This is a genomic window from Collinsella sp. TM10-22 (assembly GCF_003466125.1).
In the GTDB taxonomy this organism is placed as follows: domain Bacteria; phylum Actinomycetota; class Coriobacteriia; order Coriobacteriales; family Coriobacteriaceae; genus Collinsella.
On the sequence record NZ_QSOC01000007.1, the window covers coordinates 57672 to 114480 of the forward strand.

A 56809-nucleotide genomic window follows, 5' to 3' on the forward strand; every position below is an offset into this window, starting at 1 on the left:
AGCTTGGAATCGATATCCCAGCCGTCGGCGGCGTCGATCTCGTCCTGGAGCTTTCCCATCTCGGCCATGAGGGCGTCCATGTCGCAATCCGGGTCGCACATCTCCTCGCCGATCTTGTTGAAGCGATCGACTTTGGCGATCATGTCACCAAACGCCATGCGCACGTTCTCGATGACGGTCTTGTCGTCGTCGAGCGGCGGCTCCTGCTGCAGGATACCCACGGTGTAGCCGGGGGTGAGCTTGGCATCGCCGTTGGAGACCTCCTCGATGCCGGCCATGATCTTGAGCAGGGTCGACTTGCCCATACCGTTGGGGCCCACGACGCCGATCTTGGCACCGGGGTAGAAGCTCAGGGTCACGTCGTCAAGGATCACCTTGTCGCCATGGGCCTTGCGAGCCTGATACATCTGGTAGATAAACTCTGCCATTTGCCTGTTCTATCCTTTCTACCTGCTGTTTCCCTATTCTTGATTCGCCTTAGTGGAAACGAAATGAGGGAACCAGCTCTGAAACGTAACGAAAAAGGGGCATGGTTGCCCACACCCCCTAATACTACCTGGGAAAAGTCCCCCGGAACATACTATGAACTGCGTACGCTAGTTTTCCGCAACCTTAACGAGCGGCTCGCTGCGATTTGCGCCACAACAGATATGAATAGACGTAGGCAGCTCCGGCCGAACCAAGCGCCAGAACCGCAATCACCGCGGCGACGACTTCACTCGAAAGCACGCTACCCGCCACGCCCATCACAATCAGGCCAATACCCAGCACCATAAAGCAGGCGCCGCCAAAACGCTGCGTACGGCGCCAGTTCTCGGGATCGGCAAGCGCCCAGGGTGTCTTGATACCGAGCGTATAGTTCTGCTTCACACGCGGCAAGTAGTTGCCTACGCCGATGAACAGCAAACCGACAACACCGGAAATCAGCACGTTAACCGAACCGACCGCCGGCACCACGCCCCAGACCGTAAGCTCTCCCAGCCAGCTTATGGCGCACATGAACAAGGTGAAGGCGATTACGAAGCCCTGGTAGAACTTGCCCGAGGTTCGATATGCCTCACCTTTGGGGTCGATGCGCGGCACCACGCAGAACATTGCGAGAAGCGCCAGAGGCAGCACGCCGAGCGCGGAGGCCATCCAGCTAGGACCCCAACCGTCGACGGCGCCGTTCGCGCCCCAGTGCGTGGGAATCTGCGCAGGCAAGCTCGGCATCACCATGAGGTGCGCTACGACATTGGCGACGCACAGAGCGACCAGCGCAATCCACACGCGCGACGATACCCCCGTGGGGTGAATGCCCTTGTTTTCGTTATTCATCCTTATCACCTTCCGTGTTTGTAAAACCCATAAACCAGCCAATCAAATCCTGCATGACGGTGGTGTTTAAGCTGTATACGATGTTTTGGCCATGGCGCTCGTCGGTCACCAACCCGGCGTTTTTGAGCGTCGCCAAGTGATGGCTCAGCGACGGCTTACTGATATCGAAATGCTCGGCAAGCTCCCCCGCCGTGCAATTGCCCTCGCGCAGCAACTCCAAAATGCGCCGTCGCGTTGGATCGGCAAGCGCCTTAAAACCCTCTCCCGGCATAAGACCTCCTCTCATCATCTCTCATGACGCGCACACTATACTCGATATTTAGATGTTTGTCTAACTATCTAATCTTGTACTCAAAAAAATAGCCGCCTCCGCGTAATGCGAAGACGGCCACTTCTCACGCTACAAACGTGTTTTGGAGTTGGCCAACCCGCTGCAACGGGTGCCATCTGCTTCAATCTTATGCGAACCCCGATCCCATTTCAACAAGCCCAAGGGCTCAAATGGAATCGCGATAATACCTATAATGGTGATAGCTAAAACACGATTCGCTTCCCCATCGGAGGATGTTTATGACCGAAACCGCTGCCGCTCTCGTCGAGACACGCGACACCAAGCTCGAGATCATCATGGGCCGCGAGGCACTCGATAAGCTCGCCGATGCTACGGTGTTGGTGCTCGGCTGCGGAGGCGTGGGCTCCAACTGCTGCGAGGCACTTGCCCGTGGCGGCATCGGTCATTTTGTGATCTTGGACAAGGACATCATCGCGCCCAGCAACATCAACCGCCAGGCTATCGCCTTTCACAGCACCATCGGCAAGCGCAAAGTGGATGTAATGGAAGCCATGATCAACGACATCAACCCCGCCGCCGCTGTCATCAAACGTACCGAATACCTGTTGAGCGACAACATCGACGAGTTCTTCGCGAGCGTTTTGGAGCAGACGGACGGCAAGCTCGACTACGTCGTCGACGCCATCGACACCATCTCGGCCAAGCTCACCATTGCCAAATATGCTCAGGACCACGACATTCGTTTGGTTAGCTCCATGGGCGGGGCCAACAAGCTCCATCCCGAGTGCCTCCGCTTTGCCGACATTTTCGATACGGTACGTGACCCCATGAGCCGCATCATGCGCAAAGAATGTAAGAAGCGCGGAATCAAGAGTCTGCACGTGCTGTTTAGCTGCGAGGAATCGGTTAAGACCCAACCCCGCGACCCGTCCAACATCCACGAGCGTACCGAGTTGGGTACCGCCAGCTTTATGCCGCCCATCATGGGTCAGATGATTGCCGGCGAGGTTATCCGCCAGATCAGTGGACGCGGCACCGAGCGTGTGCGCGCCGACGGCCAACGCCTGGACTAGCGGAGTGCGCCGAGATGGAGCCCCGGTTATTTGATGCACACTGCCATCTTGATTTGATGGCTCACCCGGACGCCGTTGCCGATGAGGCAACGGCGCTGGGCTTGGGTCTATTTGATTGCGGCGTCGATCCACGCGACTTCGCTAGCGCACATGGGCGAACCCGTCGCCCTCCTACCGTCATCAAGGGTATCGGCCTCCATCCCTGGTGGCTCGCCGACGGGCGATGCGGCAACGCAGAAATTGACCTGCTCTGTCAAATTGCCGTCCAAGAGCGCTACATCGGCGAAGTCGGACTCGACCTTTCCGCGCGCTTTGCTGGAAGTGAGCCGCTACAAATACAGGCATTTGACCGACTCTGCGATGCGCTCGTGCAGCATCCTCTTACCGGGCGCGTAATATCAATTCACGCCGTTCGTTCGGCAGGAGCCGTACTGGACGTCCTCGAATCGCATGGACTACTCATCCCAAACTCCAACTCCCCCGCTATCATCTTCCACTGGTTTAGCGGCACTTCGGACGAACTCGCCCGCGCGCGTAATGCGGGCTGTAATTTTTCCGTCAACGAACGCATGCTTGCGTCTAAACGTGGACGCGAATATGCCCGGCAGATTCCACTCGATCGTTTACTGCTCGAGACCGATGCGCCGGCCGAGCCAAACGCAGAAACAAGCGCGCAATCGCTCATCAAATCGCTCACAAGAACCTCAGAACGCATCGCCTCGCTCAAAGACTGTGACGCAAAGCGCATCGAGTCGGCAGTTTTAGCAAATGCGCACTCTGTTTTTGACCTTCGCTAACCCCTGTGGGAAAAAATGCCAAGGGACATGCGAATCGCACCACGCAGTCCCTATTGGAAGGCAGTACAATTCGGCAGCATTACACCAATTCGTGCATGAGATCACGGTTGCGCGCATACAATTCGTCAAAGATATGACGGCGCGACGCATATAACTCGCGGGCAGCCATATCGGGCACGATTGTTTGCGCAACGCCAAGGACTTGGGCGAGCTCATCCCATGATGCATGGGCGCCACCTGCGAGAGCTGCCATGATGGCATCACCGAAGCATGCGCCCACTGTAACCTTGGCAACCGAGACCTCGCGCCCACATACGTCGGCGATAGCTTGCATCCAAACTGGATTCTTGGTTCCACCTCCGACAAGCATAATGCGCCCAATTGGCAGCCCATGCTCTCGCTCGATAATGTCGACATGGGATGCAACGGTATACGCGACGCCTTCCAAGGCGGCGCGAACCATATGGGCTCGCGTATGCCTTCCGGTCAGGCCAAAGAAGACGCCGCGCGCCTCGGGACCGTTGAGCGGAGTACGCTCCCCCGTAAAGTACGGCAGACACAGGAGCCCATCGGCACCCGGCGCCACATCGGCGGCATCATGCGCCATAACCGAATATGCATCGGGGCCACCGTGGCCCTCGGCCTCTACGGCGTCGCAATACAGCTCTTGGCGCAGCTACGATGCGAGCACACCCGCCGTATTGGTCCCCGCGCAGATCCCGTAAGTTCCGGGAATGATAAACGTCCCTGACCACAGGCGGGCATCATCGACCATATGATCAGCTAAGTAGATGAAATACGCCGTGCTCCCCAACTGAACCATCATATCGCCGGGACGGAATACACCCGTCGAAATGGCCTCGGCACCAGAGTCGCCCGTTCCCACTAAGACAGGTGTCCCCGCCGCGAGCCCCGTCGCCTCAGCCGCACGCTGCGACGCTCGCGGACCTCATCGGCAAGCTCGCCCGAAGCGCCACGACCGGCAGCCGAACCGCCGACGACCATCGCATCCGGTAGGCAATTAAGGAGAAGTGAATCGGCAACGTCCACAGTCGAGCGGTCGTTGAGATACCCCCCCCCCCGCTCGTGATGAAGTGAAAAAGCTTAAGGTCGTCCAAGCGCAGCGCCGCCTTGCGACGCATGTTGTTAGCATAATCTCGGTTAATCAGCCCGAGATCACCGGCCCAGGCACCGCAAAAAATGCAGCGCGTGAACTGCGCTTGGCGGCCTCCACGACCCGCGATACGATTCCACCCGGATAATACAACGGATCACCTGACAGAGGACGCAGACTAAACTGAAGGGACTGACCCCGGAGGAGTTCCGGAGCCAGTCCCTTGCGGCGTAGTTCTTATTTAAGCCGTCCAAGTTTTGGGGTGCAGCTCATTATTGCAGGGACGTTACTCCCCCAGCACCTCGACGTACACTTTTCGCTTCTGCGGACCGTCAAACTCCGCAAGATAGATGTTCTGGGCACCTCCGCACACGATGTGGCCATCTTGGACGGGAAAGAAGCAACTGTTTCCACAAATCATGCTCTTGATATGCCCACAGGAGTTGTTACCGGTGGCTCCATAGCTCGGCAGGAAGTGTGCATGCGCATAGGGGGCATCGAGTGGGGCGATGCGATCAAGCGTCTCCATAAGATCCGTCTCCACGCAGGGCAGCCCCTCGTTTACCACGATTCCGCAGGTCGTATGCGACAAAATAATCGCCGCCAAGCCATTGGTCACCGAGCTGCGCTCGATGGCAGCGTGCACGTCCTCGGTAATATCGATGAACTGGTCCGGAGCAGTCGATAGATAGCTCAATGTCTCGAGCGTCACCATGTTCACTCATCCCCTTCAAGAAAACGCAGGGCATTACCCCAGTAGAGCCTTTCTCGCGCATCATCGCGCATGGGCACGGTATCGAGCGCCCGCTTGAGTTTGAATGCACGGAAGCGCGGCGTATTGCTGGCGAACATCACTTGGTGCGATAGCGCGCGCTCATACCACAGCGGCCCCATATCGACCGTGAAAAGACGCTGCATCATCTCCTCGGGCGAATCGATGTAAGTGATAGAGGTGTCCGCGTAGCAGTTGGGATACTTGAGCAGCATCGCCACGGTCTCGCGCACCCACGGCCAGCCAAAATGGGTCAAACTAAAACGCACATTTGGATGCGTTGCGATTGTGTGCTCAAATGCAAGCGGGTTACTGCGCGAGAGCTCTGCGCCCGGCTCCCAAGACATACCGGCATGGAAAACCACCGGCTTGTTATAGCGCTCGCACAGTTCGTAAAGCGGCTCGGCCACAGCATCATCGGGGGCAAAACCCTGCTTTGCAGGATGCAGGCAAAGCCCCTTTGCCCCCAACTCGGTAAAAGCGCGCTCCAATTCGTCTGCGGCACCGCTCATCTGCGGGTCTACGCTCGCAAATCCCCACAGACGATCGGGATGTGCGGCAACCAGCATGGCAATCTGGTCATTGGTGCCAAAGTGCCCTCCGCATGCCGTGGTTACATCGAGCGGCATGAGCACGCTCTTCTGCACATCGCAGACGTCCATCTCGACTTGAAGCTCATCCCAATCCATGGGGCCCATATGCCCCATACCAAATTCTCGTGACCAAAAACCGAATCCATCAGGCTCATCACCCGGCGTACAGATCTCGCCGTAGAGCATAGGATGGACCAACATGTCGATAACCATTTCGTACTCCTTTCCAGGCATTTGACCCTAGTACGGCTCAAAAGAACCAATCACTCGGGACGACAGCTCGGCGCCCGCCTTCATACACGCCGGAATATCAAGGCCATCGATCACGCCCTTGGTAAACCCGGCGATATACGAGTCGCCGGCACCCACGGTATTAACGACCTTCTCCGCCGGCACGATCCCGCACTCATAGAAGCGCTCACCGTCATAGGCAATGCTTCCCTTCTCGCCAAGCGTGGCAACCGCAACGCGCGGCCCCAATTCCTGCGCGTGACGTACCCAGTCTCGCAGCTCCGGAGTGTCATCTTCAAACGACATAAATGCGTAGTCAACGTAGGGAAAATGATTCTCGCAGGCATATTCGGGATCCTGGCTGAACACCGAGAAGTCCATAACCACCGTCTTGCCCGCATCATGCCACTCGGGCAGGAGGTCCAAACAATTGCCAAACAGGTCGGTATGAATGATGTCATGCTCTAGGATAAACGCCCGGTCGTCTTCATTCGGTCGATATGTCTCCATTACGCCATCGATTGCCTCGAGATGCACACGATCGACGCCGTCTTTCAATGCCATGAGCATCACCGAAGTGTCGCCATCCTCCACCCGCAGGTGTGAGATATCGAACCCCTCAGCGGCCAGCGCCTCCCTCATCTTGTCTCCGTACTCGTCCTTGCCGACAACCGACACGGCGGATACCGAAACGCCCATTCGTGCAAGATGGATACCCCAGTCAATGCCGTTACCAGTCGGATAGAACACGCCGATGTTTTGATAGACGTCCGCGCAGCAAAAACCAGCCGCACACGCTTTAATACCCATACTCTTCTCCAATGTTCAAAAGGGGACCCACCACATAACGAGCCCCCCTTTTTGCGTTTCGCTTATTGTTTTGCATCGGCTGTCCAAGGCCTCATAGCCAGACCGCCGTACGCTTTCTTAAGCTATTCGACGATTGGTGCTCCGTGGCCCCAAGAGCCTTCCATGCCGCACACGGTCGAGGCAAACCCGGCAGCAAAATCGAGCGCGCGCTCGATGGCCTCGGCGCCATCCTCACCACGCTTGGCGGAATCGAGATAGCACATCAAAAATGAGGTGAGGAACGAGTCGCCCGCCCCCATGGTGTCCTTCATGTCCGTTACCGGTTTAGCCAGCTGGCGGTAATAACGCTCGCCGTCGTAAGCAATGCAGCCCTCGGCACCCGCCGTAGCCGACACAAAACGCGGACCCAGGCCCTTCACCCATGCCAGACGCTCGCGAATCTCGTCCTCACTCGCGGCATCCGCCGCACTAAAGAAAGCAAAATCGACGTAGGGCGCAATCTGCTCGTAGTACTCGTCGGTGGAGTCGTCCGAAAAGTCAAAAGAGACCGTGACGCCCGCAGCCTTCAACTTGGGCAGCTCGCGCTCGGTAAAGCAATAGTTGCCCGAATGAACCACATCGAACTGCTTCATGTACGAAAGGTCAAAGCGATCGAGGACATAGCGCGCATCGCCACGGATACCGCCCTCGTTGGAGCCGAGGAAGACACGGTCACCGTCAACGACGGTCACGCGAGCCGCTCCGTTCTCGCCAATCATCTGCTCGCACTTGTCAAGTTCGATACCCTCATCCTCGAGGCTTGCAATGACATGCTCGGCAGCGGCGTCATTGCCAAAAATGCCCATGTATGCGGAGCGTGCGGCACCGCATTTCTTGGCATAAACGGCGAAGTTCACCGCGTTGCCGCCAGGATACATGGTGTGGATATGCTCGTAGCGATCGACGACGTTGTCGCCAAATCCGAGCGCGTTAACGTTAAATGCCATGGTATTTACCCCTCTAGTACTCGACGACGCCCATGTAGCGACGGAAATCGGGATCATGGTCAAACACCTTGCCGCGTGCGGCACGCAGCTCGCAGTTCATGGCGTAGAACAGCACCGGGTCCAGATAGGCACGGACGCTCGCCGGCACGGCTTCCATACCGTACTCCTTGGCATCGAGCACCATCAGCGTATCGGTATGCGTCTTAAGGAACGCCAGGGCGCGCTCGTCCATAGCACGGCACTCGCTGGAGCCCATCTGCAGGAAGTAAAAAACGCCATCCTGAGTAGCCTCGAAGGGGCCATGGAAGTACTCGGCAGAGTGGATGTAGCTGCAGTGCTGCCACTGCATCTCCATAAGAGAGCAGATAGCGAAACCGTAGGTCTGGCTAAAGTTGGGACCGCTGCCCAGAATATAGAAGAACTCATGCTCCTGGCAAAGCTTGGCAAAACGATCGCCCAGCTCGGCATTTACCTTCTCGCGTGCCGGGGGAAGAATCTTATCCATCTCGGCGATACCGGCATACATATCGGCAAGATCGGCGTAGCCCTCCTGCTGATCGAGCAGCTCTGCCGCAAGCGACAGCGAAATGCCAGCGGGGACCTCGGCCTGCGGCACACCCTCGCCCCACGGGTAGACCCACGTGGTCCACTTGCCGGAGTCAATCTTGGATCCAGCGTTGTCGGTCTGGGCGATTACCGTAGCGCCGGCAGCAAGGGCAATCTCACAGCCCTCGACGACCTCGGGGGTGTTGCCACTGTGGCTGCAAGCAATGACCAGGGATTTCTCACCCAAGCGGCGTGGGCGCATGATATCAAACTCGCGAGCCGTATAGATATACGAAGTGAAGGTGGTTGCCTCGCGCTGCAGAAGCTCATGAGCCGGGATCAAATCGATCATGGAACCACCGCAAGCAATCCAGTAGACGCTGTCAAACTTGCCCTTCTCGGCAATTGCCTCTTTGATCAGATCGTGTGCGTTCATATCCAGTTCCTTTCTTGTTTAGTCCGCAATCAATGACGTTGGCTGCGTGGCCGATAGTTGTTTTAGTCAATCAGATATTTCTCGAATGCGGCCATGTTCTTGGCATCTGCCGCCGCCGGGTCATCGTAGTAACGGCCGTCCGTGATTTCCTGGCCCAGCATGCCGTCGAAACCATGGGCGTTGAGTGTGGCGACGAAGGCGTCCATATCGCGCTTGCCATCGCCCCACACCAGATGGCCATACGGGTCGCCGTCGATAAAGTGCATCTCGTGAATTGCCCCATCACCAAAGGCGGCAAACCAGTCCTCAAGCGTCTCGCCTGCAACGCCCATCGCGGTTGTATCAACCATGGGCTGTAAGTACGGGCTCGCGACCTCGTCAATCATGCGCTTCGCATCGGAAACCGTCGTCACAAGGTTGCTCTCCTCGGGACGCAGGCTTTCCATCGTAAGCACCAGACCGTGCTCGCCGGCATACTCCGCCAGAATGGACAAGTGCTCGCGGCTGCGCTTCCAGGCTTCCTCGCGGTCCTCGTCCCAGTCGCCCCAGCCCGAGTTGACGGACATACGGTCGCACCCAAGTACCCCGGCAAGCTCAATGCCGTGCTTAAAGTACGCCAGGCTGCGCTGTTCATGCAGCGGTTTGCGTGCGCAGTACTGCCAAGGATAGACAACATTCTCGGGGCACAGAGTACGATACCTAAGCCCACGGTCTGCAGCTTTTTTCGCCAGGGCCTCAGCCTCAAAGTAGCCCGTATGGTCGAGTGTCACATGCGGCTCTGCACACCACAGCTCAATGGACTCAAAGCCCAAACGCTGCTGCACATCAAGGAAGTAATCGAGCGACCACATGATGTAGTGGATATTCATGCCCGCAATCTGTTCGCGGCGCAGCGTCGGCTTGGATTCAGACATCTTATGCCTCCCTATTTCTATCGAACACGATTTGTCCGTCCGACATCGTCATATCAACCGCAAGATTGCGTGCGTCGTGATAATCGAGGTCGAACACATCCCGATCGAGCACGCAGATATCGGCAAGCTTGCCGACCTCGAGCGTACCCAGCTCGTCTTCGCGCATCAGATCGTACGCGCCGCCGGCAGTCCAAGCGCGCAAGAGCTCGACAAGTGTCAGCGCGTTGGCCTCATTCACGGGCAGTCCATCGTCGAAGTATCCGCCGCACGCGCTGTAGATTGACTCGCCCAGGCTCGGAATCAGCAGCGGCAAATCCGTACCACAGCACACCGTGCATCCGGAATCTTCCATGCCGCGGCGATTCCAGCTGTGCAAAAGTCGCGTCTCGCCAATTTGTCGACACATCATCGACAGGCAATCCTCGCGCCGGTCCAGCGTCAAAATCTGCGGATAGACCTCGCAAATTCCACCTAACTTGCCAAACTCGACAAGATCGGTCGGATCAGAGTTCTCGAGATCGGTAATCGCATGGCGGCGAAGCAACCGTCCATGCTCGTCTCGAGGCAGCGAGGCATAGAGCGCCACGGTGCGACGAACGGCGCCATCGCCCTGGCAATGCAAGGAATATCGGAAGCCGTCAGCATCAATTGCGCGCAGCTCGTTCTCAATCAGATCCCACTCGGGCTCCTCGACAACCGTCTTGCCGGCAGCGCCCGCATCGGCCGTGTCCTCATAGGGGTCAATCATCTCGGCAAGCCCCGCCCATACGCCGCGATCGGTCATACGGTTGAAGCCAGAAAAACGAACGAACGGACCCCGGAAGCGCTCTCGTGCCTCGCGAGCATATGACAGATTTGCACCGGCACCCACCGGCTGCGACATCATAGAGACGCGAACCGTCAGCTCACCAGATTCCTCACGGCGAGCCATTTCGTCGGCAAAACCGTAGTAGTCATCAAACGCCATCTCCTTGATGGCGGTAACGCCGCGCTCGTTAAGCATGCCCATGTAGTCCGAATACCCCGCACGTACCTCGGGCAGCGAGAGGAAATCGCTCATCATGCGCCAGATCTTCTCGGCATAACACGCCTGGGGTGTGAAGCCGTATCGCGCACTGGCGGCAGCATTGAGAACGCAGGTCTCCGCACCCGGTGTAAAGCAGACGACAGGGATATCGCCAAAACAATCGTCAAACACAGCTGCCGTATTTGCGTTCTCGGCATCCGATGCCAACGTTTCGGGCAGGTTGTGGCCAAAAGCCGCCGCGCAATCCGGATGATCTTCTTTCCATGCACGCAAGAGCGACACGGCCTCTTTGGCATCAGCGATGCCGGACAGATCAGACCCCAACGTCCGCAGCGCCCAGCCTGTATAGAAGGTATGCACATCGATCAGGCCAGGCATGACAGTGCGGTCGCCCAGGTCAACTACCTCGTCCGCCTGGGTCAAATACGAAGCTACCTCACACTTGGTGCCAACCGCCTCAATTCGATTGTCACGGACCGCTACGAAACCTTCAAACGGCAGGTCCCCCGTACCGGTAAAGACGCTCTTAGACGTCAGGACCGTCAAACGATCGGACATTATAATCACCTACGCCGGAAGCATGCCAGAAATGGCAGTAATGACCAAGCCAAACACGACCATGAAGATGAAGAACTTCCAAATGGTCTTCCACCATTGGCCAAACGAAATCTTAGCCACGCCAAGGCCGGCAACCGTCATGCCCGCCACGGGACTGATGGTGTTGATGGTCTGGTTGGCAAACTGGAGCGCGGTAACGGCCGCCTCGGGATTGAGGCCCATGAGCTCGGTCAGGGGGCCCATAACGGGCATGGTGAGTGCCGCCAGGCCAGAACTCGAGGGAACCAGCAAAGAGAGCAGGCCAAGGACGATATACATAAACGTGGTGTAGACGGCGGCGGGTGCACCGGCGAGCGCAGTAGCGAGCACCTGGAGGATGGTGTCGATGATCATGCCGCCTTCGGCGATGACCAGAATACCGCGAGCGATACCGATAACGATGGCGGCGTACGCAAAGTCGGCGAGGCCTTTAACGAACTCCTCAGCAATCGTCTGCTGGTCAAGACCGCCCAGGATACCGGCAAGCAAGCCCATGCCAAGGAACACGGCGGAAATCTCATTCATGTACCAACCCTGGGTAACAAGACCCCAGACGATAATGCCCATACCGCAAGCAAAATCGATAAGCACGAGCTTCTGACGGATAGTGAACTCTTCCTCGATGGAGGCATCGATCACGGAAAACTCGATACGCTTGAGCTTATCGTCCTCGTACGTAATGGACGACTCGGGGTTTTTCTTGACGCGCATGGCGTAGCGCATGGCCCATGCGATACCGACGGCAGTGAAGATGACCCAAGAAACGGCGCGCAGCCACAGTTGCGGATTGCCCTCGATGCCAATGATGCCTTGGGCGATCAAAACATTAAACGGGTCGATGGTCGAAGCGCAATATCCCAGGTTAGGACCAAGGAAGCAGATGATGAATGCCGTCATCGAGTCATAACCGATACCCATCATGATGGGAATGAAGATGGCATAGAACGGCAGGGCTTCCTCAGACATACCAAACGTGGTGCCGCAAATGGACAGCAACGTCATCGTGATGGGAATGATGAGGATGTCCTTGTTCTTGAGCTTTTTAATCACACGGCTCATACCGGCATTCAAAGCGTTGGTCTTGGTGATAATTGCGAACGATCCGCCAATCAATAAGACAAACGCAACGACGTCGGCAGCCTCCTGGATGCCCTTAGTGGGCGCTTGCAGGACCGCGAAGATATCCTGACCCAGATTGATGGTCTCGCCGGTCTCGGAATCTGTGTAGTTCTTATCGACCTGTTCATAGGTTCCAGCAACGGCGACTTCACGCTCGCCCGCCGCTGTCGAAATCGTCTTGCGCTGATACTGACCAGAGGGAACGATCCAAGTCAAGACCGCAAAGACAACGATCAGCAAGAACATGATCGTATAGACATGCGGTAATTTGAACTTAAAACGTCTGTTTGTCTTCTTCGCCTTCGTATCTGACATAGATACCTCCAAAGAACTCGAGACTGCATCGCATCTCGCTTCAACGTTTGCACAAGGCAAACGTTCTACGACGTTCTATAGATTACCAGCAGCTTTTCTCGTCATCAAGATAATTTCAAACTGATTGCCGCAACGCGGTTGAACGGTTGCGTTTGCGCCGTGAACGGTATGGAAACGTCCGGTGAGATGATTCGCCGGACGTTTCCATACGCAATGTCCTAGATGTCAAAAACGTAGCGAGACCCAACGATCCGCTGACGACCGATGATAAACGGCCGCCGCTGCTCATCGAAAAAGAAGGCTTCCATATAAAACATGGGTTCGCCAACGGGAACTGCCAACAACCGAGCGACCTCGGGCGACGCGCACGCGATCTCAAGCGTGCATGGGTCGGTAAACGCGGGCGTGCGGCCCGTCCGGTTGCGCACGAACTCAAAAATGGATTGGTTAGATAGAGGTGCCGTTGATAGATAGGCGTTGTCCTCGTAAACATATATGTTGTTCTCGAGCATGACAGGGACGCCATCGGCAGTACGCACGCGCTCAACGCAGATCAAGTCAGTTCCAACGGGAACACCAAAGAACTGTGCTTCGGTGGAATCCGCCGGCAGTATCTTTCTCGAAATGACACGCGCCCCCGGTTCCATTCCGTTAGCGCGGCATGCGTCCGAAAAACTCTGGACGTCATCCTTCTGGCGAATCTTGCGCTTGAGCTTGGGGGCATTGACAAACGTGCCTTTCCCCTGTCGCTTCGTTAGATAGCCCTGTTGGACGAGCTCCTCAATAGCGCGTCGCACGGTAACGCGGCCAACTTTATAGCTCTCAGCCAATTCGAATTCGTTGGGTATCCGCGTGCCTGCCTTGTAGGCACCGGAGTTGATTTCGTTTTTGATGATATCGATAACCTGTTGGTACAGCGGTATCGCTGCTTTACCGTCAGTTAGCCCTTCAGTCGGTGGCATATACCCTCTCCAAGCGCAATTAAGTCTAAAACGGGCTTAGGGGCATTCAACAAGTCCTTAAGCCCGCATTAGCTTAAAGTATGCTAGGTGTCGCACCAAAATGTCGGCAATTTACTCATCAGACCCGAAAAACGCGCAACTACCGCGCTCCTAAGAAAGCGTGAGCAGTTCCGGCAGCTGGTCGATAATCTTGTCCGCGGCATCCTGGCTAAAGCCAAAGCGCTCCTCGCGCTTGGCAATCACCGTTAACCCCGCGCGTTTGCCGGCAGTGATACCAGGCACCGAATCCTCAACACAGCAGCAACGGTCCGCAGGCAGCCCCAACAGATCCAGCGCATGCAGGTAGATGTCGGGCTCGGGCTTGCTCTCCTTAAACTGTTCGCCGCTCACCACATACTCAAAGGCATCCGACAGCCCGCATGCATCGAGCACTTCCTCGATGCTGTCCATGGGAGACGAACTCGCCAGCGCCACGCGAACGCCGCGGCGCGGCAACTCTCGAATCGTATCCACAGCGCCCGGGTTAATCAAAGCCTGGTAGTCACGCGGACGCTTATGCGCCCACTCGTCCCAACGGGCCAACGCTTCCTCGCCAGTGAAGTGCCCTTTACCGGCGCGTTCAAACCAATCGACCAGCATATGCAGGAAGAACTGATGCGAGGTGCCAATCTGCCCGTTCAGCTCCTCTTGGGTCAGGTTCAACCCAAGCTCCTTGGCAAACGCGGCAGTCTCCCCCAGGTAGTAATACTCGGTATCGACGATGACGCCATCCATGTCAAAGATAACGGCGTCGAACGGAAATGCGGACACGGCACCCTCCCTAACAAAAGGACGCCCGCGAGCAGGCGCCCGAACCATGCATTAATCGGCGATTCTAACCCAGCAGCTTATCCAGCGCTACCGCAATACCGTCTTCGTTGTTATTGGCGGTCACCATCTGGGCCACAGCCTTAACCTCATCGACGGCGTTGCCCATGGCAACACCGGTGCCGGCCCACTCAATCATGGACTTGTCGTTCTGGCCGTCGCCAAACGATACGACCTCGCTGGCATCGATGCCGAGCTTGGGCAGGGCACCCTCGAGCGCACGAGCCTTGTCGATGCCGGGCGCCGTATATTCAAAGTACCAGTCAGCCGTAAACATACCCGACAGCGTCTGGGTAAAGGGCGCGTACATCTCCTCGTGATGCGCCTGCAGATAGGCCGGATCGCCCGCGGTGAGTAGCTTGTCCACCGGATAGGCATCCGCCACCTCATGAAGGCTCTCGACTTCGCGAATCTTAAGATCGCAGGCGTCGCGCTCGTATTTGACGATATTCTTCTGCGAGCCGTCCGGCAGCGTAATCATGCAGCGATACGAGTCCTCTACATGCAGGTCACGCCCGAGCGAAATCATAGGGATCACGTCAAAGCTGCGAAGATGGTCAATTAGGCGATGCAATTCGTCGACCGGCATGGCCTGGTCGAACAGCACCTCATCGGTCTGGGCATCGACCACGTGCGCACCGTTAAAGGCGACCAGCAGGCCATCGTGGTTGTGAAGATCGAGTTCCTGACCCAGGGCGCGAAGGCCCCAAGCGGGACGACCCGAAGCCAAGATGAGCTTAATACCCGATTCCTGTGCCGCGAGCAGCTTCTCGCGCGTACGCGGGCTGATCACCTTCTGATCGTTGGTAAGCGTACCGTCGATATCCATTGCGATGGCTTTAATTGCCATATGTGCCTCCCTGTCATTGAACAACCTTGTCTGAGCCATCATACAGAACACCCACGGCAGCTCTGTCTGCAACGGGTAAAAAGTCATATTGTCCCGAACATGAACGACGCGTGGTCGTGAAGCTTTATCGCTCAGGTCAAATTCGCCTGCTAACGACGCTCCTCCGTCGGTGCACCCTCGACGATCGCAATGCCCGCCGATGCACCCAACGCGCTAGCGCCGGCCTCGATGAATGCGCAAGCCTCTTCGTAATTATGGATACCGCCCGCCGCCTTGATTGCCACGGAATCGCCGAGCACCTCGTGCATCAGCCGCACGTCCTCGAGCTTAGCGCCGCCAAAGCTTCTGCCAGTCGATGTCTTAAGGAATCCCGGCTTAGCCTCCAGCGCAATCTCACACACACGGTGCTTGGCGGCATCGTCGCCGTCCAGTTTGCACATCTCGACGATCACCTTCTCAGTGATGCCATGCGCGCGACAAAAATCAGCAATGGCAGTCATCTCGCGCTCGATGGCATCAAAATCGCGGTTCTCGACCGACTCCTGATTCAAAACGTAGTCAATCTCGGTAAAGCCGCACGCAGCGTATTCCTCAAACCTCGCAAGCTTCTCCTCAAGCGTCATAGTGCCCTGGGGAAAGTCGATAGCACCGGCAAGGATAATGTCAGAGCCCTCGAGCATTGCGCGACCCGTCTCGTACTCCTGCAGGTTCGCAAATACACAACGGAAGTTGTACTTTAGTGCCTTCTCGACATACTGCTCAAATGTGTCCTCGGGAGCGTCGATATAGTCGATGTATTTATTGATGGGTTTGGCAAGCGTCATGCTGGGCCTCCTTGTTCAGGACCGACAACCGATTTGTGGTTTCACGCGAAATACCACGTCCAATGTACGCCCGATACGCAAGGACAGCGTCCGCATTCCGGCAAGCGGTATGAAATTAGCTGTAGAAGTATATCTACGGAAAGCGAATGGCGCCGCATGCGGATGCCGACAGCAAGACATCCCCCCTCAATACACCCTCATGCCCCTTTACTGTTTGCGACCAGAAATGATGGGCTGCACAGCGTCGTTAGCGGTCGAATTCGACCTCTGACGACGTCACGCGACCCATCGTATCTGGCCGACAACAGAAAAGGGGCCCGTATCCCAACGGATACGGGCCCCTTTCGGCCATGACCTATCTCAGCAACAAAGACTACTTGCGGTGAGCGCGGTAGAACTCGATCGCACTATCTTATCCGAGCCGGGGCACGTTCGCACAGCGCGCGCGTGACGGTTGCAAAACCACCCCATTTGAAACAAACGCAAAAAAGTACTTGCAAAGACACGTTCCGACATATAAGTTGATAAAAGACCGCCGTTGCGGTTTTAAGTAGATCGAGCATATGAAGTTTCAGTTTTTATCGTGTAAGAGAAAGAAGATCGGCAAAGTACAGCCCCAAACGCAATGACAACTTAATGAGGTAACTGCCACATGTGAGGCACCCAGGGCATTGCTGTCTCGATTTTGAGCACGATGCCTTCCGCCTTGCGTGGGCCGTTCCATCCCGCCCCTGCAGCAACTGCCTCACGGGCTCATTGAAAACCGCATAGCACCCCAACGTCAGCACATCACCCACGGCAAGCACATCACTCACGACAACCAACACATCAACAAACAGCACGAACATCAACCGATTGGAGAAGCTATGACAAACCACCACGCCGAAGGCGGCGATAAGAAAAGCATTCTGGATGCCCGCATTGAGCGAGCATATGCAAACGAATATGACGCCGCCTTTGCCGCCGCGACCATCAAGAACTACGCGTCGCTACCGCTCGCGACGATCTTGGCCGACCACCCTCAACTGCTGAAGCGCTGCACAAAGATCATGGGCGACCCCGACATTCGCAAGCTGACAGACCCCTATGCCCCAAAACGCGGCAACGATTCGTACGTTCTTACCGTAGGCTGCCTAGCCCATATGCTTACGGCGCTCGACACGAAACTCAAGCTCGAATGGGAACCCGACGAGCGTCATGAACTCGAAAGCAAGCGGAACACCCTGCGCACCGCACTGTTCCTTCCGTTGGACGGCCTCAAGCGCTGCAACGTCGAGCTCAATACACAGGTACGGCAAAAGCCCGGCACCGCGGGGCAGAAAACTCCAAGACCCCATGCGGCCGTCGTCGACCGCAACCGATATAACCGCATGACCGCGCACTTTTCCGCCGAGGGAGCAGCCATAAGGACGCTGATCGACCTGCTGTGCCTCCTGAGCATCAACGAGCTATTTGAGGGCTATCTCGCCCTTGTTCCCGCGACGGCACCCAAGTCGGTAGCAAAGATCATCGAGACCTGCAGACGCCAGTTTGAGCGTCATCGCAATGGCAGCGAGATGAACGCCAGCATCGCGCAGTACTACGCGGCTCATTACAAAAATGACGGATGCACCCCCGTCGAGCATCAGCTGCAGCTCGCCTACACCACGCCCGTCGCAACGCTCTATCGCTTTGGAGCCCTTGGCGCTTGCGAGCCGCACGGACAGGCAGTCTGCCCCGCAACCGAGCTCGATCTTAGGCTCGGACGAACCCTGTAGCCCGCCAGCCCCTCCGCGGGCAGCGACCCTATTCCACAACACCACCAACAGAAAGGAGTCCCCATGGACACCAATCATTCCCCCGTCATCAGTCCCCTCACCATGCGCGAATCCGCCCGAGGTATCACGCTCACCAGCATTTACGATGAGATGCTCGCCCGTCGCGAGCTCTCCGTCATGGGAAACATCGAAACCCCGATGGCCCACGACCTGTGCCAGCAAATCCGCCTGCTCGATGCCACCGACCCCAGCCGTCCCATCACCATATTTGTCGCCAGCACCGGGGGAAGCGTTCGATCGGGTCTTGCTATCTATGACGCCATGCGCCTCGCATCGTGCCCCATCCGCACCGTCTGTCTGGAATTCGCCGCGTCCATGGGCGCCGTGATCTTTATGGGCGGCGACGATCGCCGTATGGCGCCCCATGCGGAGCTCATGATTCACGACCCGCTGATCCCCCAGGGGGCAGGCGGCTCGGCACTTGCGCTGCAGGAAACCAGCCGGCGTCTCATGCAGACCCGCAAGACCCTCACGCAAATCCTCTCGGACCGCAGCGGTCTCACGCCCAAGCGTATCCAGTCCCTCACTGCAAAAGACACCTACCTTTCGGCCGAGCGCGCCGTCGAACTCGGCTTTGCCCACGAAATCCTCTCGACCACCAAGGAGGTCGCCCATGTCTAACCTCGCCAGCCGCCTCGCCGCATCTGAGTCCGCATCGTCCACCATCCTCGCCAAGGATCGAACGCTTTCCTGCGACACCCGCCAAACGGGACTCAACAACAATGCACTTGTGATCGGCCCCTCGGGAGCCGGCAAGACCCGAAACGTCCTCAAGCCCAACCTGCTGCAAATGAACGCAAGCTACATCGTGCTCGACACCAAAGGCACGCTCTGTCGCGAAGTGGGACCCGTGCTGGCAGCCCACGGTTACCGCGTGCAATGTCTCAACTTCGCCGACCTCAACACCGTCCCGGTCCTTGCATGCGGCATCGAGCGCTGCGGCTACAACCCCCTAAGGCACATTCGCCGCAAGGCGGACGGCAGGCCCAACCAGCAGGACATCCTCTCGGTGGCAAAGGCCATCTGCCCCATCGAGGACAACAACCAGCCTTTTTGGGATCATGCGGCGGCAAACCTGCTGTCGTGTCTTATCGCCTACGTCACCGAACAGCTACCCGCCGAGGAGCAGACGATCAGCTCGGTCATCAAGCTGATCGAGCACCTGCAGGACGGTGCCACGGGTCGATTGTTTGACGACCTGATCACGACCGACCCCCAAAGCTATGCCCTCTCGCTATGGCGGCGCTACGCCATTACGCAAAATGCCGAGCGCATGCACGCAAGCATCGTCGGCATCCTTGCCGAAAAGGTCATGTGTCTGGGATTCGACGGTGCGGCACAGCTCTATCGTGAGTGCCACCAGGTGGACTTCGCTTCCATGGGACACACCCCCTGCGCCCTGTTTGTAACCGTGAGCGATATTGACCGCAATCTCGATCCGCTGACCGGCCTCTTTATTTCGCAGGCGTTTATGGGCCTCATTCGTGAGGCCGATAGGCAGCCCGACGGCAGCCTGCCCGTGCCCGTGCGCTTTATGCTCGATGACTTCGCAAATCTGCAGATCCCCCAGATCGACAACGTGCTCTCGATTATCCGAAGCCGCAACATCTGGGCAACGCTGCTGCTGCAGTCGACCAACCAGCTCGATGCGCTCTATGGCGAGGCACGCGCACGCTCCATCATGGGCAACTGCGACACGCATCTGGTGCTGGCGTTCCAGGATCCCGAGAGTGCCCGGGCGTTTTCCGACCGCGCCGACGCGCTGCCCAGCACGCTCATGGCGACGCCGATTGATCGCTCGTGGCTTTTTGTACGCGGTCGCACTCCCGAACAGGTCGAGCGCTTTAGGCTCGAAGACCATCCGCTCTACGGGGAGCTGCCCGAGGCGCAGCGAGGCCATGCGGAGGCCGAGATCTAGGCGCAGGGTTCTCGCGGCGCGCGGCGCCCCGGCGATGTTCCACAAAGGCCGTGCGCCCCGGGACCACGGCAAAGCAAAGGGGCCCGCATCCGATAGGATACGGGCCCCTGACTATAAGACGCGATGCGTTAACAGCAGCGACTACTTGCGATGCGCGCGATAGAACTCGATAAGCGCCTGAGTCGAAGCGTCCTGCTCGGCCTTGGCGGCGTCGTCATGGAAGGCCGGAGTGATCTGCTTGGCAAGCTGCTTGCCCAGCTCGACGCCCCACTGGTCGTAGGAGTCGATACCCCAGACCGTGCCCTCGACAAACGTGATGTGCTCGTACAGGGCGATGAGCTCGCCGAGTGCGAACGGGGTCAGCGTATCGCCGAAGATCGAGGTCGTCGGGCGATTGCCCTCAAAGCAGCGGGCCGGAACGATCTGCTCGGGCGTGCCCTCGGCGCGCACCTCGTCGGCCGTCTTGCCAAAGGCGAGCGCCTTGGTCTGGGCCAAGAAGTTGCCCAGGAACAGCTCGTGGACATCCTGACCGCTGTCGGTTGCGGGGTTGGCAGTGTTGGCGAAGGCAATGAAGTCGGCCGGGACCACCACGGTGCCCTGGTGCAGCAGCTGGTAGAAGGCATGCTGGCCGTTGGTGCCGGGCTCGCCCCAGAAGATCTCACCGGTGTCGGAGGTCACGGCGCTGCCGTCCCAGCGGACATGCTTGCCGTTGGACTCCATAGTGAGCTGCTGCAGGTAGGCCGGGAAACGGTGCAGGTACTGGCAGTACGGAAGCACGGCGTGGCTCTTGGAACCAAAGAAGTTAACGTACCAGACGTTGAGCAGGCCCATCAGCGCGACGGCGTTGTTCTCGAGCGGGGTGTTGCAGAAGTACTCGTCGATGGCGTGGAAGCCCTCGAGGAACTGCTGGAAACGCTCGGGGCCGAGCACGACGATCAGCGACAGGCCCACGGCGGAGTCAACGGAATAGCGGCCGCCGACCCAGTTCCAGAAGCCAAAGGCGTTGGCCGGGTCGATACCGAAGGCCTCAACCTTCTCGAGTGCGGTGGAAACGGCGACGAAGTGCTTTGCCACGGCCTCGGCGTTCTGTTCATTGGAACCATCGATGGCGCCCTGAGCCTTGAGCTGCTCGAGCATCCAGGTCTTGACCTCGCGGGCGTTGGTGAGGGTCTCGAGCGTGGTGAAGGTCTTGGAGACGATGATCACGAGCGTGGTCTCGGGATCGAGGCCCTTGAGCTTCTCGGCCTGGTCGTTGGGGTCGATGTTGGAGATATAGCGGCAATCGATACCGGCGTCGGCATAGGGACGCAGGGCCTCGTAAGCCATGACCGGACCCAGATCGGAGCCGCCGATGCCGATGGACACCAGGTGCTCGATCTTCTTGCCGGTAACGCCTTTCCACCCACCGGAGCGCACGCGCTCGGCGAAGGCATACATGCGGTCAAGGACCTCGTGCACGTCGGCGACAACGTCCTGGCCGTCGACGATGAGCTGGCCCTTCTCGCTGGCCGGGCGGCGCAGCGCGGTATGCAGGACGGCACGGTCCTCGGTGGTGTTGATGTGCTCGCCGGAGAACATGGCGTCACGGCGCTCCTCGAGTTTCACCTCGCGGGCAAGGTCGCACAGGAGCTTGACGGTCTCGTCGGTCACCAGGTTCTTAGACAGGTCGAAGTGCAGGTCACCGGCGTCAAAGCTCAGCTTGTTCACACGCTCGGGATCGGCGGCGAACCAGGCCTTGAGGTCGATACCCTCGGCCTCGAGCTTCTCCTGATGAGCCTCGAGCGCCTTCCAAGCGTCAGTCGACGTAGCATCGATAGGTGCGGCAACAGTTGCCATAAAGTCCTCCTCGGCATACGGGCGCACGCCTCCATGCGCCCGGACATTCAGATTCCACTATTCTAACGCAGGTCAAGACTACAATCAGCGAGCGTTGCCAATCGGCCCCCAAACGGCAACCGACCAAATAGGGACAGGTTTATTTTGGCAGGTCAAACGCTTTACCTACCAAAATTAACCTGTTCCTTCCTGGCAAATATTAGGCCGCGGCGCACACACTGCCGAGCAGCTCGCGCAGAGGAGACCCAATGCCCTCCAGCAGTTCGGGCGCGATAATGGCAAAAACCGGAACCTCACCGGTGCCCACGACAGCAGGCACCTTGCCCTCCGAGACAATGCATCCATAAGGCACAAAGCCGTCTTCGCCGGCATCGAGCGTCGCCATGCGACGGGCGAGTTCGCGTGCAAAGCCGGCAGTATCGGCATCGCCAATCGCCAAGACAAAGTCCACGCCTTCGTCGGTCGCCAGGGCCACGGCTTCGTCGATCGGCTCGTCTCCCCCGTCGCCCTCAACCGAGCCGCAGCGGAAAAGCACGCGCTCGAGCAGAGCTCGATCAAGCGAGCCGAGTGCCGCCGAGACAAGCTCATCGCGCGTATGCTTGTCGCCACCCAGCACGACCAACGCCTTGGTGCCACCGTAGTGAGCGACCAATCGTCCGCACCAGCGAGCCACGTCTCCATCCGCAACAAGGCGCGTCGGCATACCAAACCCATAATTGACCATCTTTCCCACAACCCCTCCGTGCGTATAGGCGGTATCAATCGTTAGGCCCATGCTACGAAGCGAGGTTTTCCGAGCTGTTTCGCACTCTTTAGAGCCGCGTTAAAAACCCGATGCAGCCGCACGACCATACCCACCAAAACAAACCAGTCCCTTTTTGGCAGGTTTTGACGATGTCCGCGCAAGCAGGTATTATCGAACAGGTATTCGATAAGAACATGTGTTTGATGGGAGGGCACGCGTGGAGCACGAGCAGCATACCTATATCTGCATCGACCTTAAGACGTTCTACGCCAGCGTCGAGTGTGTCGACCGCGGGCTCGACCCACTCACCACGTGCCTGGTCGTTGCCGACGAATCGCGCGGACGCACGACCATCTGTCTTGCCATCACGCAGGCCATGAAAGACCTCGGGATACACAACCGCTGCCGTCTGTTCGAGATTCCCGACGGCATCGACTACATCAAGGCCGTACCGCGCATGCAGCACTACATGGAGGTGTCGGCGAAAATCTACGGCATCTATCTGGAATACGTGAGCCCGCAAGACATTCACGTCTATTCAATCGACGAGTGCTTTATCGACGTGACGCCCTATCTAGACCTCTACCACACCGATGCCGAAGGGTTCGCCTGCATGTTGCGCGACGAGGTCCTCGCGCGCACCGGCATCACGGCCACCGTCGGTATCGGCCCCAACCTATTCCAGGCTAAGGTGGCGCTCGATATTACCGCAAAGCACGTACCCAGCCGCATCGGCATACTCGATAACGAAACCTTTCGCAAGGAGATCTGGCCGCATCGACCCATCACCGATATCTGGGGTATCGGCCCCGGTGTGGCGGCCCGGCTCGAAAAGTACGGCGTCTACGACCTGATGGGCGTAGCCGCGCTCGACGAAAACCTGCTTTACGATGAACTCGGCGTCAATGCCGAGTATCTCATCGACCACGCCTTCGGGCGCGAGCCGACAACCATCGCCGATATCCAAGCCTATCGCCCGCAGGCAACCTCAACCACCACAGGACAGGTGCTCTCAAAGGGCTATGCCTACGAGCAGGCCTACACCGTCTTGCGCGAGATGGTCGACAACGCCGTACTGGACTTGGTCGATAAGCACGTGGTGTGTGACAGCATCTCGCTCTTCGTGGGCTACGCGAGCGAGCGAGCCGACATACGCCGACTCGATGCCAGCGGCACGGCGCAATATGTAGACGGATGCGGACACCTGCGCTCGAGCACGTCAGGTATCGAGCCTACCGCGACCGCCGGCCCCGAACTCGCGCCCCGTGCGCCCAAGCCCGTCCAGCGCGATGACGAACGGCGTCGCCTGGTGCGCGAGGCGCAGGCAATCGACGGCATCTTTGTGGGGGAACACGGCGGCAAACCGCGCGGTGGCTATGCCGCACTCTTCGCACACTCCAACGCCTCGCGAAAACTGCCCGAGCGCACCAATTCATTTAAGAAGATCATGGGTTACTTCGATGAGCTCTGGGCGCAGACTGTCGACCCCAAACGACCGATCAAGCGCATCAACCTGGGCTTTGGCAATCTCATGCCCGAGGAATTCGCTACCGTCGATCTGTTCAGCAACGTCGAGGCCGACGAGCGCGAACGCGATCTGGCGCGCGCCGTGTTGGCCGTGAAAGGCAAGTACGGCAAGAACGCCCTGGTCAAAGGATTGAGCTTTACCGCCGGCGCCACCGCACGCGAGCGCAACGATCAGGTAGGAGGACATCGTGCCTAAGCCCCAACAACAACCGATGCGGCCGCCGACACCATTTGAGCGCCTGGCGGACCCCGAGGGAAGACGTCGTTCCGCCGACCCCAAACTCACCGCCAACGGCGCCGTTCGCGCCGGGCGCGCCGCGCAGTTTATGCCCTTCGCCGCTCTCACGGGATACTACGAGCTCGTACGCAAGCAAGAAATCACTGTCGAGCCCAAATGCGAACTCACGGAAGAAAAAGCCCTCGAGCTTTCGAAAAAGCTCGAGGGCCTCAAACGCGGCGACTTGGTTCGCGTCACCTATTACGATACGTACGGTTATCGTAGCCGTACCGGCATTCTCGATGAAGTGCTCCCCGCATTCAAGCTGCTCAAACTTAAGGATATCGCCATTAACTTCGACGATATCCAAGACGTGGAGCTGCGCGGCCGAGCCTAATCGAACGCCTCGGCCTCGATGCGAGCGACTAGAGCCTCATGACGTAATAACCCGCGCCCCTTACCACGGCCTCAAGCGTCTCGCGGCCAATCGGATGCTTCGAGCGCACGCGCGCTGTGTGGTCCGCAAACGTCACCGTTGCCCACACGCCATGCAGCGCATTAAGGGCATTCTCAACGTTGTGCGCGCAGCCATCACAACTCATGCCGCCAATGAGCAGCTCATCGCAGTAGGGGTAGTGAGATTTGTCGGTATCGGCCACCACGACCCTTTTAACTTTTTTGCCACTCGAGCCATCGCTGCAGCAGCTTTTGCCGCGCGTCGATGCGACAATGCGGCGCAGTCCAAAGAACATACCGACGGCAATTACGGCCAGTACGATGATATTCGCAGGGTTAAGCAGATCTTCCATGCGCTCCCCTTTCCTCGTAGCTCATTCAGAGATACCCGCGTGAGGTGTCACCATCCTACCCCTAGCTCATGTCAGTTCAATCAAATAGTTTCCTATTTCTTACTTTTTAGTTGAACTAGGCTTACTTTCGTGTATAAGTTTTCCTTGGTTAACAGGTGAGGACTCAAAAGGGGGACCATGACTCGAACCATAGACATCCCAACGTTTCAGGCAGCGGTCGTGCGCAACTGCTCCCCCACGCTCGCGGGCATCAAACCAGCATCGCTTTTTACCTATCTCGACATCTATGCCCATCAGGATGGCTCGAGTGCGACCGCGCCGATCGCCGATCGACGCGGTCGCCTGCTCAACGTCATAGCCCAGTGCAACCACGAACTCGACCCGCTCGGCATCCACCTGAGTGTTTTGGTCTGGCGTCCCTGCGGGGCGCTTGTGTACGCATATCGGCCCCATAGCCTCGCCACATACCTTGCGGACCCGCGCGCCAAAACGGCGCTCGCCAAGGAGGGCTACGACACCGACAATCTGCCAATATGTCTCGCACACCTGGCATCACGCATCGCGCTCGCGAGCACTAACGCCGCGGAATGCGCCTGTGACCAGGCACGGTGTGCATTGGACCATCAAGCCCACTGCAATAACAGCTGCACCTGTGAGTTCCCCCACGAAATTGGCTACTTTTTGGGATACCCCTACGACGACGTCCATCAGGTCATCGTCCAGCATGGCGAGAACTACAAGGTCTTTGGAGCTTGGAAGGTCTACACAAATGTCGAGCAAGCGCTTGCGACGTTCGAATCCTACCACGCTTGCACGCAGCACCTCACCCATATCTACCAGCAGGGCCACAGCCTCGCAAAACTTGCCCAGGCAACCCGATAGAACATACAAACCGCGGCCGCACGCCGCACAACCGAAAGGAAAACATATGAGCAAGATCGCAATCGTCTACTGGAGCGGCACGGGCAGCACCGAAGCCATGGCAGACCTCGTTGCCGAGGGCGCGGCGTCAGCCGGCGCCGAGGCAGAGGTCATCTCCTGCGCCGACTTCTCCTCCGACAAGGCCGCCGGCTATGACGCCATCGCCTTCGGCTGCCCCGCCATGGGCTCCGAGGAGCTCGAGTACGATGAGTTTCAGCCGATGTGGGACGAAGTCAAGGAGACCCTCGGCGACAAGAAGGTCGTCCTCTTTGGCTCCTATTCTTGGGCCGAGGGCGAATGGATGGACAACTGGAAGGCGGACGCCGACGAGGCCGGCGTCCACGTCGTCGATTCCGTCATCTGTTACGACGCCCCCGACGATGAGGCAGAGGCCGCCTGTCGCGCCCTTGGAGCCGAGCTCGCCTAACGGCGATAAGCTCCGCCCATACGCGGCTCTGCACCAAAACACATTCGCATCCCAACAAAAACGGGGCTGGATCCAAATCCAGCCCCGTTTTCTGCTATGTCAGCCACATAAAGCAGCTACGAGATGTTGCCCAAAAACGCCTTGGTGCGCTCGCTCTTGGGATGGTCGAAGACCTCGCTCGGCGTGCCCTCCTCCACGATAACGCCGCCGTCCATAAAGACGACGCGGTCGGCGACGTCGCGGGCAAAGCCCATCTCGTGCGTCACCACGATCATCGTCATGCCGTCACGCGCAAGATCGCGCATGACGGCAAGGACGTCGCGGACGAGCTCGGGATCAAGCGCCGACGTAGCCTCGTCAAAGAGCATCACGTGCGGATTCATCGACAGGGCGCGGGCGATGGCCACGCGCTGCTGCTGGCCGCCCGAAAGCTGGCTCGGCATAAAATCGATGCGCTCGGCCAGACCGACCTTGGTCAGCTCCTCGACGGCAATCTTCTCGGCCTCTTCCTTGCTGCGCTTGAGCACCTTTTGTTGCGCAAGCATGACGTTCTTTTTGACCGACAGGTGCGGAAACAGATTGAACTGCTGAAACACCATGCCCAAGTGCGTACGCACCTTATTGAGGTCGACGCCCTTGGCGCACACATCCACGCCCTCAACGACAATCGAGCCGCTCGTGGGCTCCTCAAGACGGTTAATGCAGCGAAGCATCGTCGACTTACCCGAGCCCGAGGGGCCCAGGACCACGACGACCTCGCCCTTGTGCACATCCAGATCGATGTCGCGCAGGACCACGTTATCGCCAAAGGCCTTCTGGAGATTCTTGATGCTGACGACGACCTCGTTCGAGTTATTGGTTTCGCTCATAATAGAACCTCCTTACAGACCTGCAATATGATCGGCGGGTGTCGCGACAACCTGTCCGGCGCTCTTGGTGGGACGCTTCTTTTTGGTTTCGGCCGTCCCCAGAAGCCTCGCCTCAAGACCGCTCACCAAGCGCGCAAGCGGCAGGGTAATGACCAGATAGAACAGAGCGGCAACCACATACGGCGTGATGGAGCCCGTCGTCGCCACGATGGTGCGGGCATTCATGACGATCTCGACCACGCCCACGGCGGCGAGCAGTGACGTATCCTTGTAAAGCAGGATAAACTCGCTGGTCAGCGTAGGCAGGACATTGCGGAACGTCTGCGGAATCATAACGTAGAGCAACGTCTGGAAGGCATTCATGCCCAGCGAGCGGGCAGCCTCGTTTTGGCCCTTGGGAATCGACTGAATACCGGCACGGAAGATCTCGCACAGGTACGCAGACGAGTTCATGGCCATGACGATAACGCCCAAGACGTAGTCGTCCACCTTGACGCCGGCAAGTGGCAGGCCAAAGAACGCGATATAGATCTGCAGGAACGCCGGCGTACCACGGATGATATTCACGTAGATGCCGGCAAGACAGCGCAGGATGCGCGACTTGGAGATGCGCATGAGCGACAAGGCAAAGCCAAAGGGGATTGCCAGCGGAAACGCCACAAGCACGATCGAGAGCGACATAAGGAAGCCCTTAAATACGACCGGCAGGCTCTGGACCAAAATGACCGGGTTCAAGAACAGGCGCAGGAACATATTGGAATTCCAAGCCTCGACCCACGGCTGTTCCTTAAGATCGGCCTGGAAGTTATCGAAGGCCGTCACGCCCTTAATCTCGACGGAAGGAATCTTGGAAATCTTCTTGGTCGAACCGTCGGCGAGCGTATAGGTGCCGCTAAAGGCCTCGTCGCCGCCTTCGACGGGGAAGGTCACGCCGTACACCTCGACACGGAAAAAGCCGCCGGCAGGCGCCGTCTCGCCAAAGTCGATCTTGAGCGTCTGGCCATCAGCCGTGCACGTGGGCTTCATGGGTGTGCGATCCATGAGGTCCTCGCCCGAGAGCATCGTCAATCGCGTGTCATCGGTACCAAACGTCGTGCCGTCGACAAACGTCAGCGAAAGACCGCTCAGCTCCTCGTCGGCATCGGCCTGAACTTCCCAGGTAATGCGTGTCTCGGTGCCGCCGACCACATCGCTGCCCGAGCCGGTGTTGGGTCGGGCGGTAATCTTTGCGGTCTCAAGCGCTTGGGCAGTCGAGGGCGCAGATGCCCCCACGCACACCAGCGCGAGCGCCACGGCCATGACACAGGCTAGCTTTTGGAGCAAGGCGGGTAGTGAAGAACGCTGCTCAGCGGCCCCTTTGTTCAGTCGAGACAAGGTGGCTCCTATCGTAGAAGTTGCCGGCAAAAAGAGACGGAAACACTCTCCGTCGAAAGAAGCGCAAAGGCCCTCTCCGCTAAACGGAAAGGGCCCACACGCAATCAAGTATCTGTTTACTTGATGTTGTACTTAGCCATGAGAGCGTCAACGGTACCGTCATCGGTCAGGTCCTTGATGGCCTGGTTGATGTCGTCCTTGAGCTTGGTGTTGCCCTGATTGACGGCGATGGCGTACTCCTCGCCAGTGCTGATCTGCTTGATGGTCTGGCAGGTGTTGAACTGCTCGGCGGTCAGCTGGCTGGCGACGGAGCGGTTGGTGACTACGGCATCGCCCTTATCAGACTGCAGGGCGCTGAAGCACTCGGTGGCGTCCTTGTAGGGAACAATCTTGGCCTTGGGGAAGTTCTCCTGGGCAAAGGCCTCGGCGGTCGAGCCGGACTGGACGATAATCGTAGCGTCGGCGTTATTGAGCTTCTCGCTGTAATTGTCAGCCGTGATGTCGGTGTTATCGACCTTGGTCACGATAGCCTGATCGTCCATGTAGTAGGAATCGGAGAAAGCGACTTCCTTCTCACGCTCGGGCGTGTCGGTGATAGCCGCAATGGAGACGTCATACTTGGTGCCCGAAGCGACGCCGGGGACGAGCGTGTCGAAGTCGTTGTTGACGTACTCGACATCCAGGCCCAGCTTGTCGCCGATAGCCTTGATGAGCTCAAGGTCAAAGCCCTGATAATCGCCGTTGTCATCCTTGTACTCAAACGGAGCGTACTCGGCAGAGGTGCCGACGGTCAGCGTACCGTCCTTGACGAGCGCGTACTCCTTGGAGCCGTCGACCTTCTCGACCTTAGCGTCGTCAGAGCTGCTGGAACCGGCATCGGAACCAGAGGTGGCGTTGGACGAGCCGCAGCCCGTCAGAGCAAGGGCGAGCGCCATGGCACCCGTGGCGGCAAATGCGCCAAGCTTCTTGAGCTTCATGATCAGTCTCCTTCCAATGACCCCGCGTGATTCAGGGGTCTGCAAAAACCGAGGGTTATTATGCACCCGCTTGTAGGAATCTGCAATGAGAAAACTGATTGAAACAAGCCCATAACGTGAATGAAACACCCACTTTGTGGCTGTTAATTACTGCCGCAAAGACCTTAAGAGTTTAATTTCAGCCGCATAACCTGCAAGTTCGTTCGGTGTCTCCAAAATGAAAGGCAGCGCACGCAGACGGTCATTCGATACAATATTCTGCATAACCTGCATACCGCCGCCAAGCTCCTCGCTACCAAGGTAGCCCTTACCGATGCACTCGTGACGATCTTTATGGGCGCCACAGGGGTTCTTCGAATCGTTGATGTGTACGGCACGCAAGCGGTCGATACCCACCACGCGGTCGAACTCGTCGAGTACGCCGTCCAGATCATGGATGATGCCGTAGCCGGCATCGCTCACATGGCAGGTGTCTAGGCAAACGCCCAACTTGACCGACAGCTCGGGGCGTTTGTCGGCAACGCCCTGGATGATGAGCGCCAGCTCCTCAAAGCTACGGCCCACCTCGGTACCCTTTCCCGCCATGGTCTCGAGCAGCACCGTCGTCTGCTGCCCCTCAAACATCACCTGACACAAGGTGTCGACGATCATCTGAATGCCGGCATCAGTCCCCTGCCCCACATGCGCGCCGGGGTGGAAGTTGTAGTAGTTGCCGGGCAGCGCTTCCAGGCGCTGCAAGTCCTCGGCCATTGCCTCCAAGGCAAACTCGCGCGCCCGCTCTTTGGCAGAACAGGGGTTATAGGTATACGGGGCGTGTGCCACGAGCGGACCAAAATCGTTTTGCTCCATAAGCTCGCGCAGGGCTGCCACGTCATCCATGTCAAGGTCTTTCGCCTTGCCGCCGCGCGGGTTGCGCGTAAAGAATGCAAAGGTATTGGCGCCAATGGACAGCGCCGTCTCCCCCATTGCCCGATAGCCCTTCGTCGTGGATAGGTGACACCCGATCGTCAGCATCCCCAGCTCCCCCTCATCAGTTGCGGTGAAATACGGTCTATTGGTGCCTTATTTTGGCGCAAACAGACCGTATTCCACCGCAAGTTATAAAAGGGGCATCAGGGGCAAAGGCCTCCAGGCATTCCAAGCGCTGGCGCCATGCCCCCGCGCCCTAAAGTTTCAAACGAATCGCATCGATGATGCGTGCGCAGCGCCGTGTGGCGGCTAGGGACATGATGGGGCTTTCGCGTTTCCCCGCCTGAATGAGCTGCGTCGCATGCGATGTCTCACCGTAAAAATCATCGACCTCAAATGGTGCATCGATTTCGAGTACTCGACCGTCGGAGTACTTCACATGGGCGAGCTCGGGGCGATGGAGACGCTCGATTTCCAACGAGCCCCGCTCACAGGCAATCGTTAAGCGGCTTTCATATGCTGCTTTGCCGTCGCACACCATATGAATGGGTATACCTCCGACGCTCATATGGATCTCGTCGGCCAAATCGACACGGCCGCCTGATACGTCACGCCAGCGAACTTCACGGGACGAAACCTCGCACGCGCCCGCGAGCAAATCCTCAAACCAACCGACCGCATAACAGCCCATGTCATATAGACAGCCGCCCTGCAGCGAATCAAGCAGATAGCCCGAAGGAGACTCGCCGTAATCGAGCTTTTGCACACTTTCAATCGAGACAATACGGCCAAGCTCACCCGACGCAAGAAAGTCTTTCACGCAAGTGCGCATCGGGCAAAACCGATTCTTCATCGCCTCCATAAACAGCACGCCGCGCTCGCGAGAGGTGGAGGCGATCGAGAGAGCCTCTTCCTCACTCAAAACGGCCGGCTTTTCGCACAGCACGGCCTTTCCGGCGCACAGCGCGCGACAGGCCCAACGCGTATGCATGCCATGCGGAAGCGCCAAGTAGATTGCGTCGACATCGGGGTCGGCAATCAGCGCGTCATAAGCCGCATTGCCGTTATCGTCGACCGAGGCATGGCCATGCGCAGCATCGATCGAAAACGCTCGGCAAAATTCCTCGACATGTGCAGGAGTGCGGCCGGCCGCAGCCACCAGCCGTGCCCCGTCGACCTTCTTGAGCGACGATGCAAATCGATGAGAAATGCGCCCAGCGCCCAAAATGCCCCAACGGACCTCACGCGAATCATTACGTAAACCTCGGTCACCCACGATAGCCTCCCATCAGTTGCGGCGAAATAGTTCCTGTTATCGCCCCATTCTGCCGCAAACAGGAACTATTCCATCACAAGATATAAAAGGGTCATGAGGAGCGAGTTTTGCTGAAGACTTTAAGCATGGCCGTTACGGGGCCCGGCTGGAAGCGTCGGCGCACGTCATCGAGACGCTCGGGGATATCGATATGCTGCGGGCAGTGGCGCGCGCATTTGCCGCACTTGACGCAATTGCTCACCAGCTTGGCCTCGCTTGTGCGCACCGCGCTCGCCGTAAAGTACTGCGATAGACCCGTAAACCAGCTGTGCGCATAGCTCGCGTTGTAGGCGGCAAAGCAGCCGGGAATGTTGATACCCTTGGGACACGGCATGCAGTAGCCGCATCCCGTGCAGGGCACACGGTTCGATTTTTCAAACTCCGTCAGCACGCGCGCGATGGCATCGAGCTGAGTAGCTGTCATCGAATCCGGCAGGGCCCGATCGGCCAACACTGCGTTCTCATCCACCTGCACGGTATCGGTCATACCCGAAAGCAGCATCGTCACCTGAGGATGATTCCACACCCACGAAAGACCCCAGGCGGCAGGAGTGCGCAAATGCGGGTCACGGGCACTATCGAGCACGGCGCGGGCCCGCGGCGGCAGTTTACCCGCTAGACGACCGCCCAGCAGCGGCTCCATCACAAACACCGCGAGCCCGCGCTCCGCAGCCGCCATGAGTCCCGCCGTTCCCGCTTGGTAATGCTCGCCGGCATAGTTGTACTGGATCTGGCAAAAATCCCAGTCATATGCGTCAAGCATCGTAAGGAAGTCCGCCGCGCTGCCGTGGTACGAAAAACCAATCTGGCGAATGCGCCCCGCCGCCTTTTGACGCGCGATCCAGTCCTCGATGCCCAACGCCACCACACGTTCCCACTGGGCGGGCGAGGTAATGTTGTGCATGAGGTAATAGTCGATATGTTCGGTCCGCAGGCGGCGCAGTTGCTCGTCGAAGAACCGGTCGAAATCCTCCGCGCATTTGCACGAAGCATGCGGCAGCTTGGTCGCGAGCAAAACCTGGTCGCGTAGGCCTAGGCGCTCAAGCGAAGCGCCCACACAAGCCTCGTTGCCGGGATAGAGATAGGCCGTGTCCAGGTAGTTAATCCCCTGCTCCACCGCACGGGAGATGATGGCGTCGGCGGTCTTCGCATCCGGGCGTCCCGGCGCACCGGGAAACCTCATGCAGCCCAGTCCCAACGCCGAGATACGGTTGCCGCTTTTGGGGTCAACGCGATATTGCACGGCCCCTCCCCTCCCATCGAAGTCCTGACAAGGCGAAACAAACCCGTCACGTCATCGAAACACATCGGAATCGCAATCGAGAACGTATCGTAACGCAGCAGAAATCGAGCTGTCACGGCACCGCTTTAACATCAGCAAAAAGCCCGATGAAAGGAGTCGCCCATGCCCACGCTCGACCTTTGGAACCTCGCATCCCAGCTCAAAAGCACCGATTATCGCTGGGTCGACCTCACCCACACGCTCTCGTGCGACACCCCGCACTGGTTTGGCTTTAAGCCGTTTGAGTCCACCAAGCTCTTCGACTACCTGCCCGACACGCCCGGGGACATGCTCGCGCCCATGCGCTGCTTTCAGTATTCGGTCGCCTCGCAATACGGCACCCACGTCGACGCACCGCGGCATTTCCATGTTGAGGGTCGTTCCCTTGGAGAGATTGAACCCATCGAGTTTATGCATCCGCTCTGCGTGATCGACAAGCACGAGGAGTGCGCCGCAAATCCCGACTTTATCCTGACCATCGAGGACCTCAAAGCCTGGGAGGACGAGCACGGTCGTATTCCCGAGGACGCTTTCGTCGCCTTCCGCTCTGACTGGTCCAAGCTCGCCGACCTCGAAAACAAGGACAAGGACGGCCGGCCCCACTACCCCGGCTGGGATCTCGACGCCATCAAATGGCTTGTAGAAGAGCGCAACATCGGCGCCATCGGTCACGAGCCCGCAGATACCGATCCGGCGACCATCACCACGCGCGAGGACGCCTACCCCTACCCCGGCGAACAATACATCCTTTCGGTCGACCGTTACCAAATCGAGGTCATGGATCATCTGGATGAGCTTCCCGCCACGGGTGCTGTCATCTTCTGCACCTTCCCCAAAGTGCGTGATGGCGTCGGATACCCCGCACGCGTCTTTGCGGTCTGCCCCGCGTCATAAGTTCCCGTGTTCCCATGCGTTCGTTCTTCTAAATACCGCTATCCGGCGCACACAACATACCCCGACAGCATACAATCCATCAGGCGCCCCGTACGTGGGCGCCTTTTTATGGGGAGATGATTCATATGCAGATCAACAAGGTCGCCTTCATCGGCAAGGGCGGTGTCGGCCTACTCTACGGCAGCATGATCGCCCAAGCGCTCGGCAACGACGCTGTTGAATATGTCATGGACGACGCACGCTTTGAGCGCCACGCGGGCGATGCGCTCAATATCAACGGCAAGCCCTGCGCGCTCAAGTCCGTCCGCGCGAGCGAAGCGACGCCCGTCGACCTGGTCATTCTCACTGTCAAGACAACCGGGCTCGATATGGCACTCAAAACCATGGAAAGCGTCGTGGGTCCCGACACGCTGATTGCGTCACTGTGCAACGGCATCACGAGCGAACAAAAGATTGCCGAGCGCTTTGGCTGGGAACACACCGTCCTGGGTATCTGCCAGGGCATGGACGCCGTGTTCCTCAACGGAGAGCTCACCTTTACCAACACTGGTGAAATCCGCTTTGGCGCGGCGGCCGGCACGGATCCCGCAACCGTTGCCGCCATCGACGAGCTCTACACGCGTTGCAGTATCGCCCACACCGTCGAGCACGACATATCACATCGTATGTGGGCCAAGCTCATGCTGAACGACGGCATCAACCAAACCTGCATGGCCTACGGCGGCACCTACGGAAGCGCCACGGAGCAGGGATCCGAGCAGCTCCGCAGTTTTGTCTCCGCCATGCGCGAGACGCTTGCGGTCGCCAACGCCGAGGGCATCGAGCTCACCGAAGCGGATCTGACGCAGATGGTGCACCTCATCGAAGGGCTCGATCCCGTCGGCATGCCCTCGATGGCACAGGACCGCATCGCACGACGCAAGACCGAGGTCGAGGAGTTTGCGGGTACCATCTGTCACCTCGCGGCCAAGCATGATATCCAAGTGCCGCAAAACGAATGGCTCTATTCGCGCATCCGCGAAATCGAGGCCAGCTGGTAGCGCTCGACATACCGCAGCCAACAGACTCAACGGCAAAACCGCCGCAAGGGACATTCCACTTGCGGCGGTTTCCTGCTTCATCTATAGCTAAAACCAGCTTCACGGCTGTTAGAGTTGCGAGCCCCGCATCTCGTCCTCATCCTCACGGCAAAGGACGACGCCGGCGCTTCCCAGCGCAGCGACAGCAATCAGGGCCCCCACAACGATAGGAGCAGCTCCGCACAAGCCCTGCATGCCCGCGACAAGCGCGGCTGTAGGACCAAGACAACCCAGCGCAAGTGCAACGGCGGCAATAGCGATATCTCGAGCGTTCATGAGACCACTTCCTCCACGGGAAAGACCTTGCTTCTCATGACTTAGTGTGCCCCGCTCCCATATGCGCAGTGTACTGCCACGGTAAGCGCTCTGTTAATTCAAGCACGCACAAAAAAACGGGCGTCCTTACGTTGCCCTAAAGCTCGGTAAAGACGCCCATCCGCCAAATATCCGTGATGCAGAAAAATTACCATCCGGTGTAGTAGTCGGTGGTTCCGGCAGCGCAGCCGGAGTCATAGACCTTGCAATCACCCTTGGAGCCCGTAAAGGTCGAGCCCTGGGCCATATCGCCCGCGGCAACAACGTAATAGCCGTCGGAATCGCGCCAAAAGCCCTCAGAATCCTGAGTCCATTCGCCCGTGCGATAGTGATAAAGCACGTTGCTGCTGTAATAGGTCTCACGACGCCCGTTGTAGTTATTTACACCCGCAGAGCGCGTCAGGCCCGATCCGTTCGCGTAGGACGCGGCAGACGCGTAGGACGGATTGTAACCGGCGTTGTAGTACGAAGCCTGGGCGGCCTCGGCAGCCTCGGCTTCGGCCGCGGCAGCCTCGAGCGCTTCGCACTTGGCATCCTCAAGCGCAGTGCGCAGCTCATCGAGCTCGGTCGACCTGGCGTCGACCTCCCCCATCGTCAAAAGGCTACCCGCACCGTCGATGCAACCCTGCAGCACAGCGCGCTCGTCATCGGTAGCATAGTCGCCATACATATTCATAATGATCTGAGCGCGCATCTCCAGGGAATCGCGCTTGGCCTCCATCGAGGCGTTCCACTCCTGCATAGAGCCATAACCATCGCCGCGATAGTCAACGGGCTGTACCAGTGTCGTCTCGGACGGCGTAGATCCAACCGTATCGGACAGTGTTGCGGCGTGGGCATCGGTTGCGCCGGCGCCCACCAAAAGTGCCACGGTCAGAGCGGCGGAAAGAGCGGCGGCTTTCGGTTTTCGTGAATCAATCCTCATGTAGCTGGAAACCTCCGTAGTGCGTTTTTGCTGCGTTTGAGCTGTGTGTGATTCGATCGCGCTGCATAGTACCCCGAGCAAATCGCGACCTGCGGTTTTACTCAAAAGGCGCACGTCAATTGCGTAAAACTCACATCCTCTCAACAGGAGTTTTCCACAACTCGAATGCATAAAGCATGCCAAAAACCCTGTAATATCGCCTTCCCTATGCAAAAAAGGCGCCTGCGCAACCATTGCTTGCGCAGGCGCCTTGAGCAGGCATTTTATGCAGTTATACCTATCGAGTCGCAAGGGGTCCTTGCACAAGTCGCCTTACTCGTCCAGCGCGGCGAAAGCCTGCTTCAGATCCCAAATGATATCCTCGGCGTTCTCGGTACCGATGGAAAGACGGATCGTGGAGGGCGTGATGTTCTGTTCGGCGAGCTCCTCGGCAGAGAGCTGGGAGTGCGTGGTGGTAGCCGGGTGCACGACGAGCGACTTAACGTCGGCCACGTTGGCGAGCAGCGAGAACACCTGCAGATGATCGATGAACTTCCAGGCGGCCTCCTGGCCGCCCTTAATCTCAAAGGTGAAGATCGAAGCGCCGCCGTTGGGGAAGTACTTCTGATAGAGCTCGTGATCGGGGTGCTCAGGCAGGCTCGGGTGGTTTACCTTGGCGACGTGGCTGTCACCAGCCAGGAACTCAACGACCTTCTTGGTGTTCTCGACATGACGGTCAACGCGCAGCGACAGGGTCTCGGTGCCCTGGAGCAGGACCCAGGCGTTAAACGGGCTAATGCAGGCGCCCTCGTCACGCAGCAAGATGGCGCGGACATAGGTCGCGAAGGCGGCAGGGCCGGCAGCCTCGGCAAACGAAACGCCATGGTAGGAGGGGTTGGGCTCGGCAATCTGTGTATACTTGCCGCTCGCCTTCCAGTCAAAGTTGCCACCGTCGACGATCACGCCGCCCAGCGAGGTGCCGTGGCCGCCGATAAACTTGGTCGCAGAGTGAACGACGATGTTGGCGCCGTGCTCCAGCGGACGGAACAGATACGGGGTGCCGAAGGTGTTATCGACGACGACCGGAAGGCCATGCTTCTTGGCGATCTCGGAGATGGCGTCGATGTTGGGGATATCGGAGTTGGGGTTGCCGAGCGTCTCGAGGTAGATAACCGTGGTGTTGTCCTTAATGGCACCCTCGACCTCGTCCAGGTTGTGGGCGTCGACAAAGGTGGTCTCGACACCAAACTGGGAGAGCGTGTGCTCCAGCAGGTTATAGGAACCGCCGTAGATGGTCTTCTGGGCGACCACGTGGTCACCGGCCTGGGCGAGGGCCTGCAGGGCATAGGTGATGGCGGCAGCACCCGAAGCGACAGCGAGACCAGCCACGCCACCCTCGAGCGCGGCGATGCGATCCTCAAAGACGCCCTGAGTGGAGTTGGTCAGACGGCCGTAGATGTTACCGGCGTCGGCAAGACCAAAGCGGTCAGCGGCGTGCTGGGAGTTACGGAACACATAGCTCGTGGTCTGGTAGATAGGCACAGCGCGGGCGTCGGATGCGGGGTCGGCGCTCTCCTGGCCAACATGAAGCTGCAGGGTGTCGAAACCAAAGGTGTGCTCGGGGTTGTTGATGAACTGGCTCATGATGATCTCCTTGATCGAATAAAAAGTAACTAAGAGTGAGAGAAGTTAGTCGCTGCCTCCTGATCACGCCAACGGGCGCAAACAGGAGCCCGGCATTCGTCTTGGTAAGCAGTGCATATGCGGTCCCCCTTTTTGACGTCCCGGTTCCGTGGTCGTCTTAATTACCTACCGCATTTGTGTGTTTTGAATAGTACGAGCGTTGCATCGTTCGGTCAATCACTTAAAAGCGCTAACCTGTTATCGGTTTTTTAGATAGCTATCGAAAGGACGGGCGCCGATGACCCTCCAGCAGCTTCGTTTTCTTATCGCCGTGGCGGAGTCTGGCTCAATTAACGCCGCAGCCCAGCGCCTCTATACCGCGCAGTCCAATATCTCCAACGCCGTCAAAAGCCTAGAGCAGGAGCTCCATCTGGAGATCTTCACGCGCTCCAGCCGCGGCGTCACGCTCACCAACGACGGCACCGAGCTTTTGGGCTATGCGCGCCAGGTCGTAGAGCAGGCCGATATGCTCGAGGCCCGCTACGAGGACGGCGGCACACCCCAGGCGCGCCTTGCCATCTCGGCCCAGCACTACGCTTTTTCGGTCGAGGCCTTTATCAACGTCGTCGAGCGCTGCCGCGACAGCAAGTTCGAGTTCATCATGCGCGAAACCACCACGTCGCAAATCATCGACGACGTCCGCGCATTTCGCAGCGATATCGGCATTCTGTATCTGGATGACTTTAATGCCCGCGTCCTGCAGAAGACCTTTACCGACGCCCGCGCGAGCTTCCATCCCCTCTTCGATGCAACGGTCCACGTCTTCGTGAGCGAACGCCACCCACTCGCACGTCGTGCCCAGCTATCGCTTGCCGACCTCACGCCCTACACGCGCTACAGCTTTGAGCAGGGAACCTCAAATTCCTTCTATTACGCCGAGGAACCGTTTAGCTATATCCCCTGCGATCGAAACATTCGCATCTCGGACCGCGGAACGCTCACCAACCTGCTCATCACGTCGAACGGCTACACCTTGTCGACCGGCGTCCTCTCCAATGAAATGCAATGGGGCATGGCATCGATCCCGTTGGCAGACGCCCCGACGATGCATGTGGGCTATATCATGCACGACGAGCGCAAGCCCTCTCCCCTCTTGCAGCAATACCTCAACGAGCTCGGCCGCATCATCCACGAAAGCCAGCCATCTGGAGACGGGATAGATATCATAGATTGCTAGCCCTCGCCGAACGCGGCGCTACAATGGACACCCACGCGAGAAGCGCCTAACGAAAGGAACCATGTGAAGGTCATCATCCATACCGACGGCTCGGCCCGATCAAATCCGGGACGCGGCGGCTACGGCGCCGTGCTCAAATACACCAACCCCGCCGGCAAGACCTTCACCTCCGAGCTTTCACGCGGCTACGCCAAGACCACCAACAACCGCATGGAGCTCATGGCAGTCATCGTGGCACTCGAGGCGCTCAACCGCCCCTGCGACGTCGAAGTCCATTCCGATTCGCAGTACGTCGTCAACGCCTTTAACAAGCACTGGATCGACGGCTGGAAAAAACGCGGCTGGAAGACCGCCAACAAGCAGCCTGTCAAGAACCGCGATCTGTGGGAGCGCCTGCTCACCGCAAAGAGCAAGCACAAAGTGGAGTTCATCTGGGTTAAGGGCCACGCCGGCCATGAGCTCAATGAGCGCTGCGACGAGCTTGCCACCACGGCGGCCGACGGCAGCAACCTCGATATCGACGCCGGCTTTATCGAGAGCGACCTGTAACGGCGTTTTCGCACGCTATTTCCTGCCCCCTCGCGCTACACTCATCCTGTAAACCGAACGGCACGAGGGGGATACATGCTGCGTATAGCGACCATCGGCACATCCATGATTACCGACGACTTTATCCAGGTCGTCAACGCCAACGACCAAGCCGCGTTTGTGGGCACGCTTTCGCGCGATGCAGATCGCGGCGCCGCCTTCACCACTAAGCACGGCGGCGAGCGTAACTTCACCGCACTTGACGAGCTTGCGTCCGCCGACGACGTCGACGCCGTCTATATTGGCAGTCCCAACGCACTTCACCACAAACAGGCGCTCGCCTGCATCGCCGGTGGCAAGCACGTCATCGTCGAAAAGCCCTTCTGCGCCACCGAGGCACAGGCGCTCGAGGTCTTCCGTGCCGCCGAGGCCGCCGGCGTCGTTGCCCTCGAGGCTATGCGCCCGCTCCACGACCCCGCCTTCCATGCCATCGAGGACGCCCTGGGCGAAATCGCGCCCATTCGCCGCGCCTCGCTGCGCTTTGGTAAGTACTCCTCGCGCTACAACGAGATTCTCGCAGGACGCGCCACCAATATCTTCGACTGCCACATGGCATCGGGTTCCCTTATGGACATCGGCGTCTATACCGTCGAGCCCATGGTCGAGATCTTCGGCATGCCCTCCGGCATCGCCAGCATGACCACGCTGCTCGACCCTGCCACGCAAAAGCTCACGCACGGGCCCATTGACGGCTGCGGCTCCATCCTTGCCAGTTACGGCGGCGGTCGTATCTCGGTTGAACTCGCGCATTCCAAGATCACGAATGACCTGCTGCCCTCGCAAATCGAAGGCGAGCGAGGCACCATCCAGATCGACCATCTGTCCACGCCCCGCAACGTACGCATCGACTATCGCGGTGACGTCGTGCGCGGATCGGCGACCGAGGCCCCACGCGAGCAGGATGACAGCGGCATTGTGCTCGACCTGCCCAAATCGAATAACACCATGGAGTACGAGCTCGCCGACTTTATCACCGCCATCAGCGGCATCGACAACGTCAACGAAGAGATTTGGGAAACGCCGGCCGGGCGCCATGAACTTGGCCACTATCGCGATGTCACGCTTGTCTCGCTGCGTATCATGGATGCCGTGCGCCAGCAGGCCGGCATCGCCTTCCCCGCAGACTCTGAGAAGCAGGCCTAGCGATGGGCTTTCTTGACAAGTTCTTCTCCGGCGTCAATCGAGAGCCTCAAAAACCGTCCGGCGTTGAGCTCGAACTGCGGCGCAGGCTTACGGTGTTGGTAAGCGACACGGCCACTCAAAACGCCCCTCAGCGCTATTTTCTTCGGTGGGAGGGCCAAGTCCAGGGCGTCGGCTTTCGCTTTACCAACACCAATCTCGCACAGGCACACGCACTCACCGGCTGGGTACGCAATATGGAAGACGGTTCGGTCGAAATGGAGGTACAAGGCGCGCCTGCGAATATCCTGTCTCACCTCGAAGCACTCCACGCCTCCTACGAGCGAATGGGCATTCGTTTTCGCCTCGAGGACGCACAAGCCCGCGCCACGCTTACCGGTGAAGATGGTTTCGACCCTCACTATTAGTATTGTGTGCTAAATACGGTATCATTTACTTACCTACCGTGACGGAAAAGAGGTGAGGCGCATGGCCGTGCAAAGAAGAAACACCAAGCAGCGGAAGCTGGTTCTTGATGCCGTGCGCCAAAGCTATAACCATCCCACCGCCGATGAGATCTACAACGCCGTGCGCGAACAGGACGACAAGATCAGCCGCGGCACGGTGTACCGCAACCTCAACCTCTTGGCCGATGCCGGGGAGATTCTCTCCATCAAGACGCCGGGCGGCAGCCGTTTCGATCGCACCATCGAGCCGCATGCGCATATCATCTGCACCTCGTGCGGCCGCGTCATCGATGTGCCGCTCCCCTTCGATGCCCAGCTCGATACCAAGGCATCCGAACAAATCGGTTGGAACGTCACCTCGCACTACACGATCTTCGAGGGCCTCTGCCCTAACTGTAGGTAGTTTTTGGGACATGCCTTAAAATCTACCTTTCCACCGATTACGGCAAAAGTAGATTTCTAGGCATGTCCCAAATATCTACTCAGCAAGCAAGCGATGCAGCTCTTCTTCGACCGTACGCACATAGCGGACGCGGTCATTGATACCGCGCATAGTGGGGTTGCAGTTCTCCATCAGGCAGGGATGACCCACCACGTTGAGCATGTCGCGGTCGTTTTCATTGTCGCCAAATGCCATCATCTCGTTGGATGAGATCCCCAGCGCACGGCCATAATCGGCAAGCGCGGACCCCTTGCCCGAATCAAAGCCGATAAAGTCCGTCCATTCGGTTCCCGACGTCATCACATCGACCCGGTCGCTAAAGCGACGCACGAAATACTCCAGCGCCGCCGGCTGCTCCGCCTCGGGCGTCTGGAAGGCAATCTTAATGACGTCTTCGTCGATGTCCTCGGGGCGGTCGACCACCGCCACATCGCAGTGGACCTCATAGCGCAAATGGTCGACGAACGCATCGTTGCCGCTCATGGTGTAGAGGTGTCCCTCACACGAAAGGGTCACGTCGGCATGGGGATACGCAACCACGGCATTCGCGATATCCATAGCAAGGCTACGCTCCATGGAACGCTTGACAACGGCACGCCCCTCGCTCATCACCAGGGCTCCGTTTTCGCATACATAGGCGAGCTCATCGGCCACCGGGGCAAACAGATAGCGCAAGCTCGCATATTGACGGCCGCTCGCCGGCATAAACACGATACCGCGACGATGCAGTTCGTCGATGAGCTCAAAGGCCTCGGAACGCGGCTCGCGCTCCCCCGGATGCAGCAACGTGCCGTCCAAATCGCATGCAATCAGCTTGATTCCTTCAAGACCCATATGCTTTCCCCCACAGCATCTCATCAACAGAAAGACGAACTTTGAATAGTTGCCTCTCAAAGTCCGTCTTACTCATACACACGTTAATCGCGCGCCTTTTTTACGATCGTAAAGTCTGGAGCCATACTCACAACGGCATCCGCCGCACTCGACGCAAAGCGCCGGCCCGCATCGAGTTCACGGGTAACCACCGAGAGCCGAACGCCTTCAATACCCCGGAGCATGCGGCCCAAAACAGGCTGCACCGGCGTATACATGCGCACGGTATGCTCGTCCGAGTCGCCTCGGAAAAGCGGCGCGTGCATATTGCCGATCTCCCAGCACGCATGCGCGAGCGCAATCGGGTCCATGCGGTCAATTTCGACCAAATAGACCTCGGCGCTACGCAGACGCACGACAACCGCCACGGGCACCGCACCCGTGCGGTCGACAGCGAGCACGTCGCCGTCGGCAAGGCGCTCAACGTCGGCGGCATCCAGCTGGACATTCACCGTGCGCCCCAGCTCCGTCATGCCCGCAAACGCGCGTGTGTCAGCCTGGTCCCAATCGAGCAGCAGCTCGTCAGTCTCAAAGACACCGCCCAGCTCCCGACGAAGCAAAAGTTCATAGGACGGGTCGTTGAGATTTCCCAAGCGCTCCGTAGCTACCAGGTCCGCGGGCATCAACTAGTCCTCGACCTCGACGAGCTCGATATCAAAGTTGAGGTCCTTGCCGGCGAGCTCGTGGTTGGCGTCGAGCGTCACGGCCTCGGGCGTTACGTCGATGACCACGGCGGGGACGGGCATACCGCTCGGCGTGGACAGGAAGAGCTTCATGCCCTTCTCGATCTGCTCGATGTCGGGAACCTGTTCGGCCGGGAAGGTCAGAACCATCTCGGGGTTGTGCTCGCCGTAGGCATCGGCAGCAGGAATGTGCACGGTCTTCTTCTCGCCCACCTGCATGTCGACAACAGCGGCGTCGAAGCCCTTGATCATCTGACCGGCGCCGCAGGTGAACTCCAGCGGCTCGCCGCGATCGTAGGAGCTATCGAACTGCGTGCCGTCGTCGAGCGTGCCGCGATAATGGGTCTTGACCTTCTTGCCCTGGTTGGACATGGTAACCTCCGTGATAAGGGCGGCGCACAACGCGGGCCGCCGTGAACATATGGCGCTAACTATACCCTAGTCATACAATTCAAAGACAGTTTGCAAAGAAACGCTGCAACCGGAGGAACCATGGCATATCCCGTATTCGACCTACACTGCGACACCGCCGACCGCATCGGCTGGGCCACGCTCGATCTCGACCTGCGCTTTACCGCCGGCACCGACGGTTATTTCCCCGGCGACGAAACGCATCCGCAAGATTTCGACCTCATCGAGGGCAACGCCTGCGCCATCTCGCTCGCAAAGATCGGCAACACGCCGTGGGCACAGTGCTTCGCCACGTTTGTCCCCGACGAGATTCCCGCCGCCCACGCCGCGCGTTTCCAGGCGCAGATCATGGCGCACATGAGCGGCCAGGCCATGCTCAATCACGACCGTATGGTCAACGTGCGCAGCGCCGCAGACATTCGCCCCGCGCTCAAAGACGGCAAGGTCGCCTGCATCCATACCATCGAAAACGCCACGTTCTTTGCCGAGGACCCCGCGCTGATCGAAGTGCTCAAGAGCCTGGGCGTACTCATGTCCTCGCTTAGCTGGAACGCGCAGGGACCGCTCGCGAGCGGCCACGACACCCACGCCGGCCTCACCGCCGCCGGCATCGAGGCGCTTACGCAGATGGAGCACGCCGGCATGGTGCTCGACGTCTCCCACCTCAACGATGAGTGCTTTAACGAGGTTGTCGCCCGCGCCACGCGCCCCTTCGTCGCCAGCCACTCCAACTCCCGCACCGTCTGCGGCGTCAAGCGCAACCTCACCGACGACCAGTTCCGCACCATTCGCGACATGGGCGGCATCGTCGGCCTCAACTACTGCAGCGAGTTCCTATCCAACAGCGCAACCGACGAGACCGCCGCGGACGTCACCTTCGACCAGCTGGCGGCGCATATCGAACACTGGCTTGACCTGGGTGGCGAGGACGTCATCGCGCTCGGCGGCGACTGGGACGGCGCCAAGGTACCCGCCTTCCTCTCCGATGCCAGCAAGATGCCAGAATTCCAGAACATGCTCTCCAAGCACTTTGGCAAGACCGTGATGCAGAAGCTCTGCAGCGACAACGCACTTGCCTTCTTTGAGCGTTATTAATTTCACATCCCCTGAGCGGGCCGGCATGCCGAACGGTCGACATGCCAGCCCGTCCCCAATCTGAAGGACCGCTTTTGACGCAGCAGTTTACGATTTCCGTATCCCGACCGGATGGGACGCCCATCCCCGTCGTCGTTACCAAAAAGCGCGTCAAGAACTTCAACCTACGCGTCACATCGAGCGGCGAGGTCCACGCCAGCGCACCGATCGGCGCCAGCCGCGAGCGTATCGAAGCGTTTGTGAAGCGCAACAGCGCCTGGATTATCAGCCGACTTGTCCAGCGCGAGCAACGTCAGGCGACGGCGCGAGAGCCGCGCAGTCCCTCGTCCATCATTGCGCTTTGGGGCAAGCCCATCACGGTACAGGACGCGCTCGATCATAACTTTGCATCACCCGCACCGCGGCCCAAGCAGGCCACCTTCGCAAGTTTTATGGGTACCGACGAATCGAACGAAGGCCCACAGGCCAAGCGGTGCGCAATCCTCGACGGCCTAACGTCCGACGAGCTCCAAACCCACATCGACCAGCTCTATACGTCCGAGGTCACCGCAGCGTTGCGCGATATTGTGCACGCATACGAAATCGCAATGGGCGTCGCCGTCTCCCGCGCCTCCGTGCGCAGTATGAAGACGCGCTGGGGCTCCTGCACGCCCAAATCCGGCGCCATTCGCATCGCGCGCGAGCTCGCCGCCTACCCTGTCGAATGCCTCGACATGGTTGTTGCCCACGAGCTCGTCCATCTACTCGAGCCGAGCCACAACCAGCGGTTCCACACCCTGCTCGACACGTACTGCCCCAACAATAGAGCCCTGTCGCAGCGGCTCAAGCAGCCACCCATAGAGACGTATTAGAACCGGTTAGCGCACGCGCTCGATCTCGACGCCGCAGCTTGCCAGAGGCAGGCCAACAGGAGCCCACGGCTTATCGAGCTTGATGCGCACACCAAGCAGCAGGGGGTAACGACGTAGCAGCATCTGGGCTGTCCCCTCGGCTGCCGCTTCGATGAGTTTAAACGTATGCTCGCGCAGATAGCCATCGACATCGTGGCACACCGAGCCATAGTCAATCGAGGCATCCAGGTTATCGTGCTCCCCCGCCGCGCGCAGGTCGGCATAGAGCACCAGAGAAACGATGAACTTCTGACCCAGCGCGTTCTCCTCGGGATACACGCCATGGTTGGCAAAAACCTCAAGGCCGTCAATGACAATACGATCGGCATGGCGCAAATCGTCATAGCTCACGTGAGGCACCGCCGTTGCGGTGGATATTTCGCCCCTTCCACGGCGGGCGAGCTCGGCACCCTCAACCTTGGTTGCATTCTCGGGCAGTTTCTTGTTACTCATCGCGATCGTCTCCTTCGTTTAGAACCCCGACCGCGCAAACTAACTACACGCGAATCGACAGGTTCTTTTTATCATCGCTCCAATTGCAAGCATTGCGCGCGGGGCATGCAAAGCAGGCACGCGACGCTTTGTCGGCTGCATAGAGCAGACGCTCAAGCGGTTGGCTGTTCACGCGCAACTTTCGATGGCCCAAAATGGCCGTCTTAATGGCTGCGGTATCGGCCGGCTCAAACGCCACGTCACCGGGCATGCCGGCGAGTATTGCATCAGCGACGCGCTCGCTTGCAACATCATGGGATATACCCGATTCATACTGTTCATCTTTGCCGATATCGTGAAGAAGTGCCGTGGCGTAGATGACCTCGCGGTCAAATTCGAGCTGTTCCTCGAGATTCTTGATCCACATAATGCGAGCGACATCGAGAAGATGGTCAATACCGTGGCGGCAGAAGATGCGCCCCGATTCCAGCTGTGCAATATTGCCCAGGTGCCGCCGGAACAGCCCGTTGGCACAAATGTAATCGATGCGAGGCATGGATCCAAAAGGGGCCAGGCCCGAAGCCATAAAGCCGCGACGCGACGTTCCCTCATCGGTCTTCGATGTAAAGTCGTTGACGACTCTCATGGCTAGCGGCCCAGCATCCTAAAGAACCGCTCCTCGAGCGCGGGATCGGTCTCAAAGACGCCGCGGCGAGCGAGCGTCACGGTCTTGGTGCCAGGCTTTTGCACGCCGCGCATGGTCATGCACATATGCTCAGCTTCCATGAGCACAATCGCTCCCTGGGGAGCGAGATAATCCATGAGGGCATCGGCAACCTGCGCGCACAGCTGCTCCTGCAGCTGCAGACGGCGGGCGTAGACCTCAACCGTGCGAGCAAGCTTAGAAAGCCCAGCCACGCGACCGTTAGGGATATAGCCGATCGCAGCCTTGCCACAAAACGGCAGCAGATGGTGCTCGCACAGCGAGTAAAACGTGATGTCGCGCTCGATAACCAAATCGTTCGAAGCGACGGCAAAAGTTTTGGACAGATGCTCCTCGGCACTCTGGTCCATACCGCCGGCAATCTCGCCATACATACGGGCAACGCGCGCCGGGGTCTCCAGCAGGCCCTCACGAGTTGGGTCCTCGCCTATGCCCTCAAGCAACAGCTTAATGGCGGCCTCGACTTTTTCCTGATCGACCATCTGGGCCTCACTTTTCCGATTTCACGTTCGCGCTATGGTACCACGCCCTCCGGCATCGACCACAAGCTACATAGTATGGGTCGAATAGACCGGATCATCACGCCAAAGTTCAACCGCATCACAAAGCGCAACGCCCTCGCGCTCAGCACGGGCACGCGTAGCGTTCATATCGATCACGCGCTGGTTGCTCGAACCCCTAAAGCGCAATGAGATATCGTACAGATCCTGAACAAACGGGCCATCCACCAACATATCGAGGCAGGCAAGGATACGATCCGTTGCCTCGGTATGGTGGCGACCGCCCGGCATAAGCTCCTCGAGCACGTCGCCGGTAAAACACCAAATGGTCTTTCCTGACCCCGCAGGATAAGCGGCACGAACACGCTCAACAAACTCAACGAGCCCCGCCTGATTCTCGGGCTCCATAGGCTCGCCGCCCAGAATCGTCAGGCCGTCAATAAAGGGATGATCGAGACTCTCGATAATCTTGTCCTCGACGGCACGATCGAACGGCTCGCCCGCGGCAAAGTCCCACGCGACGGAGTTAAAGCAATTCTTGCACCCACGACGGCACCCGCTCACAAACAGAGAAGTGCGGACGCCTTCCCCATCAGCAATGTCGAAATACTTAATGTTCGCATAGTTCATAGGTAACTCTCCCGGGAGGCCGGGACATATCATCCCGTCCTCAAACATTCTCGGCCTGCGGCCTGCGAAACTGCGGGCGGGACGATATGTCCCGGCCTCATGCAAAGGGTAACTCAATGAACGAAGCGAACATCGAGCATAGGGTTCGAGGTCCAATAAAAACTGGGTTGCAGCTCAACCGTCATCGCAAGCAAAGCGTTGTTGCAAGTCAACTCATTTCCGCTAAGAACTTCGAGGGGTGAGCAGACCGCATGCTGCATCTCAGCTACATCAACTTGGCTGTCCCGTAGCGAGGCCCCGGACCTTTGCTCGATATGAGTTCCGCACGAACAGGAGGCGCCAGTGGCGCCTCCGTCGTGAGCCAGGACTGTCCGAAATAGCGAGTAAAGGTCCGGGGCCTCGCTACGGGACAGCCTGGGATGATTATTAGAGATGCAGCACGCGGTCGCGGATCTCCTCGGTTCGACCCTGATTCCAGAACTGGGTACCGATGTAGCCGCACGTACGACGGGCGACGTTCATCTTCTCCTGGTCGCGGTTGCCGCAGCTGGGGCACTCCCACACCAGCTTGCCGTCATCCTCGACAATCTTGATCTCGCCATCGTAGCCGCACACCTGGCAGTAGTCGCTCTTGGTGTTGAGCTCGGCGTACATGATGTTGTCGTAGATGTACTGCATCACGCGGATGACAGCCTTGAGGTTGTCCTGCATGTTGGGAACCTCGACATAGGAGATGGCACCGCCCGGCGAAAGCTGCTGGAACATGCCCTCGAACTTGAGCTTGTCGAATGCGTCGATCTCCTCGGACACGTGGACGTGGTAACTGTTGGTGATGTAGCCCTTGTCCGTCACGCCTGGGATGATGCCAAAACGACGCTGTAGGCACTTGGCGAACTTGTAGGTCGTCGACTCAAGCGGGGTCCCGTACAGCGAGAAGTCAATATCGCTTTCCGCCTTCCACTCGGCGCACTTGTCGTTCATGCGCTGCATGACGGCCATGGCAAAGGGCGTGCCCTCCTTCTCGGTGTGGCTGTGGCCCGTCATGTACTTGACGCACTCATACAGGCCGGCATAGCCCAGGCTGATGGTGGAGTATCCGCCCACGAGCAGTTTGTCGATCGTCTCGCCCTTCTTCAGACGCGCCAGGGCGCCGTACTGCCAAAGAATCGGTGCGGCATCCGAAAGCGTACCCATCAGACGCTCATGACGGCACAGCAGGGCGCGATGGCACAGCTCAAGACGTTCGTCGAAGATCTTCCAGAACTTATCCATGTCCTGATGCGAGCTCAACGCGACATCGGGCAGGTTGATGGTCACAACGCCCTGGTTAAAGCGACCGTAGTACTTGGGCTTGTTCGGGTCATAGTTAAGCGCGTTGGCCACGTTGTTAAATCCGTTACCGGAGCGGTCGGGCGTCAGGAAGCTGCGGCAACCCATGCAGGTATAGCAGTCGCCGTTGCCCGCGGTCTCGCCCTTCGACAGCTTGAGCTCGCGCATCTTCTTCTCGGAGATGTAGTCGGGCACCATGCGCTTGGCGGTGCACTTCGCAGCCAGCTGAGTCAGGTAGAAGTACGGGGAATCCTCGTAAACGTTATCGTCCTCGAGCACGTAGATAAGCTTGGGGAACGCCGGAGTGATCCACACGCCGGCCTCGTTCTTAACGCCCTCATAGCGCTGACGGAGCGTCTCCTCCACAATCATGGCAAGGTCGTGCTTCTCCTGCGCTGAACGAGCCTCGTTGAGATACATGAAGACCGTCACGAACGGCGCCTGACCGTTGGTGGTCATAAGGGTCACGACCTGATACTGAATCGTCTGGACGCCGCGACGGATCTCGTCACGCAGACGGTCCTCAACAACCTCGCGAACCTTTTCGGGGGATGCGGAAACGCCGAGCTCCTCGAGCTCGCGGGTGACCTCGCCGCGAATCTTTTGACGGCTCACCTCAACAAAGGGAGCGAGATGGGTCAGCGAGATGGACTGGCCGCCATACTGGGAGGATGCAACCTGGGCGATGATCTGTGTCGCGATGTTGCAGGCCGTCGAGAAGCTGTGCGGCTTCTCAATCAGCGTACCCGAGATAACAGTACCGTTCTGGAGCATATCCTCCAGGTTCACAAGGTCGCAGTTATGCATGTGCTGGGCAAAGTAGTCGGAATCGTGGAAGTGGATCAGGCCCTCATTGTGGGCATCCACGATCTCTTGGGGCAGCAGCACACGCTGAGTCAGATCCTTGGAGATCTCGCCGGCCATGTAGTCACGCTGGACGGAATTGACGGTCGGGTTCTTGTTGGAGTTCTCCTGCTTGACCTCTTCGTTGTTGCACTCGATGAGCGACAGAATCTTGTCATCGGTCGTGTTCTTCTGGCGCTTCAGGCTCTGAACATAGCGATAGATGATGTAGTGGCGGGCAACCTCGTAGCAGTCGAGACGCATGATCTCGTCCTCGACCAAATCCTGGATCTCCTCGACCGAAACGGTGTGTCCGGCATTCTCACATGCCTCGGCAACGTTTTGTGCCGCATAAACCACCTGACGGTCGGTTAGACGAGAGCTCTCCTCGACCTCCAAGTTTGCGGCGCGGATGGCATTGACGATCTTTTCGATGTCAAAGACGACCTCGGTGCCGCTGCGCTTGATGATCTTCATCCTCTTGCCTCTTTCGCGTCGTAGTCTCATTGCGCTTCAGAGCCAAACGATGCCCGGCAGGGCGTGCCCCTGTCTTGCGGCGCCGTCGCGCAATCTGTGTTCTCGATAAACCATATGCCTCCATGCGGACATGCCCAGGAGCCGATCAAGCGGCTCGGGGACACGTTCAAAAGAGGCAGTTAAGGCCTTCGTTCTCTGTCCGCCATCTATCATACGACAAAGACGCATCTATATCCTGTATTCTTTTTTTAGATCAAACACAACATATAGTGTTTTAGCAGGTCAAAGCAATTGGTCATTTTGCAGACACATAAATTATGAGGGGCTCTTGGCAAGTCGGTAAAACGTTACCAACACGGCTACCTGCATGGCAGTTATAAAACCCCCTTAGTCAAGCCGCCGACAAATCCTACCAAAACCAAGCCGCTCACGCCAAAAGAATCCAAAAGATTATGCTTGACCAACATGTTGCGGTCGAATGCCGGCGGACGGAGTGACAGGACTGCAAACGCTCGGAAGACTGCAGCCCCGGCACCCCGTCCGCCGGCATTCGATAGACGAGGAACTATTTCTTCTCTTCGCGAGCTGCCATGCGGCCGAGAGCCGCTGTAAAGGGATCGAGCAGCACGCCGGCGATAACCACAAAAGCCCACCCCTTTGTGACAAGACCTGCCCAACGCGCGAAGAACGTACGGCCTTCAATCGTTCCGAATCCTCCCCGGAAGGCAATCTCGCCAAAACCGATTACCATAAAAAGGAGCGTGGCACCGATGACCGTACCGGCGATCTTGTGTGACGCACTCCCCCGCTCAAAACCAAAAAAGTCCAGGCACATACCAACCGTTTTGCCAAACAGCGGGAGTGCGCTCAGAACCTCGGCGATCACCGTGGCCACGATGAGTTGTCCCCAAAAGCCCGTGGGGCTCGTCAGATCCAAGCCGGGCGCCCCTTCAATGATGGGGAGAAACGCGCAGAGCAATAGCGGGTTAAAGAAGCCGTTGAGAATACCGGTAACGCGGTTGACAGGTAACTTCATAGCCGTAAGCCTTTCAAAGTCATTGATAGAAAGAAGGCCGCCGGCATATGTCGGCGGCCCCGATAAAACATGATGTGCGGCAAAGCAACTACTCGAACGGCTACTCCGCCTCGCCGCCGGCCGCCATCTTCTCGGCCTCGGCAAGCTGGGCCGGGGTGAGTTTGCGATACTTGATGGCGCCAAAGACGACACAAGCCGCACAGACGATCATGCCGGCGATGAACTTCTGGTCAATCGTCGCACCAAACGGCGACGTCACGGCCTCAAACACAATGGGAGACAGTGCCATGCCAAAGTTGATGCCGGCCATGCCAATGGCAAGGTTAAACGCACGTCCCTCGGGGGCAGAGTTGCCGGCGGCAAAATTGCCCTCCAGCGGCACGTAGGTCTCCTTGCCTAGCGCAACGACAAAGCCCGCAACGCACAGCACCATAAAGGCGGGCGCAACCAGCGTCAGGCCCAGGCCAACGAGCGTCACGCCCCACGCAATCGGCATAGCCAGGTTCTTAAACTTGGCAAACAGCGGACCGACCAAAAGACCAGCCGCAATACCGGCAACGGTCATAACGGTAGAGGCAAGACCGGCCTCCACGGTACCGCCAAAGCCGCGACCCACAACAAGCAGCGAAACGTTGGAGCTGAAGAGCTGGAACGTGAGTACGAACACAAAGCTCATGAGCGTGATAATCGCGACCTCTTTAGGCATATTGGCAAACACATTGACCTTGCGCTTGGGCTCAAGATGACCCTCGGGAAGACAAACAGCCTCAATCACGATGAAAATGATCATGATGAAGTACGCCGCATAGCTATGAAACCATTCGGCGGAACCCAAAATACCGGACACCATGGTCCAGATAATGCCGCCAAGAGCAACAAAGGTGGAGTAGATGCCCATGACAAACGAACGCTGCTTTCCGCCAAAGTAATCCGCGATAAGAGCGTCCGTTGAATTCTGCACGGCACCGAGACCAAGGCCCATGACAGCAGAAGCCGCTAAGACTTGGCCGAGCGAGTCGTGGAACACCAGCACCGAGACGCCTGCCAGCATCACGATAACGTGACCGACGAGCGTCGTCTTCTTCTTGGACACGCGCGAAGCGAGCTGGGAAGACACGAGCATGGCGGACAGCGCCATCATCAACGGGATGATGCCGATAATCATCTGAACGGCAGCGATGTTCTCGTTGGGAAACGCCGCCGCGACAGAGGCCACGATGGGGACGGGCACCAACATGCCCATAATGCACATGGCGGCAGCATAAATGCCCACCAGGTACTTGATCTTGCTTTTATCCATGATCCATCCTTACACTTAAAGAAAAGGGTCGGAGCGGCCAGGCATCACCAGCGGCCGCCCCAAACACAGCACTATTAGTCGTTGAATCCGGTGAACACGGGTTCTCCGCTGTACACGAGCGCTTCCTCGACACCATCGAGCACGCGGCAAGCGCCAGACGCCATCGCCTCGAGCTCAAACTCGCCGGGATAAGCCGACACGGGGGCGATCCAAGAGCAGCATTCCTCAATCGAGGCAACGAGCTCCTTGCTGTGGACCATGCCACCTCCGAGCAAGATGCCGTCGACGTCGCCCTTCAGCACACAGGCCATCTCGCCAATCCACTTGCAGATTTGGTAAACCATTGCATCCCAGGCGCGAGCTGCAGCCTTATCGCCCGCAGCGGCACGCTCGCACACCTCGATGGCATCGGAGGTACCCAAAAGATCGACAAAACCGCCGGTCTTCATGCAATGGGCACGGGCGACATCAAGGCCGTGTTCCGCGGTGTACTTTGCGACCTCGATCGCGGGAACCGATCCGCAGCGCGTCGGTGCCATGGGGCCCTCGCCGCCGACGATGTCGTTGCCGTCCACCATCTTGCCCTTAAGATGAGCCGAGATAGAGATGCCGCCGCCGATATGGCAAACGATGAAGTTGCACTCATCATAGGGGCAACCGAGCTTTGCCGCATGGCGGATGGCGGTCTCTTTGAGATTAAGGGCGTGCAGATGCACGTTTCGATACACGCCCTTAATGCCCGTCATACGTGCGAGGTCGCACAGCTCGTCAGTATCGGGAGGATTCACCACAAAGGCGGGCTTGCCACATTTCACGGCAAATTCGTAGGCAATCTGGGGTCCCAGCTGCGCCGGGTGTTGAATGCCATTTGCGCCAACGCGAGCATGCTCGAGCATGACCTCATTGATGGCATACGTACCACCGGGCAGCGAAAGCAAGCCACCGCCGCGACCGACAAAAGCATCAAAGACCTCGAGCTTTAGGCCCGCCTCCTCCAGTGCCCCGAGAATCAGATCGCAGCGATACGGCATCTGAGCCGAAACCCCGTCGAATTGGGCAAGGTCCTTCGCATCGTGCGCAACGTTCTTACTGAGCTTGCACTCATCGCCCTCAAAAACGCCCACCTTCGTGGAAGTGGAACCCGGGTTGATTACCAGGATGCGCCAGGGAGTCTTTTTATCGGACATACCTTAAGCCTCCTTAAGCGCCTGAGCGCGCACGCAGCTCATCACCACGTTGCCGACGATCTCATCGACGGGCGCAGAGCGCGAGCAATCGCACACGATCTTCTTGAAGCCCTGAAGCATGGGACCGTAAGCATTGGCGCCGGTCAGATTCTGGATGATCTTGACGCCGATATTGCCCACGTTGATATCGGGCCAGATGACCACGTTGGCTTGGCCCGCAACAGCGGACTCACGATGCACCTTCTTGGCCGCAACCTTGGGGTTAATTGCCGAATCAAACTGGAACTCGCCGTCGATGGCAAGATCGGGACGGCGATCGTTGGCAATCTCGCGAGCACGGCGCACTTTGTCGACAAGTTCATTGTCCATCGAACCGTCAGTCGAATGCGAAAGCAACGCGCAACGGATATCCCATCCGGTCAGAGAGCGCACCGTCTCGCTCGACGAAATCGCGATCGAGGCAAGCTCCTCGCTCGTGGGGTCAACGCAAACGGCAGAATCGCCAAAAGCCAAAAGGCCACCTTCGCCGCCGTTCCAGTTGGGAATGTCGGCGATACCGCACGAGCTCACAGTGTCCACCCCGTCAGCAAGACCGACGATGGCCTGACCCGCCAGGATGATATCGCCCGTAGCGTTATCGATACCGGCGAACATAACGTCGACATCGCCGAGCACCTGCAAAATCAGGGCGCGCTCAAGCGGACGCGTCATACGGCGCGCAGCGCCCTTGGGCTTAAACTTGCAATCCGGATGAGAAAGGTAGCGCTCGCAACAAGCGGCGTTCGCCTCCTCGTCGGTCACATCGACAATCTCGATGCCGTCAAGGGAGATACCACGCTCGTCGGCAAGCTCCTTGAGCTTACCGCCGTCGCCAACCAGCACGCATTCGGCAAGATGCTCGGCGGCGATCTTTGCGACCGCCTGCATCATGGTCTCGTTTTCGCCCTCGGGAAAAGCAACGCGCATAGGCTTGGCGGCAGCCTGCTCGCGCAGGGTCTGCATCAGGTCCATGGCAGTTACTCCATCTCTTCGGCAGTGCGCTCGATAAGCTCGCCGATGGTCTTCATGACCATGACCTCGCGAACGGGAACCTCGGCATCGAGCTCGTTCTCGATCATGGACGTCAGGGCGATCATCTTCATCGAGCCCTTGCCCAGGGTCTCGAACGTCGTCTCGGGGGTCACATCGCCGTCATAGTTGTAGGCGGACTTGGCAAAATCGCAGATCTGCTGAGTGAGTTCTTCGTTCATGGCAAAGCCTTTCTAAGATAAAAAAGAGGGGCGACCACGGCGGGCTGGAGACATGGGTCCCGCCGTGGCCTAAGAGAGGAATCGAATTGTTACAAGGGTGAAAACTTAGTCGTCAAGCTCGAACGTAAGCTCCTTGTAGCCCGGACGGTCGATGACCTTGGCATGGACGCCAACGGTCTCGCCCGCCATGAGTTTGGCGCGAATCTCGGGGGCCTTCTTCTTGGTAATGCCGTAGATGACGTAGGTGTACTGAGAACCCTCGTCGATATCAACGGCGCCGTAGGCGTACTTGCCATACTCCTTAAGGTAGGGCTTGTCGTTCTGCGGACCAGGCAAGGTAAAATCGATCAGATGGCCGTGACCGGAAACCTGGACCCAATCGGTCTTGTGATAGCCGCAGGCATTGCAGGCAAGGTGGGGCGGAAACTCGACGGCTCCGCACTCGGGGCATTGGCGCGCCCAATAGATGCCCTCTTCAAGACCCGTGTAGAACTTCTTGACCACGGGCTCCATATCTTTGAGTTGCATGAGAATACTCCTTATGGGAAATCGAAAACCGCGGTCGCTTAGGCGACGGTACGAAGAATCTGGCAGCGCACGTTCTGAGAACCGCCAAAACCGCGCAGGAACGCCGTCTCGGGAACCTTCTTCATCTGGGTAGCACCGGCGACGCCACGCATCTGCTTGACGGCCTCAACGATATCGGCGATGCCGGATGCACCATGGGCGTGACCGAAGTTGCAACGACCACCGTGCGGGTTGATGGGCTTATCGCCGTCAAAAGCGGTGCGACCATCGATCGCGTACTTCCAAGCCTCGCCGCGCGGAATATAGCCGCACTCCTCAGCCGAGACGATCTCGGAAGCAAGGAAGAAGTCATTGCACATAAACAGGTCGATCTCGTCGGGGCTCACGCCGGTAAGGTCGTAGACCTGCTTGGCGGCAAGCTCGGTAGCCCAGTGCTCGTTGTGAAGCAGGCCGGCCTCGACCGCAGAAGCGCCCGTACCCAAAACCTCAATAGGCGCATACGGCACGCCCATGGCCTTGGCCTTCTCCGTGGGCATCACGACAACAGCTGCGGCACCGTCGCATTTCT

The 56809-nt window shown here is 58.4% G+C and carries 61 protein-coding genes and 1 pseudogene (2 of these 62 only partly in view); 19 read left to right on the plus strand and 43 right to left on the minus strand.

The features are described from left to right. The 3 genes from ettA to DXD94_RS08100 form a co-directional block, all read right to left on the minus strand. On the minus strand, positions 1–428 hold the beginning of the coding sequence (gene ettA / locus DXD94_RS08090; RefSeq protein ID WP_117763769.1) for an energy-dependent translational throttle protein EttA. Its footprint begins 1252 nt before the window's first position; the window shows 428 of its 1680 coding nt (coding positions 1–428); its start codon is at positions 426–428; its stop codon lies off the left edge, out of view. A 184-nt stretch (positions 429–612) separates the two neighbouring features. Beyond that, positions 613–1317, minus strand: coding sequence for an SdpI family protein (locus DXD94_RS08095; protein ID WP_117763770.1), 705 nt, complete (start codon positions 1315–1317; stop codon positions 613–615). After that, positions 1310–1588: an autorepressor SdpR family transcription factor gene (locus DXD94_RS08100; protein ID WP_022094448.1), complete on the minus strand. Its 279-nt coding sequence runs from the start codon at positions 1586–1588 to the stop codon at positions 1310–1312. The genes DXD94_RS08095 and DXD94_RS08100 overlap by 8 nt, the downstream gene beginning before the upstream one ends. 299 nt (positions 1589–1887) lie before the next feature. On the opposite strand from DXD94_RS08100, the gene DXD94_RS08105 reads away from it, so the two are divergent. Both DXD94_RS08105 and DXD94_RS08110 read left to right on the plus strand, forming a co-directional pair. Then, on the plus strand, positions 1888–2682 hold the full coding sequence (locus DXD94_RS08105) for a ThiF family adenylyltransferase (protein WP_117763771.1): 795 nt from the start codon (positions 1888–1890) through the stop codon (positions 2680–2682). 14 nt (positions 2683–2696) lie between these two features. Next, the gene (locus tag DXD94_RS08110; protein ID WP_117735288.1) at positions 2697–3479 is read left to right on the plus strand and encodes a TatD family hydrolase; all 783 of its coding nucleotides are present in this window, start codon (positions 2697–2699) and stop codon (positions 3477–3479) included. Between the two features lie 79 nt (positions 3480–3558). On the opposite strand, the gene DXD94_RS09890 is transcribed toward DXD94_RS08110, so the two are convergent. After that, positions 3559–4155, minus strand: coding sequence for an FGGY-family carbohydrate kinase (locus DXD94_RS09890; RefSeq protein ID WP_370446338.1), 597 nt, complete (start codon positions 4153–4155; stop codon positions 3559–3561). Positions 4156–4761: 606 nt separating this feature from the next. Between DXD94_RS09890 and DXD94_RS09980 the strand changes: the two are divergent. Next, positions 4762–4827, plus strand: a pseudogene (locus tag DXD94_RS09980) (IS3 family transposase); the annotation flags it as partial. 52 nt (positions 4828–4879) lie between these two features. Here the strand turns inward: DXD94_RS09980 and DXD94_RS08120 are convergent. The 12 genes from DXD94_RS08120 to deoC all read right to left on the minus strand — a co-directional run bounded on the left by DXD94_RS08120 (position 4880) and on the right by deoC (position 16442). After that, positions 4880–5308 carry a secondary thiamine-phosphate synthase enzyme YjbQ gene (locus DXD94_RS08120; protein WP_117735290.1) on the minus strand — a complete coding sequence of 143 codons (429 nt, stop codon included), beginning with the start codon at positions 5306–5308 and terminating at the stop codon, positions 4880–4882. A gap of 2 nt (positions 5309–5310) precedes the next feature. Continuing rightward, the gene (locus DXD94_RS08125) at positions 5311–6171 is read right to left on the minus strand and encodes an amidohydrolase family protein (protein ID WP_233539374.1); all 861 of its coding nucleotides are present in this window, start codon (positions 6169–6171) and stop codon (positions 5311–5313) included. 27 nt (positions 6172–6198) lie between these two features. After that, positions 6199–6999 (minus strand): fructoselysine 6-kinase, encoded by an 801-nt coding sequence (frlD, locus tag DXD94_RS08130; protein WP_117637477.1) that lies wholly within the window; start codon positions 6997–6999, stop codon positions 6199–6201. A 122-nt stretch (positions 7000–7121) separates the two neighbouring features. After that, entirely contained in the window at positions 7122–7985 is an 864-nt protein-coding gene (locus DXD94_RS08135) for a PfkB family carbohydrate kinase (protein ID WP_035138847.1), read from the minus strand. A 13-nt stretch (positions 7986–7998) separates the two neighbouring features. Then, the gene (locus DXD94_RS08140; RefSeq protein ID WP_022094440.1) at positions 7999–8967 is read right to left on the minus strand and encodes an SIS domain-containing protein; all 969 of its coding nucleotides are present in this window, start codon (positions 8965–8967) and stop codon (positions 7999–8001) included. A gap of 62 nt (positions 8968–9029) precedes the next feature. Next, the gene (locus DXD94_RS08145) at positions 9030–9881 is read right to left on the minus strand and encodes a sugar phosphate isomerase/epimerase (protein ID WP_117763773.1); all 852 of its coding nucleotides are present in this window, start codon (positions 9879–9881) and stop codon (positions 9030–9032) included. Position 9882: 1 nt separating this feature from the next. Then, entirely contained in the window at positions 9883–11466 is a 1584-nt protein-coding gene (locus DXD94_RS08150) for an amidohydrolase (RefSeq protein ID WP_117735293.1), read from the minus strand. 9 nt (positions 11467–11475) lie between these two features. Beyond that, the gene (locus tag DXD94_RS08155; RefSeq protein WP_117763774.1) at positions 11476–12939 is read right to left on the minus strand and encodes a YfcC family protein; all 1464 of its coding nucleotides are present in this window, start codon (positions 12937–12939) and stop codon (positions 11476–11478) included. Between the two features lie 218 nt (positions 12940–13157). Further along, complete coding sequence (locus DXD94_RS08160) at positions 13158–13901, minus strand: GntR family transcriptional regulator (RefSeq protein WP_117763775.1); 744 nt, start codon at positions 13899–13901, stop codon at positions 13158–13160. A 150-nt stretch (positions 13902–14051) separates the two neighbouring features. Continuing rightward, positions 14052–14711: an HAD family hydrolase gene (locus tag DXD94_RS08165; protein WP_369831507.1), complete on the minus strand. Its 660-nt coding sequence runs from the start codon at positions 14709–14711 to the stop codon at positions 14052–14054. Positions 14712–14775: 64 nt separating this feature from the next. Continuing rightward, positions 14776–15618 (minus strand): Cof-type HAD-IIB family hydrolase, encoded by an 843-nt coding sequence (locus DXD94_RS08170; protein WP_117735297.1) that lies wholly within the window; start codon positions 15616–15618, stop codon positions 14776–14778. A gap of 149 nt (positions 15619–15767) precedes the next feature. Next, positions 15768–16442, minus strand: a complete 675-nt coding sequence (gene deoC / locus DXD94_RS08175; RefSeq protein ID WP_117743505.1) for a deoxyribose-phosphate aldolase — start codon at positions 16440–16442, stop codon at positions 15768–15770. 866 nt (positions 16443–17308) lie between these two features. Here deoC and DXD94_RS08180 point away from each other — a divergent pair. From DXD94_RS08180 to DXD94_RS08190, 3 genes are all read left to right on the plus strand, one after another. Further along, positions 17309–18199 (plus strand): hypothetical protein, encoded by an 891-nt coding sequence (locus DXD94_RS08180; protein ID WP_117763776.1) that lies wholly within the window; start codon positions 17309–17311, stop codon positions 18197–18199. A 63-nt stretch (positions 18200–18262) separates the two neighbouring features. Further along, the gene (locus tag DXD94_RS08185) at positions 18263–18880 is read left to right on the plus strand and encodes an ATP-dependent Clp protease proteolytic subunit (RefSeq protein WP_117763777.1); all 618 of its coding nucleotides are present in this window, start codon (positions 18263–18265) and stop codon (positions 18878–18880) included. Next, positions 18873–20177: a VirD4-like conjugal transfer protein, CD1115 family gene (locus DXD94_RS08190; RefSeq protein ID WP_117763778.1), complete on the plus strand. Its 1305-nt coding sequence runs from the start codon at positions 18873–18875 to the stop codon at positions 20175–20177. The genes DXD94_RS08185 and DXD94_RS08190 overlap by 8 nt, the downstream gene beginning before the upstream one ends. Before the next feature lie 141 nt (positions 20178–20318). On the opposite strand, the gene pgi is transcribed toward DXD94_RS08190, so the two are convergent. Next, entirely contained in the window at positions 20319–22013 is a 1695-nt protein-coding gene (gene pgi / locus DXD94_RS08195; protein WP_117763779.1) for a glucose-6-phosphate isomerase, read from the minus strand. 199 nt (positions 22014–22212) lie between these two features. After that, positions 22213–22737, minus strand: coding sequence for an iron-containing alcohol dehydrogenase (locus DXD94_RS08200; RefSeq protein ID WP_233540166.1), 525 nt, complete (start codon positions 22735–22737; stop codon positions 22213–22215). 238 nt (positions 22738–22975) lie between these two features. On the opposite strand from DXD94_RS08200, the gene DXD94_RS08205 reads away from it, so the two are divergent. Further along, a complete protein-coding gene (locus DXD94_RS08205; protein ID WP_233505109.1) occupies positions 22976–24481 on the plus strand; it encodes a DNA repair protein in 1506 nt (501 codons plus the stop codon). After that, positions 24474–24899 carry a hypothetical protein gene (locus DXD94_RS08210; protein WP_233540352.1) on the plus strand — a complete coding sequence of 142 codons (426 nt, stop codon included), beginning with the start codon at positions 24474–24476 and terminating at the stop codon, positions 24897–24899. The genes DXD94_RS08205 and DXD94_RS08210 overlap by 8 nt, the downstream gene beginning before the upstream one ends. Positions 24900–24927: 28 nt before the next feature. Here DXD94_RS08210 and DXD94_RS08215 read toward each other — a convergent pair whose 3' ends face one another. Further along, positions 24928–25311, minus strand: a complete 384-nt coding sequence (locus DXD94_RS08215; protein ID WP_117763782.1) for a heavy-metal-associated domain-containing protein — start codon at positions 25309–25311, stop codon at positions 24928–24930. A 177-nt stretch (positions 25312–25488) separates the two neighbouring features. Here DXD94_RS08215 and DXD94_RS08220 point away from each other — a divergent pair, with 177 nt between their 5' ends. Together DXD94_RS08220 and DXD94_RS08225 are read left to right on the plus strand one after the other, a co-directional pair. Continuing rightward, positions 25489–26193 carry a DUF3793 family protein gene (locus tag DXD94_RS08220; protein WP_117763783.1) on the plus strand — a complete coding sequence of 235 codons (705 nt, stop codon included), beginning with the start codon at positions 25489–25491 and terminating at the stop codon, positions 26191–26193. Positions 26194–26239: 46 nt separating this feature from the next. Further along, positions 26240–26659 carry a flavodoxin gene (locus DXD94_RS08225; RefSeq protein WP_117763784.1) on the plus strand — a complete coding sequence of 140 codons (420 nt, stop codon included), beginning with the start codon at positions 26240–26242 and terminating at the stop codon, positions 26657–26659. 116 nt (positions 26660–26775) lie between these two features. On the opposite strand, the gene DXD94_RS08230 is transcribed toward DXD94_RS08225, so the two are convergent. The 6 genes from DXD94_RS08230 to DXD94_RS08255 form a co-directional block, all read right to left on the minus strand. Beyond that, positions 26776–27528, minus strand: a complete 753-nt coding sequence (locus DXD94_RS08230; protein WP_117763785.1) for an amino acid ABC transporter ATP-binding protein — start codon at positions 27526–27528, stop codon at positions 26776–26778. A gap of 12 nt (positions 27529–27540) precedes the next feature. Continuing rightward, entirely contained in the window at positions 27541–28902 is a 1362-nt protein-coding gene (locus DXD94_RS08235) for an ABC transporter permease subunit (protein WP_233540353.1), read from the minus strand. Positions 28903–29018: 116 nt separating this feature from the next. Beyond that, positions 29019–29879 carry an ABC transporter substrate-binding protein gene (locus tag DXD94_RS08240; protein ID WP_117763787.1) on the minus strand — a complete coding sequence of 287 codons (861 nt, stop codon included), beginning with the start codon at positions 29877–29879 and terminating at the stop codon, positions 29019–29021. A gap of 147 nt (positions 29880–30026) precedes the next feature. Then, on the minus strand, positions 30027–30893 hold the full coding sequence (locus DXD94_RS08245; RefSeq protein ID WP_117763788.1) for a deoxyribonuclease IV: 867 nt from the start codon (positions 30891–30893) through the stop codon (positions 30027–30029). A gap of 151 nt (positions 30894–31044) precedes the next feature. Beyond that, positions 31045–32064, minus strand: a complete 1020-nt coding sequence (locus tag DXD94_RS08250) for a Gfo/Idh/MocA family protein (protein WP_117763789.1) — start codon at positions 32062–32064, stop codon at positions 31045–31047. A 91-nt stretch (positions 32065–32155) separates the two neighbouring features. After that, the gene (locus tag DXD94_RS08255) at positions 32156–33346 is read right to left on the minus strand and encodes an aldo/keto reductase (RefSeq protein WP_117763790.1); all 1191 of its coding nucleotides are present in this window, start codon (positions 33344–33346) and stop codon (positions 32156–32158) included. Positions 33347–33508: 162 nt separating this feature from the next. Here DXD94_RS08255 and DXD94_RS08260 point away from each other — a divergent pair, with 162 nt between their 5' ends. Together DXD94_RS08260 and DXD94_RS08265 are read left to right on the plus strand one after the other, a co-directional pair. Next, positions 33509–34279 carry a cyclase family protein gene (locus tag DXD94_RS08260; RefSeq protein ID WP_117763791.1) on the plus strand — a complete coding sequence of 257 codons (771 nt, stop codon included), beginning with the start codon at positions 33509–33511 and terminating at the stop codon, positions 34277–34279. Between the two features lie 125 nt (positions 34280–34404). Beyond that, positions 34405–35319 carry a ketopantoate reductase family protein gene (locus tag DXD94_RS08265; RefSeq protein ID WP_233505228.1) on the plus strand — a complete coding sequence of 305 codons (915 nt, stop codon included), beginning with the start codon at positions 34405–34407 and terminating at the stop codon, positions 35317–35319. Between the two features lie 108 nt (positions 35320–35427). On the opposite strand, the gene DXD94_RS08270 is transcribed toward DXD94_RS08265, so the two are convergent. From DXD94_RS08270 to DXD94_RS08280, 3 genes are all read right to left on the minus strand, one after another. Beyond that, positions 35428–35634, minus strand: coding sequence for a hypothetical protein (locus DXD94_RS08270; protein WP_117735313.1), 207 nt, complete (start codon positions 35632–35634; stop codon positions 35428–35430). Positions 35635–35821: 187 nt separating this feature from the next. After that, positions 35822–36598: a hypothetical protein gene (locus DXD94_RS08275; RefSeq protein ID WP_117763793.1), complete on the minus strand. Its 777-nt coding sequence runs from the start codon at positions 36596–36598 to the stop codon at positions 35822–35824. A gap of 312 nt (positions 36599–36910) precedes the next feature. Then, positions 36911–38221 (minus strand): O-acetylhomoserine aminocarboxypropyltransferase/cysteine synthase family protein, encoded by a 1311-nt coding sequence (locus DXD94_RS08280; RefSeq protein WP_117743871.1) that lies wholly within the window; start codon positions 38219–38221, stop codon positions 36911–36913. 277 nt (positions 38222–38498) lie between these two features. Here DXD94_RS08280 and DXD94_RS08285 point away from each other — a divergent pair, with 277 nt between their 5' ends. The 5 genes from DXD94_RS08285 (at position 38499) to DXD94_RS08305 (ending at position 42014) form a co-directional block, all read left to right on the plus strand. Then, on the plus strand, positions 38499–39437 hold the full coding sequence (locus DXD94_RS08285) for a LysR family transcriptional regulator (RefSeq protein WP_117743872.1): 939 nt from the start codon (positions 38499–38501) through the stop codon (positions 39435–39437). A gap of 63 nt (positions 39438–39500) precedes the next feature. After that, the gene (gene rnhA, locus DXD94_RS08290; protein ID WP_117763794.1) at positions 39501–39986 is read left to right on the plus strand and encodes a ribonuclease HI; all 486 of its coding nucleotides are present in this window, start codon (positions 39501–39503) and stop codon (positions 39984–39986) included. A gap of 75 nt (positions 39987–40061) precedes the next feature. Then, a complete protein-coding gene (locus DXD94_RS08295; RefSeq protein WP_117763795.1) occupies positions 40062–41168 on the plus strand; it encodes a Gfo/Idh/MocA family protein in 1107 nt (368 codons plus the stop codon). Between the two features lie 2 nt (positions 41169–41170). Beyond that, positions 41171–41572, plus strand: coding sequence for an acylphosphatase (locus DXD94_RS08300; RefSeq protein ID WP_117743875.1), 402 nt, complete (start codon positions 41171–41173; stop codon positions 41570–41572). A 61-nt stretch (positions 41573–41633) separates the two neighbouring features. After that, a complete protein-coding gene (locus DXD94_RS08305; protein ID WP_117799023.1) occupies positions 41634–42014 on the plus strand; it encodes a Fur family transcriptional regulator in 381 nt (126 codons plus the stop codon). Positions 42015–42089: 75 nt separating this feature from the next. On the opposite strand, the gene DXD94_RS08310 is transcribed toward DXD94_RS08305, so the two are convergent. The 3 genes from DXD94_RS08310 to DXD94_RS08320 form a co-directional block, all read right to left on the minus strand. Beyond that, entirely contained in the window at positions 42090–42887 is a 798-nt protein-coding gene (locus DXD94_RS08310; protein WP_158550237.1) for an HAD-IIB family hydrolase, read from the minus strand. 83 nt (positions 42888–42970) lie between these two features. Continuing rightward, the gene (locus DXD94_RS08315; RefSeq protein WP_117743876.1) at positions 42971–43549 is read right to left on the minus strand and encodes an urease accessory protein UreE; all 579 of its coding nucleotides are present in this window, start codon (positions 43547–43549) and stop codon (positions 42971–42973) included. A gap of 3 nt (positions 43550–43552) precedes the next feature. Continuing rightward, positions 43553–43981: a peptidylprolyl isomerase gene (locus DXD94_RS08320; protein ID WP_117735322.1), complete on the minus strand. Its 429-nt coding sequence runs from the start codon at positions 43979–43981 to the stop codon at positions 43553–43555. Between the two features lie 120 nt (positions 43982–44101). Here DXD94_RS08320 and DXD94_RS08325 point away from each other — a divergent pair, with 120 nt between their 5' ends. Together DXD94_RS08325 and DXD94_RS08330 are read left to right on the plus strand one after the other, a co-directional pair. Beyond that, entirely contained in the window at positions 44102–45115 is a 1014-nt protein-coding gene (locus DXD94_RS08325) for a dipeptidase (RefSeq protein WP_117735323.1), read from the plus strand. Positions 45116–45189: 74 nt separating this feature from the next. Further along, positions 45190–45966 (plus strand): M48 family metallopeptidase, encoded by a 777-nt coding sequence (locus tag DXD94_RS08330; protein WP_158550238.1) that lies wholly within the window; start codon positions 45190–45192, stop codon positions 45964–45966. Positions 45967–45972: 6 nt separating this feature from the next. Here DXD94_RS08330 and folB read toward each other — a convergent pair whose 3' ends face one another. From folB to DXD94_RS08390, 12 genes are all read right to left on the minus strand, one after another. Continuing rightward, positions 45973–46458: a dihydroneopterin aldolase gene (gene folB, locus DXD94_RS08335; protein WP_117735325.1), complete on the minus strand. Its 486-nt coding sequence runs from the start codon at positions 46456–46458 to the stop codon at positions 45973–45975. 43 nt (positions 46459–46501) lie between these two features. Then, positions 46502–47083, minus strand: coding sequence for an HD domain-containing protein (locus tag DXD94_RS08340; protein WP_199406644.1), 582 nt, complete (start codon positions 47081–47083; stop codon positions 46502–46504). A 2-nt stretch (positions 47084–47085) separates the two neighbouring features. Then, positions 47086–47643 carry a GTP cyclohydrolase I FolE gene (gene folE / locus DXD94_RS08345; protein WP_117735326.1) on the minus strand — a complete coding sequence of 186 codons (558 nt, stop codon included), beginning with the start codon at positions 47641–47643 and terminating at the stop codon, positions 47086–47088. Positions 47644–47709: 66 nt separating this feature from the next. After that, positions 47710–48291, minus strand: coding sequence for an anaerobic ribonucleoside-triphosphate reductase activating protein (gene nrdG / locus DXD94_RS08350; protein ID WP_117735327.1), 582 nt, complete (start codon positions 48289–48291; stop codon positions 47710–47712). Positions 48292–48717: 426 nt separating this feature from the next. Further along, positions 48718–50940 carry an anaerobic ribonucleoside-triphosphate reductase gene (gene nrdD / locus DXD94_RS08355; RefSeq protein WP_117743877.1) on the minus strand — a complete coding sequence of 741 codons (2223 nt, stop codon included), beginning with the start codon at positions 50938–50940 and terminating at the stop codon, positions 48718–48720. 565 nt (positions 50941–51505) lie between these two features. Further along, positions 51506–51976 (minus strand): hypothetical protein, encoded by a 471-nt coding sequence (locus DXD94_RS08360; RefSeq protein WP_117763796.1) that lies wholly within the window; start codon positions 51974–51976, stop codon positions 51506–51508. 100 nt (positions 51977–52076) lie between these two features. Beyond that, complete coding sequence (locus DXD94_RS08365) at positions 52077–53276, minus strand: MFS transporter (protein ID WP_117743879.1); 1200 nt, start codon at positions 53274–53276, stop codon at positions 52077–52079. Between the two features lie 74 nt (positions 53277–53350). Further along, the gene (buk, locus tag DXD94_RS08370) at positions 53351–54463 is read right to left on the minus strand and encodes a butyrate kinase (protein WP_117735331.1); all 1113 of its coding nucleotides are present in this window, start codon (positions 54461–54463) and stop codon (positions 53351–53353) included. A gap of 3 nt (positions 54464–54466) precedes the next feature. Further along, on the minus strand, positions 54467–55474 hold the full coding sequence (locus tag DXD94_RS08375) for a phosphate acyltransferase (protein ID WP_117735332.1): 1008 nt from the start codon (positions 55472–55474) through the stop codon (positions 54467–54469). A gap of 5 nt (positions 55475–55479) precedes the next feature. After that, on the minus strand, positions 55480–55713 hold the full coding sequence (locus DXD94_RS08380; protein ID WP_055251381.1) for an acyl carrier protein: 234 nt from the start codon (positions 55711–55713) through the stop codon (positions 55480–55482). 105 nt (positions 55714–55818) lie between these two features. Then, positions 55819–56241, minus strand: coding sequence for a Zn-ribbon domain-containing OB-fold protein (locus tag DXD94_RS08385; protein WP_117583871.1), 423 nt, complete (start codon positions 56239–56241; stop codon positions 55819–55821). A 38-nt stretch (positions 56242–56279) separates the two neighbouring features. Continuing rightward, positions 56280–56809: the 3' portion of a thiolase family protein gene (locus tag DXD94_RS08390; protein ID WP_233502238.1), read on the minus strand. It continues 757 nt past the right edge of the window; only the last 530 of its 1287 coding nucleotides appear in the window; its start codon lies off the right edge, out of view — the gene reads right to left on this strand; its stop codon occupies positions 56280–56282.

Coding starts and splice junctions, on each gene's coding strand:
- DXD94_RS08135 (WP_035138847.1), bottom strand. CDS start 7,985: ATGGCATTTAACGTTAACGCGCTCGGATTTGGCGACAACGTCGTCGAT.
- DXD94_RS08125 (WP_233539374.1), bottom strand. CDS start 6,171: ATGGTTATCGACATGTTGGTCCATCCTATGCTCTACGGCGAGATCTGT.
- DXD94_RS08190 (WP_117763778.1), top strand. CDS start 18,873: ATGTCTAACCTCGCCAGCCGCCTCGCCGCATCTGAGTCCGCATCGTCC.
- DXD94_RS08145 (WP_117763773.1), bottom strand. CDS start 9,881: ATGTCTGAATCCAAGCCGACGCTGCGCCGCGAACAGATTGCGGGCATG.
- DXD94_RS08295 (WP_117763795.1), top strand. CDS start 40,062: ATGCTGCGTATAGCGACCATCGGCACATCCATGATTACCGACGACTTT.
- DXD94_RS08140 (WP_022094440.1), bottom strand. CDS start 8,967: ATGAACGCACACGATCTGATCAAAGAGGCAATTGCCGAGAAGGGCAAG.
- DXD94_RS08110 (WP_117735288.1), top strand. CDS start 2,697: ATGGAGCCCCGGTTATTTGATGCACACTGCCATCTTGATTTGATGGCT.
- DXD94_RS08225 (WP_117763784.1), top strand. CDS start 26,240: ATGAGCAAGATCGCAATCGTCTACTGGAGCGGCACGGGCAGCACCGAA.
- DXD94_RS08305 (WP_117799023.1), top strand. CDS start 41,634: ATGGCCGTGCAAAGAAGAAACACCAAGCAGCGGAAGCTGGTTCTTGAT.
- DXD94_RS08385 (WP_117583871.1), bottom strand. CDS start 56,241: ATGCAACTCAAAGATATGGAGCCCGTGGTCAAGAAGTTCTACACGGGT.
- DXD94_RS08230 (WP_117763785.1), bottom strand. CDS start 27,528: ATGAGCGAAACCAATAACTCGAACGAGGTCGTCGTCAGCATCAAGAAT.
- DXD94_RS08160 (WP_117763775.1), bottom strand. CDS start 13,901: ATGCCACCGACTGAAGGGCTAACTGACGGTAAAGCAGCGATACCGCTG.
- DXD94_RS08240 (WP_117763787.1), bottom strand. CDS start 29,879: ATGAAGCTCAAGAAGCTTGGCGCATTTGCCGCCACGGGTGCCATGGCG.
- DXD94_RS08105 (WP_117763771.1), top strand. CDS start 1,888: ATGACCGAAACCGCTGCCGCTCTCGTCGAGACACGCGACACCAAGCTC.
- buk (WP_117735331.1), bottom strand. CDS start 54,463: ATGTCCGATAAAAAGACTCCCTGGCGCATCCTGGTAATCAACCCGGGT.
- DXD94_RS08270 (WP_117735313.1), bottom strand. CDS start 35,634: ATGAACGCTCGAGATATCGCTATTGCCGCCGTTGCACTTGCGCTGGGT.
- DXD94_RS08100 (WP_022094448.1), bottom strand. CDS start 1,588: ATGCCGGGAGAGGGTTTTAAGGCGCTTGCCGATCCAACGCGACGGCGC.
- DXD94_RS08245 (WP_117763788.1), bottom strand. CDS start 30,893: ATGCTGACGATCGGGTGTCACCTATCCACGACGAAGGGCTATCGGGCA.
- DXD94_RS08320 (WP_117735322.1), bottom strand. CDS start 43,981: ATGTCCAACCAGGGCAAGAAGGTCAAGACCCATTATCGCGGCACGCTC.
- DXD94_RS08215 (WP_117763782.1), bottom strand. CDS start 25,311: ATGGAAGATCTGCTTAACCCTGCGAATATCATCGTACTGGCCGTAATT.
- DXD94_RS08375 (WP_117735332.1), bottom strand. CDS start 55,474: ATGGACCTGATGCAGACCCTGCGCGAGCAGGCTGCCGCCAAGCCTATG.
- DXD94_RS08380 (WP_055251381.1), bottom strand. CDS start 55,713: ATGAACGAAGAACTCACTCAGCAGATCTGCGATTTTGCCAAGTCCGCC.
- DXD94_RS08315 (WP_117743876.1), bottom strand. CDS start 43,549: ATGCCCGCGGACCTGGTAGCTACGGAGCGCTTGGGAAATCTCAACGAC.
- folB (WP_117735325.1), bottom strand. CDS start 46,458: ATGAGTAACAAGAAACTGCCCGAGAATGCAACCAAGGTTGAGGGTGCC.
- nrdG (WP_117735327.1), bottom strand. CDS start 48,291: ATGAACTATGCGAACATTAAGTATTTCGACATTGCTGATGGGGAAGGC.
- DXD94_RS08325 (WP_117735323.1), top strand. CDS start 44,102: ATGGCATATCCCGTATTCGACCTACACTGCGACACCGCCGACCGCATC.
- DXD94_RS08095 (WP_117763770.1), bottom strand. CDS start 1,317: ATGAATAACGAAAACAAGGGCATTCACCCCACGGGGGTATCGTCGCGC.
- DXD94_RS08220 (WP_117763783.1), top strand. CDS start 25,489: ATGACTCGAACCATAGACATCCCAACGTTTCAGGCAGCGGTCGTGCGC.
- DXD94_RS08285 (WP_117743872.1), top strand. CDS start 38,499: ATGACCCTCCAGCAGCTTCGTTTTCTTATCGCCGTGGCGGAGTCTGGC.
- DXD94_RS08310 (WP_158550237.1), bottom strand. CDS start 42,887: ATGGGTCTTGAAGGAATCAAGCTGATTGCATGCGATTTGGACGGCACG.
- DXD94_RS08275 (WP_117763793.1), bottom strand. CDS start 36,598: ATGAGGATTGATTCACGAAAACCGAAAGCCGCCGCTCTTTCCGCCGCT.
- DXD94_RS08155 (WP_117763774.1), bottom strand. CDS start 12,939: ATGTCAGATACGAAGGCGAAGAAGACAAACAGACGTTTTAAGTTCAAA.
- DXD94_RS08150 (WP_117735293.1), bottom strand. CDS start 11,466: ATGTCCGATCGTTTGACGGTCCTGACGTCTAAGAGCGTCTTTACCGGT.
- DXD94_RS08170 (WP_117735297.1), bottom strand. CDS start 15,618: ATGGCAATTAAAGCCATCGCAATGGATATCGACGGTACGCTTACCAAC.
- DXD94_RS08300 (WP_117743875.1), top strand. CDS start 41,171: ATGGGCTTTCTTGACAAGTTCTTCTCCGGCGTCAATCGAGAGCCTCAA.
- folE (WP_117735326.1), bottom strand. CDS start 47,643: ATGGTCGATCAGGAAAAAGTCGAGGCCGCCATTAAGCTGTTGCTTGAG.
- deoC (WP_117743505.1), bottom strand. CDS start 16,442: ATGACGCTTGCCAAACCCATCAATAAATACATCGACTATATCGACGCT.
- DXD94_RS08365 (WP_117743879.1), bottom strand. CDS start 53,276: ATGGATAAAAGCAAGATCAAGTACCTGGTGGGCATTTATGCTGCCGCC.
- frlD (WP_117637477.1), bottom strand. CDS start 6,999: ATGGGTATTAAAGCGTGTGCGGCTGGTTTTTGCTGCGCGGACGTCTAT.
- DXD94_RS08180 (WP_117763776.1), top strand. CDS start 17,309: ATGACAAACCACCACGCCGAAGGCGGCGATAAGAAAAGCATTCTGGAT.
- DXD94_RS08360 (WP_117763796.1), bottom strand. CDS start 51,976: ATGAAGTTACCTGTCAACCGCGTTACCGGTATTCTCAACGGCTTCTTT.
- pgi (WP_117763779.1), bottom strand. CDS start 22,013: ATGGCAACTGTTGCCGCACCTATCGATGCTACGTCGACTGACGCTTGG.
- nrdD (WP_117743877.1), bottom strand. CDS start 50,940: ATGAAGATCATCAAGCGCAGCGGCACCGAGGTCGTCTTTGACATCGAA.
- DXD94_RS08340 (WP_199406644.1), bottom strand. CDS start 47,083: ATGAGAGTCGTCAACGACTTTACATCGAAGACCGATGAGGGAACGTCG.
- DXD94_RS08280 (WP_117743871.1), bottom strand. CDS start 38,221: ATGAGCCAGTTCATCAACAACCCCGAGCACACCTTTGGTTTCGACACC.
- DXD94_RS08265 (WP_233505228.1), top strand. CDS start 34,405: ATGCAGATCAACAAGGTCGCCTTCATCGGCAAGGGCGGTGTCGGCCTA.
- DXD94_RS08120 (WP_117735290.1), bottom strand. CDS start 5,308: ATGGTGACGCTCGAGACATTGAGCTATCTATCGACTGCTCCGGACCAG.
- DXD94_RS08200 (WP_233540166.1), bottom strand. CDS start 22,737: ATGGTCAATTATGGGTTTGGTATGCCGACGCGCCTTGTTGCGGATGGA.
- DXD94_RS08260 (WP_117763791.1), top strand. CDS start 33,509: ATGCCCACGCTCGACCTTTGGAACCTCGCATCCCAGCTCAAAAGCACC.
- DXD94_RS08185 (WP_117763777.1), top strand. CDS start 18,263: ATGGACACCAATCATTCCCCCGTCATCAGTCCCCTCACCATGCGCGAA.